The sequence below is a fragment of the Streptomyces siamensis genome, assembly GCF_039543605.1.
In the GTDB taxonomy this organism is placed as follows: Bacteria; Actinomycetota; Actinomycetes; order Streptomycetales; family Streptomycetaceae; genus Streptomyces; species Streptomyces siamensis.
Genome location: NZ_BAABKB010000005.1, coordinates 1 through 55,851 on the forward strand (window position 1 = coordinate 1; position 55,851 = coordinate 55,851).

A 55,851-nucleotide genomic window follows, 5' to 3' on the forward strand; every position below is an offset into this window, starting at 1 on the left:
CCTCACCCACCCGCACAAGGCGACGCCCCCCGACCAACCACCCCCGTAGCCCCACCCGCACACACAAAAGAAGCGGGGTGCCCACCCGCAAAGGGGGCACCCCACTCCCGGCTCAAGCGAGCGCAGCGACTAGGCGTCGTAGTCCTGGTCGAAGCGGTCCTGCGCCTCACGCTGGGTACGCTCCGCGTCCTGCGTGGAGCGGTCACGACCCTGCTGGCCACGCTCGCGGCCCTGCTGGGCACGCTCGCCGCCCTGCTGAGGACGCTCGTGACCCTGAGGCGAGCGCTCGTGACCCTGAGGCGAACGCTCGTGGCCCTGCGGCGAACGCTGGCCCGGCTCCTGGCGGGCGTCGCCCATCTTCTTCTTCGCCTGCTGCTTCATCTGCTCGGCCTTCTCCTTGAACTGGTCCTGCATGCCCATGAGATTCACTCCCGTTTCGGGTGAGGGGGATCGGGCTCGACCAGACTGACACGGCACGACTACGCACGCATTTCGATCAGTCACGCATGGTGACCAACCCGGGGAAGCCGCAGGTCACTTGCGTGTCCGCTCCTCCTCGTCGGCAGCCCCGCCGGCCCCGACCAACCCGGTGCGGACCTCGCTCAGCCGGGGTTCGAACCGGCGCATCTCGCGCTGCCCGACCGCCCCGATGATCCCGGGCAGACAGCCGCGGATGCCCTGCATGCCACGCAGCCACCACTGCGCGTACACATGGCTGGAGCGGCGCTCGATCCCGGCGACGATCCGGTCGACGGCCGGGCCCAGCGGATAGGTCTTGTTGGAGGGCCACGGCAGCCGCTGCCGCAGTTCGCGCATGACCTCGTCCTGATCGGCGCCGCGCACCATGTCGGTGTCGGTCCACGACAGGTACCCGACGCCGACGCGTACGCCCTTGTAGCCGACCTCGGCGCGCAGGCTGTGCGCGTACGCCTCCACGCCCGACTTGGACGCGCAGTACGCCGTCATCATCGGGGCGGGGGTGATCGCCGCCAGCGAGGCGATCTGGAGCAGGTAGCCCCGGCTCTCCGTCAGCACGGGCAGGAACGCCCGGGCCGTCACCGCCGATCCGATGAGGTTCACCTCGATCACCCGCCGCCAGGCGACGGGGTCGGAGTCGACGAAGGGCCCGCCGCTGGCGACACCGGCGTTCGCGACGACGATGTCCACCTTGCCGAACCGCTGCTTGACCTCCTCGGCGACCCGCGCCATCGCCTCGTGGTCGGTGACGTCGGCGTACCAGTGGTCGCTCTCGCTGTGCAGTCGCTCCGAGACCTGCTTGAGCGCGTCCGCCTCCAGCCCGACGAGCGCGACCTTCGCGCCGCGTGCGGAGAGCTTGCGCGCGAGGAGTTCACCGACGCCCCGTGCCGCTCCCGTGACGACCGCGACCTGTCCTTCCAGGCTCACCCTGCTGCTCATGCGCCCTCCTTGATCTCCGCGCCGTCCGCGGCGCTCTTCGCCGCGCCGCCCGCGCTGTCCGTGTACGCCGAGACGAGCTCGCGTATGCGGGAGGTCACCAGCTCCGGTGCCTCCACCGGTGTCATGTGCCCGAGTCCCGGCAGCTCGGTGGCACCGACGCAGTTCGGCAGCGCCGCCACGAGGGCGCGCGCGTGCACGACCGGGGTCAGCCGGTCCGCCGTCCCCGCGACCACGGCCGTGGGCACCCGCAACTCCCTGACACCGTGGTCGAGATCGAGCGCTTCGAGGACGGCCGACCAGGCGTGCCGCACCTTGCGCGGGCAGGCGTGCACGATCCGCGCGCACGCCTCGACCATGGCGGGCGACGAACCGGCCCCCATCGTCGCGTACTTGAGGATCCGCCGGGCGAGCGGAGTGACGGGACCGAGCGGGGCCCGGGAGCCCAGGACGGAGCGGGTGAGGCGGGTCCGCAGCCGCCCCGCGCGCATCGGCACCACGCGCGCCTCGGCGACCAGCCGCGAGCTGCCCGTGCTGCACAGCAGGGCCGCCGCGGCGTGCTCCCGGAAGCGCGGCCTGGCCGAGGCCGCCATGAGCGTCATACCGCCCATGGAGTGTCCCGCCAGGACGGCCTTCTGGCCCGGTGCGAGGGTGGCGGCCAGCACCGCCTCCAGGTCGTCGGCGAGCGCTTCGGTGCTGCACGCGGCGCTCGCGGGACTGCGTCCGTGCCCGCGCTGGTCGTAGGCGACGACCCGGTGGTCGGCCGCGAGGTCACGGATCTGCGCCGCCCAGAAGGCGGTGGAGCAGGTCCATCCGTGCGCGAGGACGACGGTGGGCGCGTCCTCGGGTCCGTGCACCTCGACGTGCAGGCGCGCGCCGTCGGCGGAGACGACGGTCAGTTCCCGGGCCGGCGCGGGAGGCGCGTACGCCCCGTGCACCACGTGCGTCAGTCGGCTCATGCCCCTGCCTCCACCTTGTTCCTGCGGGCGCCCTTGCGGCGCGGCTCGCCCGCGTCCCGGGGCTCGGGCGCGCGCAGCACCTCGTACTCCCCGAGGTCGACGCGGCGCGTGGCGCTGCGGAACTCGCTCGTCGTACCGGGCCAGATGGTGGTGTTGACGCCATTGGCGTCGAGGTACCAGCTGGTGCAGCCGCCGGTGTTCCACACCGTGCGCTTCATGCGTTCCTGGACCCGGTCGTTCCAGGCGTCCACCGCGGCGGGGCGCGCGTCGAGGGCGGCGCGGCCCCCGAGGACGTCCAACTGCCGTACGAAGTCGGCCATGTAGTTCAGCTGGGACTCGATCATCAGGATCATGGACGAGTTCCCGAGACCGGTGTTGGGCCCGATGATCGTCATCCAGTTGGGGAATCCGGCCGCGGTGGCGCCGCGCAGCGACTTCATCCCGGTGCTCCAGGTCTCGGCGAGCGTCCGGCCCTCCGCGCCGACGACCCGTTCGGCGATCGGCATGTCGGTGACGTGGAAGCCGGTGCCGAAGACGATCGCGTCGACCTCGGCCCTGCTGCCGTCGGCGGCAACGAGGGTCGAGCCGTCGATCTCGGCCAGCCCGGAGGCCACCACGTCGACATTCGGCCGGGTGAGCGCGGGGTAGTAGGTGTTGGAGAGCAGGATCCGCTTGCAGCCGATCCGGTAGTCGGGGGTCAGCTTCGCGCGCAGCGCCGGGTCCTTCACGGCGCGCGCGATGTTCCGCTTGGCCAGCCGCTCCACCAGGCCGAGCTCGTCGGGCCGCTTGGTGAACGCCTGGACCTGCAACTCCCTGATGCCCCACAGGAGTCCGCGCCGGGCCTGGGTGGTGAACGGCAGCTGCCGGTGCAGCCACCGCTCGGCCCCGCTGATGGCCCGGTCCACGCGCGGCATCACCCACGGCGGGGTGCGCTGGAAGAGCGTCAGCCGCTCCACGTCGGGCTGGATGGACGGCACGATCTGGATGGCGGAGGCGCCGGTGCCGACCATGGCGACGCGCTTGCCGCGCAGGTCGTAGTCGTGGTCCCAGCGGGCCGAGTGGAAGACCTTGCCGGGGAAGGTGTCGATCCCCGGGATGTCCGGGACCTTGGGGTCGGAGAGCGGCCCGGTGGCGGACACGACGATGTCGGCCGTGAGCCGGCCGCTGCTGGTCTCGATGGCCCAGTGCAGCTTCTCGGCGTCCCAGGTCATCATCTTGACCTCGGAGTCGAAGCGCAGGTGGGGCCGGAGCCGGAAGACGTCCGCCACGTGCTCCAGGTACGCCCGGATGTGCTCCTGACCGGAGAAGGTGCGCGGCCACTCGGGGTTGGGTGCGAACGAGAACGAGTACAGGTGGGAGGGCACGTCGCAGGCGCAGCCGGGGTAGCTGTTGTCGCGCCAGGTGCCGCCCACGCTGCCGGCCCGCTCCAGGACGACGAAGTCGGTGATCCCCTCGCGGCGCAGCCGCACCGCGGCCCCCAGCCCGCCGAAGCCGGACCCGATCACCGCCACCCGTACATGCTCGTGCTCGGTCATCCCGACGCCTCCCTGGTCCGCACGACTCTGCCAGTGAACACTGGCGCAATGGGGAGAGTAGAGCAGCGGCGTACTGATGGGTAGGGGTCGCGACCGGGAAAGTTACCGGGGGTACGACGTAGGGTGCGGAGGTGGCCGAGGGATCAGGAAAGCGGGGCGCCGGGGCGCGCGAGCGGGGCGTGAGGGCGCGGACGCGACGTGACGACCCGGCACGGAAGCACGGCTCGCCGGCGCCGGACCGTCCGGACACCGGCACGGCGGACCGGTCCGGCACGGCGGCCCGCCGAGGGCCGGAAGCCGGCACGGCGGGACGGTCCGGCGGCGTGACGCGGGGCCCCGGCGCGGCATCGGCCCCCGAAGCGGGCACCGGCCCACGCGCACCGGGAACGACCGGCCCCGGCAGGCGCGAGTACCGGATGGAGGAGCTGGCCAAGGAGGCCGGCATCACCGTGCGCACCCTGCGTTTCTACCGGGAGCGCAAGCTCATACCGCCGCCCCGCCGCGAGGGCCGCATCGCCTGGTACGACGACACCCACCTGGCCCGGCTGCGCACGATCTCGGCACTGCTGGAGCGCGGCCACACCCTCAACGGCATCGCCGAGCTGGCCGAGGCCTTCGACCACGGCCGTGACGTGGGCGAGCTGCTCGGCCTGGGCGAGCCCACCGAGGAGACCCCGGTCCGCCTCTCCCCCGAGGCGCTGGCCGACGTCTTCGCGGGCCAGGCGACCCCGGAGAATCTCGCCGCCGCCCTCGACCTCGGCTACCTCGGCACCGACGGGGGCGAGATCGTACACATCAGCCGCCGCCTGCTCGACGTCTCCGCGGCCCTGGTCCGCGAGGGCATCCCGCTCGCGGACGTACTGGGCGCGGCCCGCCGCGTACGCGACCACGCCGACGCGCTCGCCGAACTCTTCACCGGCCTCGTCCTCACCCAGGACCGTTCCACGGAGGACCTCCAGCGCCTGCGTCCGCTCGCGAAGAGCGTGGTGGAGGCGGAGCTGTCGATGGCACTGGACCGACGCCTGCGCGCGCACGGGGACGACCGGGACGCCTAGCCGCTCAGGCCGCGGCGGGCACGGACCGGAGGGGTATGGCGCCCCGCCGCGCCCGGGGCGACCGCCTAGTGGTCGTAGACGACGGTGACCGGCGCGTGGTCGGACCACCGCTCCGCGTGGGTCGCCGCCCGCTCCACGTATCCCTTGAGGGCCTTGCCGGCGAGGCCCGGCGTGGCGACCTGGTAGTCGATGCGCCAGCCGGTGTCGTTGTCGAAGGCCCGGCCGCGGTACGACCACCACGAGTAGGGTCCCTCGGCGTCGGGGTGCAGGGCGCGCACGACGTCGACGTAGCCGCCGTCGCCCGCGTCGAGGACCTGCCCCATCCAGGCCCGCTCCTCGGGCAGGAAGCCGGAGTTCTTCTTGTTGCCCCGCCAGTTCTTGAGGTCGGCCTCCTGGTGGGCGATGTTCCAGTCACCGCAGACGACGACCTCGCGCCCGTCGGCGGCGGCCCGCTCCCTGAGCACCTTCAGATGGGCGAGGAACGCCTCCATGAAGCGGACCTTCTCGTCCTGCCGCTCGGTACCGACCTCGCCGGAGGGCAGATAGAGGCTGGCCACGGTCACGCCGGGCAGGTCCGCCTCGACGTAGCGCCCGGCAGCGTCGAACTCCTCGGACCCGAAGCCGATCCGGACGCTGTCGGGCTCACGGCGTGTGTAGAGGGACACACCTGCCCGCCCCTTCGCGGCGGCGGGAGCGTGCACGACGTGCCACCCGTCGGGCGCCCGCACCTCCTCGGGGAGCTGCCCCGGCTCGGCCCGCACCTCCTGGAGGCAGAGCACGTCGGCGGAGGTCTCCGCGAGCCACTCCACGAAGCCCTTCTTCGCGGCGGCCCGGAGCCCGTTCACATTCACAGAGGTCACAGTCAGCACTCGGGCACGATACTTAATCCGTAGCCCTGACCCTATGCATAGGAGTACGATTGCCTGTATGAATATCCGGTCCGTTCCCTTCGACCACCCCGACGCCGTCAAGCTCAACGACCAGGTGCAGGCCGAATACGCCGAGCGCTACGGCGACGACGGCGATGCCACACCGCTCGACTCGGCGATGTTCGCCCCGCCGCTGGGGCTCTATCTCATCGCGTACGACGAACAGGACCGTCCGGTGGCCACGGGCGGCTGGCGCACCCAGGAGGAGAACGACGAGGGGTACTCCGACGGCGACGCCGAGCTCAAGCGGATGTATGTGATCCCCGAGGCGCGCGGCCTCGGCCTCGCCCGCCGGATGCTGGCCGCGCTGGAGGACGACGCCCGCGCGGCGGGCCGCGCCCGCATGGTCCTGGAGACCGGCTCCAAGCAGCCCGAGGCGGTCGCCCTGTACCGGTCGAGCGGTTACGAGCCCTGCGTGAAGTTCGGCTACTACCGCTTCCACGAGCTGAGCCTCTGCTACGCCAAGGCGCTCTAGCCCCGCGGCCGGCACCGCCGCCGCCCCCCTCGGGCCGGTCTTCTGACCGGCCATCAGGGCTGCCGTCCCGAGCGCAACGCAAAGATCCCGCCCGATCATGAGATCGGACGGGATCCAGTCAACTGCCCCGAGCAAAGCTCGGAAACAGTGATTGCAGTGGACCTGAGGGGATTTGAACCCCTGGCCCCCTCGATGCGAACGAGGTGCGCTACCGGACTGCGCCACAGGCCCTTGCAACGAGTGAAACTCTAGCATCCCCATCGAGGTGCTTGGAAATCCGTTCCTGGCAGGTCAGCCGAGGACTCCCGGGCAGCTCCCGTCCCACCCGTCACTCGTTGGCCGCGCGCGGCCGTTCCCCGTCCTCGTACTGGTCGAAGAGCGGGGTGCGGCCGCGCTCACGGGCGCGCCGGGCGGACGCGGCGCGCCGCGCGTCGCTGCGGCCGTCGTCGGCGCCCTCCGTGCCGTCGGGGGTCTCCTCCGCCACGGGGGCGGTCTCGGGCACGGCCGGTTCCGCGGCGCTGGAGCGCGCGGAACTCCACGCGTCCGGGGCCCCCAGGTCGACGCTGGACGTGGCCCGCGGGGCGACGGGCGCGGTCACGTAGGTCGGCAGCGGAACCGGCACCGGGTCCCAGCTGTCGCCCTGCCCCGGACCGCGCTGGCGCTCTCGCTGCTGGTCGACCCACTCGGCGTGGTCGGTCTGCTCGACGAGCGCGCGGCGGTCGGCCGCGAGGGCGGAGAGACCGGTGTCGGTGTCCGTCACTGGTCCCTCCTCCGGCTCGTCGACACCTTCGTCGAGCGTGGGCCGGCGGCGCGGCTGCCGTTCCCTGAGCCGCTGCGCCGCGGCCTCGGCCCGGCGCCGGTCCATGGTGTAGGTGAAGCGTCGTCGCTCCTGGGCCCGCAGGTACACGATGTACCCGCTCAGCAGCATGGCCGGTACGCCCGGCGCCCACAGGAAGGCGAGGCCGCCCACGGCCGCGACGATCGCGCCGAGCGTGAAGGCGAGGAAGAGCAGCACCGTCGTACGCCTGCGGCGCGCGAGCACCTTCGTGCGCCTGGCCCGTGCTGCGGCCTCCGCCGACGGCCCGCGGCGCGCCCCGGGTGCCCGCCCGGCCGCGGACGGCTGGGCGGACTGGGGTGCGGGCTTGCCCGGCTGCTTGGGGACGGGTCTGGTGGCGCCCGGCGCCTCCTGTGCGGCGCCGCCCGGTCTGGCGGCGGGCCGCGCTGCGGGCTTCTGCTCCGCCTGGGCCGGCGCCTGCGACTGGACCCGCTCCTGCACCTGCGGCCGGTTCTCGGCATGCGCCTGTGTCCGGGACGGAGGCGCGACGAAGGCCCGGACGTCCACCGAATCGGTGGCGTCGCCCGGGTCGGCGCTGGGCTCCCCCTGGTCGGCGGAGCGTGCGCGCAGGTCCTTGGCGTACCGGCGCTCCATACCCGCCCGTCCGGACAGCAGCCGGATGGCGGTGCTGAAGCGTTCCGTCGGACGGGCTTCGTTCAGCTCGTCCTGCCTACGGAGCCACATCGGCACCAAGTAGGCGGCCCAGGCCCCGACGATGACTGCGTAGATGAGGCCGCTGCTGCTCACGCCTCACACGGTAGAGGGGTTTGCATGAGGCCATCTGCCAATTGGGCCGGTGTGTCGCACGATCTGGCTGATATTTCGAGCTTTTTTTGTGACCCATGCGATCAGCAGCTCGCCTGGGAGCGCGAATTTAATGCTCCGAGCCGATCACCCGGCGATCAATTTCGAACACCTATTTCATTTCCCGGCCTTGTCCGGCGTTCCGTGGCCCACTCGGTTTCTGCGGTCCCGTCTGATCCGATCCCACCTGCTCCGAACGGTTCTGCGCCGAGCGCGCGCGACGCCAGCGGCCGAGGAGTCCCTCGGGCACCTCTTCGGCGGTCAGTGCGAAGACGAGATGGTCGCGCCAGGCCCCGTCGATGTGGAGATATCGCGGACGCAGCCCTTCCTCGCGGAATCCGAGCTTTTCCACGACCCGGCGGCTGGGGCCGTTCTCCGGGCGAATGCAGACTTCGATGCGGTGCAGTCCGACCGTGCGGAAGCAGTGGTCGGTCACCAGCGCCACGGCCGTCGGCATCACTCCGCGGCCCGCCACCGACTGGTCCACCCAGTAGCCGATGTGCCCCGAGCACATGGAACCCCAGGTGATCCCCGCGACAGTCAGCTGGCCGACCAGACGCCCCTGGTACTCGATCACGAAGGGCAGCATCCGGCCCGCGTTGGCCTCGGCGCGCAGATGCCGGACCATCTGACGGTACGTCGGCCGGTGGGCGATGGGTCCGCTGGGTGTGGGCGGCGGGATCGTCGCCTCCCAGGGCCGCAGCCAGTCCCGGTTGCGCCGGTTCACCTCGCGCCAGGCCCGCTGGTCGCGCAGCTTTATCGGCCGGAGGACGACGTCGCCGTCCACCAGCTCGACCGGCCAGGATGGGCTGTTCAGCTCGCACCCCCACTGCCACTCGCTCTGGGGTGGTCGCCGCCGCGGATCTGGTCGACGGCGTGGACCACCAAGGGTTCCAGGACGGCGAGGCCGTCCCGCACCCCGCCGGTGGAGCCCGGCAGGTTGACGATCAGCGTGCCGCCGGCGACGCCGGCGAGCCCCCGGGACAGGACCGCGGTCGGGACCTTCTCCCTTCCGTACGCCCTGATGGCCTCGGCGATGCCCGGGATCTCGCGGTCGAGCACCTCGAGCGTCGCCTCGGGGGTGCGGTCGGTCGGTGAGACACCCGTCCCGCCGGTGGTCACGATGACGTCGTACCCGGCCTCGACGCCCGCCCGCAGCGCGGCTTCCACCGGGTCGCCGTCGGGCACGACCTGCGGACCGTCCACGGCGAAGCCGAACGCGGTCAGGCCCTCCGCGATCAGGGGGCCGCCCTTGTCCTCGTAGACCCCGGCGGCGGCGCGGTTGGAGGCCGTGACGACGAGGGCGCTGTACGGCGCCGCGAGAGCGCCGCCCAGGGAGGGGCCGCCGGTCATGAACGGCTCCAGTCGCCGGACTTTCCGCCCGTCTTCTCCTCGACGCGTACGTCCGTGATGACCGCCCCCTTGTCGACAGCCTTGACCATGTCGATCACGGTGAGGGCCGCCACGCTGACCGCTGTGAGCGCCTCCATCTCGACGCCCGTGCGGTCGGTCGTCTTCACGGTGGCGAGGATCTCGACGGCGTCGTCCGCGACCGACAGATCAATTCTCACACCCGACACCGACAACGGGTGGCACAGCGGGATCAGGTCCGGGGTGCGCTTGGCTCCCATGATCCCCGCGATGCGCGCGGTGGCGAGGGCGTCGCCCTTGGGGACCCCCTCGCCGCGCAGCAGCTCGACCACCCTCGGCGAGACCAGGACGCGGCCGCTGGCGCGGGCGGTGCGCGCGGTCACGTCCTTCCCGGATACGTCGACCATGCGGGCGGCGCCCGCCTCGTCGATGTGCGTCAGTCGGTCCTGCGTACTCATGTGCGTGGGCGCTCCCGGTCCGGGCCTGTCGCGGTGCGGCGCGTGGGCCTGTTGTGCGCGACACGTTACCGCCCGTCCGCCTCCGCCCACGCCCCCCTGAGGAACCGCCCGCTCCGCCGGATCGCGGGACGGGCTCCGGGGCCCGCAGGCTCAGCCGAGCAGGACGACCTCCACCTCGGCGCCGGGCTCGACCGAGGTGTCGTCCTCGGGGACGACGATCAGTGCGTCGGCGTGCGCGAGGGCCGCGATCAGGTGGGATCCGGCGCCTCCGACGGGCTTCACCTCGCCGTCCGCGTACGTGCCGCGCAGGAACTGCCGGCGGCCCGCGGGCGAGGTCAGCGCCTTGTCCGCGCTCAGCGTCGCGGTGGTGGTGGGCCGGTGGACGTCCTCGAGGCCCATCAGCGTGCGGATGGCGGGGCGCACGAACAGCTCGAAGGAGACGTACGACGACACCGGGTTGCCCGGGAGCGCCAGCAGCGGGGTGTGGTCCGGGCCGATCGAGCCGAATCCCTGGGGCTTGCCGGGCTGCATGGCGAGCTTGCGGAACTCGACGCCGCCGCCCGCCTCGTCCTCGTCGCCCACGGAGGACAGGGCCTCCTTGACGACGTCGTACGCGCCGACGCTCACGCCGCCGGTGGTCACCACCAGGTCCGCGCGGATGAGCTGGTCCTCGATGGTGGCGCGGAGCGTCTCGGCATCGTCCGCGACCGCACCCACCCGGTAGGAGATGGCGCCGGCGTCGCGGGCTGCGGCGCAGAGGGCGAAGCTGTTGGAGTCGTAGATCTGGCCGGATCCCAACACCTCGTCGGGCTGGACCAGTTCGCTGCCGGTGGACAGCACCACGACGCGCGGGCGCGGGCGCACCCGCACGGTGCCGCGGCCGATCGCGGCGAGCAGGCCGATCTGCGGCGGGCCGAGGATCGTGCCGGCTTCGAGGGCGCGGTCCCCGGCCTTCACGTCGCTGCCCTTCGCGCGCACGTGCGCGCGGGCCTCGGCCGGACGGTGGACGTGCACCTGGCCGGAGGCTCCCTCGGGGGCCGCGCTGTGGGCGCGCATCCCGGAGACCGGGCCCTCGCCCAGGCCTCCGTCCGTCCACTCGACGGGCACGACGGCCTCGGCACCGGGCGGCAGCGGTGCGCCGGTCATGATCCGGGCGGCCTGCCCGGGGCCCACGTGCGGCTGCTCGGCCTGGCCGGCGGCGACATCGCCGACGACGGTGAGGACCGCCGGGTACTCCTCGCTCGCGCCCGCGACATCGGCGACCCGGACCGCGTACCCGTCCATCGAGCTGTTGTCGAACGGCGGCAGGGAGACCGGCACCGTGACGTCCTCGACCAGGACGCAGCCCTGGGCGTCGAGGAGTTGAAGCTCGATGGGTTCGAGGGGGCGGACGGTCGTGAGGATGTCCTCCAGGTGCTCGGTCACCGACCACAGGTGGTCCTGGCCGGTGGCGCGGGTCGCGGCGCTGCTCAAATCCCTACATCTCCTCGGCTACGTAACTGCGAAGCCAGGCCCGGAAGTCCGGGCCCAGGTCTTCACGTTCGCACGCGAGTCTGACAATGGCACGCAGGTAGTCGCCACGATCGCCGGTGTCATAGCGGCGTCCCTTGAAGACCACGCCGTGCACGGGGCCGCCCACCTTCTCGTCCGCTGCGAGCTGCTGGAGGGCGTCGGTGAGCTGGATCTCGCCGCCGCGCCCCGGCTCCGTCTTGCGGAGTATGTCGAAGATGTGGGGGTCCAGGACGTAGCGGCCGATGATCGCGTAGTTGCTGGGGGCGTCCGCCGCGTCGGGCTTCTCGACCAGGCCCGTCACCTTGACCAGGTCGCCCTCCTCGGTGGCCTCGACGGCGGCGCATCCGTAGAGGTGGATCTGCTCGGGCGCGACCTCCATGAGCGCGATGACGCTGCCGCCGCGCTGTTCCTGCACCTCGACCATGCGCGCGAGCAAGGGGTCGCGCGGGTCGATCAGGTCGTCGCCGAGGAGGACGGCGAAGGGTTCGTGGCCCACGTGCGGCGCCGCGCACAGGACGGCGTGGCCGAGGCCCTTGGGGTCGCCCTGGCGGACGTAGTGCATGGTGGCCAGGTCGCTGGACTCCTGGACCTTGGCGAGCCGGTCGGCGTCGCCCTTCTTCTGGAGGGCCGACTCGAGCTCGTAGTTGCGGTCGAAGTGGTCCTCGAGGGGGCGCTTGTTCCGCCCGGTGATCATCAGGACGTCGTCGAGACCCGCCGACACGGCCTCTTCCACCACGTACTGGATCGCCGGCTTGTCGACGACCGGCAGCATCTCCTTGGGAGTGGCTTTGGTGGCCGGCAGGAACCGGGTACCGAGGCCGGCTGCGGGGATGACAGCCTTGCTGATCCTGGGGTGCGACTGAGTCATGCCCGCAACCATAACCGGTGGCTATGTGCGGAACATGTGGCTCCGGTTAATTCGCTCTCATATGAGCGCATTAGAAAGGATACGGGAACCACCTGTGAGCCAGCTCGGACCTGAACCGGAGCCTGACAAGCGAATGTTGCGGCGAGGCCTCCTCGCGGTGAGAAGCGGGTTGACGGCCGGTGACGTGCGGAAAACGGCCGAGAAACTCGCCCTCCGCGCACTGGAGCTGCCCGAACTGGCGCACGCGAGCACGGTGGCGGCGTACGTCTCAGTGGGGAGCGAGCCCGGCACCCGCGCGCTCCTGGACGCGCTCCTCGCGCGCGGGGTGCGCGTGTTGCTGCCGGTCCTGATGGCGGACAACGACCTGGACTGGGGTGCGTACGCCGGGGAGGAATCGCTGGTGCGCGTCCAACACGGCGGGAAGATGGCCCTCTTGGAGCCCGCCGGCGACCGGCTGGGGCCGGAGGCCGTCCGGGACGCGGACGTCGTCCTGCTGCCCGGCCTCGCCGTCGACGCGCGCGGCATGCGCCTCGGGCGGGGCGGCGGCTCCTACGACCGCGTGCTGGCCCGCCTGGAGCGCGCGGGGGCCGATCCGGCGCTCGTGGTGCTGCTGTACGACACCGAGGTCGTCGAGCGGGTGCCGGCGGAGGCGCACGACCGGCCCGTCCACGCCGTGGTGACCCCCTCGGGCGTGCGCCGCTTCCGCTGACGGGCCCCCCGGGTCACGCGAGGGAGCTCCACGCGCGCGTGGCCCGCGCGACCGGAGCCGGCCCCGCACCCGCGGGACCCCCGCGCGAGCGCGTCCGCGCCCGTCCGGCCCGCGGACGGAAGCGGCCCCCCACGCGTGCGTGGAGGGCCACCTCGGCCGGAGCGCGGACCGCGGGCGATGCCCGCGCCGCTCCGTCAGCGCGTCACGGCTTCAGGACCAGGGTGTCGCTCGTCCTGTCGTCGACCGCCTGCTTCGAGAAGGCCCACGGCAGCAGCTCGCCCTTGGCCCACTTGTCCGTCTGGTCGGTGTAGTGGGCGTTGTAGGCGTGTCCGGAGGCTCCGGAGAGGTTGATCCACTTGGACTTGTCGAGGTCCCCGAGGTTCACCACCATCCGCATCGACGGCACCCAGACCACGCTGTAGCCGCCCGCCGCGTTCCAGCCGGTGGCGTTGACCGTCGCCTCGCCGCCGCTGAGCTTCCAGGGCCCGCGGTTGAGCATGTACTTCAGGAAGGCCGGGCCCTCGGTGCCCATCGTCTGGTTCTTCAGGAACAGGCGGTGCAGCCGGCCCCAGCTCCAGGTGTCGATGTCCTTGCCGAGCTTGGCGGTCAGCTCCCAGCGGGCGTCCTTCATGGCCCGCCCGAACAGCTCGTCACGGGTGCCGGTCGCCCGGTCGGTGCGCGTCTTGGGCGACTGCCACCAGTCGTTGCCCTCGTCGTCGATGATCTTGCGGACCACCTCGAACCAGCGGTCGCCGCCGTCCGGCTGCGCCTGGTCGGCATCGCGCTGGCCGCACTCGCGCACCGACCGGTCCTCGTCCGCGGGGCCCGTCGTGTCGACCGGGTCGACCCACAGGCACTGGCCCTTGACGCGCAGTTCCTTGGGCAGCTTGTTGCCGAAGGCGAGCTTGAGGATGTTGCGCCAGGTCGCGTTGAAGTACGCGGCCGCGGCGGAGTCGGCGTCCTGGGTGTAGTCCCAGCCCTCCAGCAGCTTCTGCGCCTGGCGGACGTCCGGGTCGTCGACGTCGATCTTGAGCAGCTTGGGCACGAGCAGCTTGGCGATCTCGCTGCTGTTGTCGAGCTGCATCTGGCGCATGTCGTCGGTCGAGATCTTGCCGCCGCCCTTGATCTTCGACTCGATCAGGTCGGCGATCCGCTGGCTGCGCGTGCCGTAGCCCCAGTCCGTGGTGAGCGTGTAGGGGTACTTGTCCTTGTCGACGACCGCCTGGTTGGCGGTCACGATGTAGCCGCGGTCCGGGTCGTACTCGTAGGGCAGCTCGGCCTGCTTGATGTAGCCGGTCCACTTGTACTTGGAGGTCCAGCCCGGCGACGGGAGCGAGCCGTCGCCCTCGCCGCGGATCGGGATGCGGCCCGGCAGCTGGTAGCCGATGTGGCCCTTGGTGTCGGCGTAGACCAGGTTCTGGGACGGCACGTCGAAGTACGTGGACGCCTTGCGGAACTCCGCCCAGTCGGACGCCTTGTCCATCCGGAAGACGGCGTCCATGGAGGTGCCGGGGTCCAGCGCGGTCCAGCGCAGCGCGATGCCGTAGCCGTCGCCGCGGTCGGGTGCCGCGGTGTCGACGGTGGCCTTCCTGCCGACCTTGACGAGCTCGTCGTCACGGTCGGACAGCAGCGGCCCGTTGTTGGTCTCCCGGACGACGATCTTCTTGGAGGCGCCGCCCGCGACCTTGATCGTCTCCTTGCGGGACTTGAAGGGCAGCACCTTGCCGTCGTACTGGTAGCCGTCGCCGGTGAGCTTCTCCAGGTAGAGGTCGGTGACGTCGACCCCGGAGTTGGTCATGCCCCAGGCGATGTCCTTGTTGTGGCCGATGACCACGCCGGGCATGCCCGCGAAGGTGTAGCCCGAGACGTCGTACTGGCACTTGTCGGAGAGGCTGGTGCAGTGCAGGCCCATCTGGTACCAGACCGACGGCAGCGAGGCCGACAGGTGCGGGTCGTTGGCCAGCAGCGGCTTGCCGGTGATCGTGTGCTTGCCGGAGACGACCCAGGAGTTGGAACCGATGCCGTTGCCGTTCACACCGACGGCCGTGGGCACGTCGTCGAGGACGTCGTAGAGCCCCGAGAGCTGGCTCTGGAAGCCGGAGGGGGCGGTGGCGCCGCCCGTGAGGCCGGTGCCCGCGGTGGTCGTCGAGGTGGTGTCGCCCTGGACGTACGACCCCGTGACGTCGTCGTAGCGGCCCTCCTGCACGATCGCCTTGTTCCGGCTGTACGGGTAGTCGGGGTACAGGTCCGCGATCTGCTTCGGGCCGAGCCGGCTCGTCATCAGCGAGCGGTCGATCTCGTCCTGCATGTTGCCGCGCAGGTCCCAGGCCATCGCCTTGAGCCAGGCCACCGAGTCGACCGGGGTCCACTCCTGGGGCCTGTAGTCGTTGGTGAAGCCGAGGGCCGCGTACTCCAGGGAGATGTCCTTGCCGTCCTTGCCCTTCAGGTAGGCGTTGACTCCCTTGGCGTATGCCTGGAGGTACTTCTTCGTGGACGCCGACAGCTTGGTGTCGTACTCCTGCTTCGCGATCCGGTCCCAGCCCAGGGTCCGCAGGAACTCGTCGTTGTCGACCTGGCCCTTGCCGAACATCTCGGACAGCCGGCCCGAGGTCATGTGCCGGCGCACGTCCATCTCGTAGAACCGGTCCTGCGCCTGCACGAAGCCCTGCGCCATGAACAGGTCCTCGTCGGAGGAGGCGTAGATCTGCGGGATTCCGTAGTTGTCACGCTTGACGTCGACCGGGCCCGACAGCCCGTCGAGCCGGATGCTGCCCTTCGTCTGCGGGAAGGACGCGCGCACGGTGCTGATGCTCCAGTACGCGCCGAAGGCGACGCCTGCTATGACGGCGAGCACCAGGACAATCAAGAACAGACGGGCTTTGCGCCCCTTCTTCCTGCCGGACTTGCCGGGCTTCGTGCCGGAAGAGGCGGTGGTGTTGGGGGGCATCGCTGTCCTTGCTGTCCTAACGCGAGCGGCAGGCGGTCCTGGAGTGCTGGAGCAACCATAGGCGCAGGGCCAAGAGCGCCTTGACGCGGAGTCGGGTAGCCGGGAGCACAGACGTTCGATCTTGTCCCAGGAAGCGTCAAGAAAACGTCAAGAGTTAGGTAAGGTAACGAAGTACTTGCACTGAAGTACCGGATTCCAGTGCTCGGATCCGCGTGCCCGCCGCGGCGGGACCGGATTGGCGAGAAAGGAACGGCCGCTGACTGTCCACCACCTCAACCAGCTCCTGCTCGTGTGCTCGCTCGTCCTGCTCTTCGCGGTCGTGGCCGTCCGGATCTCCTCACGCAGCGGGCTCCCCACGCTGCTCGTGTACCTGGGCATCGGCGTCGCGATCGGCCAGGACGGGATCGGAGACGTCCAGTTCAACAACGCCGCACTGACCCAGGTCATCGGATACGCGGCACTGGTCGTGATCCTCGCCGAGGGCGGCCTGGGCACGAAGTGGAAAGAGATCAGGCCGGCCCTCCCGGCCGCCTCCTCGCTGGCGCTGGTGGGTATCGCGGTGAGCGTCTCCGTCACGGCCTCGGCGGCCCACTACCTGATCGGCCTGGAGTGGCGGCAGGCGCTCATCATCGGAGCGGTGGTGTCCTCGACGGACGCGGCGGCGGTCTTCTCCGTACTGCGGAAGATCCCGCTCCCCGCGCGCGTGACGGGCGTCCTGGAGGCCGAGTCGGGATTCAACGACGCCCCCGTCGTCATCCTCGTCGTCGCGTTCTGCGCGGCGGGCCCGGTGGAGCACTGGTACGAGCTGCTGGGCGAGATCACGCTGGAGCTGGCCATCGGCGCGGCCGTCGGCATCGCGGTGGGCTGGCTCGGCTCGTACGGACTGCGGCACGTGGCGCTGCCCGCCTCCGGCCTCTACCCGATCGCCGTGATGGCCATCGCCGTCGTCGCCTACGCCGCCGGCGCGCTCACCCACGGCAGCGGCTTCCTCGCCGTCTACCTCGCCGCGATGTTCCTGGGCAACGCCAAGCTGCCGCACTGGCCCGCCACCCGCGGCTTCGCGGAGGGCCTCGGCTGGATCGCCCAGATCGGGATGTTCGTGCTGCTCGGCCTGCTCGTCACCCCGCACGACATGGGCGACGACATCGTGCCCGCGCTGATCATCGGCCTGGTCCTCACCGTGGTGGCCCGGCCCCTCAGCGTCGTGACCGGCCTGCTGCCCTTCCGCATCCCGTGGCAGGAGCAGGCGCTGATGTCCTGGGCCGGACTGCGCGGCGCCGTGCCCATCATCCTCGCGACCATCCCGATGGTGAGCGGCATCGAGGGCAGCCGCCGGATCTTCAACATCGTCTTCGTCCTGGTCGTCGCCTACACCCTCGTCCAGGGGCCCACCCTGCCGTGGCTGGCGCGCAAGCTGCACCTGGGCGAGCCCACGGGCGCCGCCGACCTCGGCATCGAGTCGGCACCCCTGGAGCGGCTGCGCGGCCACCTGCTGTCCGTCGCGATCCCCGAGGGCTCGCGCATGCACGGTGTGGAGGTGGCCGAGCTCCGGCTGCCCGCGGGCTCCGCCGTGACCCTCGTCGTGCGCGACGAGACCTCGTTCGTCCCGCTGCCCACGACCGTGCTGCGGCGCGGCGACGAACTGCTGGTCGTCGCCACCGACCAGGTCCGGGACGCCGCCGAGAAGCGGCTGCGCGCCGTGGGACACGGCGGCAAGCTGGCCGGCTGGCTGGGCACCGACGGCCCGGGAACGCACCGGCAAACAGGCCATTGAGGGGCGAGAGGCATTCACAGGCGGACGCCGCCGTGGTGCTCATTTTCACAGGCCCGGCCCCTTTGGCCCCTGTAGGATGAAGGCACACCTAGATCGAACCACCTCTGCCTGACGCAGAGCTGGCGCGACCGCACGGCGGCCGTGACGCCCTCCAGCAGTGGGCGACGGTATCTACCGCAGTTCCGCGCAAGAGGACAGCTCTCGGCGCCCCCGCAGGGCGAGTGAGTCGAAGGGGAGCGCCGGAGTCCAGGGCGTGAGCGCGCGAGTCCGAGGGCCCGCGCGAATCACCGCCCGGCACCGGCCCCGGCACCCCGGAGGCGAGCACGCCGCGACGGGTCGCGCTACCAGGTGGCAGAAAGGCACGGGCCGTGGCATCCACGGTCACCTCCCGCCCCGGATACGGACAGCTGCTGCGCACCCGCGGCGCCTGGACGTTCCTGCTCCCCGGCTTCGCCGCACGTCAGCCGTTCGCGATGCTGACCATCTCCATCGTGCTGCTCGTGCAGCACACCACCGGCTCGTACGGAAGCGCCGGCGCCGTGGCCGCCGTCACCGGTGTCTCCATGGCGTTGTTCGCGCCCTTCACGGGCCGTCTCGCCGACCGCCACGGACAGCGGGCCGTCCTGCTGCCCGGCGTCCTGGTGCACGCGTTGGCAGGCTTCTCCCTGACGGCCCTCGCGCTCGCCGACGCGCCCCTGTGGGTGCTGTTCGCCGCCGCCGTGCCGACCGGTGCCTCGGTGCCGCAGATCGGTCCCATGGTGCGGGCCCGCTGGGGCGCGAAGCTCCAGGACTCCCCCTTGATGACCACGGCGGCGGCCTTCGAGTCCGTCACGGACGAGCTGACCTTCGTGTTCGGCCCGCTGCTCGCCACGGCGCTGTGCACGGCCGTGGACCCCGCCGCGGGGCTGCTGACCGAGGCCTCGCTGACCCTGGTCGGCGGTCTGCTGTTCGCCGCGCAGAGGAGCACGCAGCCGGCCGTCGCGACCGGCGGGCACGCGCGCGTGGAGCACGTCTCCGCCCTGCGCGTCCCCGGCGTGCGGGTGCTGATCGTGACCTTCCTGGGCATCGGCTCCGTCTTCGGCGGCATGCAGGTCTCCCTGGCCGCGTTCAGCGAGTCGATCGGCGAGCCCGGCCTCAACGGCGTCCTGTACGGCGTCTTCGCCGCGGGCAACATGCTCTCCGGCATCGTCTGCGGCGCCATCGCGTGGAAGGCGGCGCCGCAGCGGCGTCTCGTCGTCGGGTACGCGGCCCTGGCGCTGACCGCCTCCGGCCTGTGGACGGCCCACTCCGTGGTCGTGCTCGCCGGGATCGGCCTGCTCGTGGGCATGTGCATCGCACCGGCCCTGATCACCGGCTACACCCTCGTCGAGGGCCTGGTGCCGCAGGGCGCCCGCACCGAGGCCTTCACCTGGCTGACCGGCGCCGTCGCGCTGGGCCAGGCCGCGGCCGTCACGGTGGCCGGGCAGATGGAGGACCGCCTCTGGGAGGGCGCCGGTTTCCTGGTCCCGATGGCCGGTACGGTGCTGGCTCTGGCGACCCTGGTGACCCTGCGGTCACGCCTGACACCCAGGGGTGCGGGGCGCACCGTCGCGCGTGGCGTCGGTCACCGAGTGCCGGTGACAGTGGACTGATCTCTCGGAATACGTCACTATGGACCGTCGTTAGCACTCATTGAGTGAGAGTGCCAGGAGGAAGACAAGTGCCGACCTACCAGTACCAGTGCACCGAGTGCGGCGAGGGCCTTGAGGCGGTGCAGAAGTTCACCGACGACGCCCTGACCGAGTGCCCCAACTGCGGTGGCCGCCTGAAGAAGGTGTTCTCGGCCGTCGGCATCGTCTTCAAGGGCTCCGGCTTCTACCGCAACGACAGCCGCGGCTCGTCGTCGAGCAGCTCGCCCGCGTCGTCGAAGGCGTCCGGCTCCTCCACGTCGACCTCGTCGTCCTCGACGGCCTCGTCGTCCTCCGACTCGAAGTCGTCGGGCACCGGCTCGTCCAGCAGCTCCGCCGCTTAGTCCGCCAGGGCGCGGCTGCCGCCGCGCCCCGCGGGCCGGCCGTCCCGTGCGGCTCGGCCGGGTTGCCCGGACCGTCCGGCCGGGCTTCCTCGGCCCTGCACTGCTTCCGGAGCCCCGTCGGGCCCCGGACCCGTTCTCCCGCGAGACCCCGCCGTCCTACGACGGCGGGGTCTTCGGCGTTCCCCGGCCCGGCTGCGACGCCGCCCGTCCGGCTAATGTGCGGTCCATGGCGAACACGGAGAACGCACAGCGCCCCGGCGAGGAGCAGACCGCGGCCAGGGCCGAGATCGGTGTGATCGGCGGCTCGGGCTTCTACTCCTTCCTCGACGACGTCACCGAGATACAGGTGGACACGCCCTACGGAGCGCCCAGCGACTCCCTGTTCCTCGGCGAGATCGCCGGACGGCGGGTCGCCTTCCTCCCCCGCCACGGCCGCGGCCACCATCTGCCGCCGCACCGCATCAACTACCGGGCCAACCTGTGGGCGCTCCGCTCCGTGGGCGTACGCCAGGTCCTCGGCCCCTGCGCGGTCGGCGGACTGCGCGAGGAGTACGGGCCCGGAACCCTCCTCGTGCCGGACCAGATGGTGGACCGCACGAAGGCGCGCGCACAGACGTACTTCGACGGGATGCCGCTGCCGGGCGGCTCCGTGCCGAACGTGGTGCACGTGTCGCTGGCAGACCCGTACTGCCCGGTCGGGCGCAAGGCGGCCCTCGACGCCGCGCGCGGACAGGACTGGGAGCCGGTGGACGGCGGCACGCTCGTCGTGGTCGAGGGACCGAGGTTCTCCACCCGTGCCGAATCCCTCTGGCACCAGGCGCAGGGCTGGTCGGTGGTGGGCATGACCGGCCACCCGGAGGCCGCGCTCGCCCGTGAACTGGAGCTCTGCTACACCTCCTTGACCCTGGTCACCGACCTCGACGCGGGCGCCGAGAGTGGCGAGGGCGTCTCGCACGAGGAGGTGCTGAAGGTGTTCGCGGCGAACGTGGACCGGCTGCGGGGCGTGCTCTTCGACGCGGTCGCGGGGCTGCCGGAGAACGGGACGCGGGACTGCCTGTGCACGAAGGCGCTCGGCGGGATGGACCCGGGGTTCGACCTGCCGTGACGCGGGGCGGGGCACTCCGGGCGGGTGCGGGAGTGCCCTTGGCGCCGGGGACACCTGGCACGACGACGGGGACACCCGGCTCGACGCCAGGGACACCTGACTCGACGCCAGGGACACCCGGCTTGACGACGGGGACACCTGGCTCGACGGGCGGGACACGCGAAGGGTGGAACCTCCTGTTCGGGTGAGCGAGTTGTCCACAACCCGTGGGTGGTCCACAGGGCGCGGCGGGCTCGGCCACGAAGCCTCATCGTGGGATCGCAAGCCGGTCCCTCGTCGCAGGTGGTGGTCACCCATGGCTCAACTCTCCCTTCTCGTGCGCCCGCCCGGCGCGGACGCGCCTCCGACCTGCGAGGTTCCGCACTTCGCCCCCGTGCGCGTGCGCGGCGGACGGTATGCGCTGCGGCGTCTCGCGCGGCACCGGAAGCGGGCACTGGCCGCGGGACTCGCGGTCACGGCGGCGGCCCTCGTGGCGGCGGGCCCACGGGACTCCGAGCGGGCGCGGGGGCATCCACCGGACGCCGTCCGGGCCCCTTCGGCAGCGGCGTCCGCGGCCGCGTCGGATCCCGTGCGCGACCATCGCGCGGCCGACACGGTGACGGCCCCGGTGCGGATCACGGACGCCGCCACGGTCCGTCTGCTGCGGCCTGGCGACCTGATCGACGTGATCGCTGCGGACGGCGACGGCACAGGCCGGGTCGTCGCGGCCGGAGCGCGCGTCACCGAGGTGCCGGAGGCCGAGGCCACCGAGAGCGGAGCACTGGTCCTCCTCTCGGTCCCCCGGCCGGCGGCGGCGCGGCTGGCCGGCGCGAGTGCCGGCGCACGACTGGCGGTGACGCTGCGATGAGTGAGGATGTGGTGTCAAGTGCCACGTCGGAGTTGCCCCATTGGACAGGCCCCGCACGGCCTGACGTAGGTTGCGGAGCTGTTTGTTCCACAACCAGTGCGGAGGGGCCTGCTCGTGAGCGAGAAGAAGCAACCCGGCATCTGGGAGGGCTTCAAGGCCTTCCTGATGCGTGGCAACGTCGTCGACCTGGCCGTCGCGGTGGTCATCGGCGCGGCCTTCACCAACATCGTCAACTCCGTGGTGAAGGGCATCATCAACCCGCTGGTGGGCGCGATCGGCACGAAGAACCTCGACAGCTACAGCACGTGCATCAAGGACCCCTGCACCGGCAGCGGGGACACCGCGACGGGCGTCCGGATCCTGTGGGGTTCGGTGCTGGGCGCGACGCTCAGCTTCGTGATCACCGCGGCCGTCGTCTACTTCCTGATGGTCCTGCCGATGGCCAAGTACCTGGCGCGGGTGGAGGCCCGCCGGAAGGCGAAGGAGAGCACGCACGAGGTCATCGAGGTGACCGAGTTGGAGGTGCTCAAGGAGATCCGCGACGAACTCGTGGCCCAGCGCGGCCAGGGACGCGCCCAGGACTGACGACGGACCCCGGCTGCCGTCCGCTGCGGCGCGGCGGCCGGGCTCAGATGTGGTGCGGCGGCCGGGCTCAGATGTGGTGGGGCGGCTTCTCGTCGAGGAAGCGCTTCAGGTCGGCCGCGCTGTCGCCGGTGCTCTCGGCCCGCTCGCCCCACCCACGGTCCGTGTCGTCCGAGGACTGCTGGCTCAGTGGGTCGTCGAAGACCAGCGCGGGCTTCGGATCGCGCGGTTCGGGGGCGGGGGCGGTACTCATGGGATCAGGGTACGCCGGGGGCACCGCACCCAGGATCGCTTGTGAACGTCTTCACATGAATTTCCGGCGCTTTTCTGCTGTGCTTGGCCGTATGACGTCCAGCCCCGCTTCCGATCCGGCCGCAGCCCCGCCCCGGCCCTCCGGCCGCAGGCCGTTGCGCCGCATGACCGCCCGCGGCCGTGACGAGGCACACCGGGTCGCCTCCCCGCTGGAGCTCTTCTTCGACCTGTGCTTCGTCGTGGCCGTCGCCCAGGCGGGCATGCAGCTGGTGCACGCCGTGGCCGAGGGGCACGCCGGCGAGGGCATCCTGAACTACGCGATGATCTTCTTCGCGATCTGGTGGGCCTGGATGAACTTCACCTGGTTCGCCTCGGCGTACGACAACGACGACGCGCTCTACCGCTTCGTCACCCTGGTGCAGATCGCCGGTGTCCTCGTCCTCGCGGCCGGGGTGTCCGAGGCCTTCGAGAAGCACGACTACATGCTCGTCTGGCTCGGCTACGCGATCATGCGGTTCGCCATGATCGCGCAGTGGTTGCGGGCCGCACGCTCCACGCGGGGCGCCGAGAGAACCATGGCCCTGCGGTACGCGGGCGGAGTGCTGTTGTGCCAGGTCGGCTGGCTGGGGCTGCTGGTCCTGCCGGAGTCCGGCCGGCCGTGGGTGTACCTGGTCATGGTGATCGCCGAACTGTGCGTCCCTGTGTACGCCGAGAAGGACTTCAACACGTCGTGGCATCCGCATCACATCTCCGAGCGGTACGGCCTGTTCACGATCATCGTGCTCGGGGAGACGATCGCCGCGGCCACGATCGCCGTGAAGTCCGCCGTCGACGAGCACGAGGCGGTGGGCGAGCTGATCCCGATCGCCGTGGGCGGGCTGCTGATCGTGTTCTCCGCCTGGTGGATCTACTTCGTGGTGCCGATCCACGGACATCTGCGCACCAGCAAGCACGCGTTCCTGTGGGGGTACGGCCACTACCTGATCTTCGCGTCGGCGGCCGCGATCGGCGCGGGTCTGGAGGTGGCGGTCGAGCAGGCGGTCGGCAAGGCGCACATCTCGACGCTCTCGGCGTCCGCCGCGGTGACTCTCCCGACGGCGCTGTTCTTCCTCACCGTCTGGACGCTGCACTCCCGCCACTACAAGGTGGGGATCGCGCAGCAGCTCGTACTGCCCACCAGCGCGCTGCTGGTCATCGTGTGCACGTTCCTGGGCGAGTGGGCGGTGCTCGCCGCGGGCGTCGTCTCGGCCCTGTCGGTGGTGATCGGGATGGTGCTGCCGGCCCGGACGACAGTGGGACGGACGCCGAGGACCGCGTAAAGGGGCAGGGGCACGGAAGGTCTCCGCGCGGAGTTGGGGCGGAGAGAGGGCGGACGGGTGGGAGCCGGGGCCCGGGCGGTCATGCCCCGGCCGGTCATGCGCCCGGGTGGTTGTGCGGTGGTGTGATCGTATGACCCGGTGAGTGGGGAAGGCTGAGCGCATGACAGTTGACGCTCTGACGGATGTCACGGGTCTTCGGGTGGGGCACGCGACGCGCACCGGGGACGGCTGGCTCACCGGCACGACGGTCGTGCTCGCCCCGGAAGGCGGCGCGATCGCGGCCGTCGACGTGCGTGGCGGCGGACCCGGCACCAAGGAGACCGACGCGCTGGACCCCCGCAATCTGGTGCAGAAGGTCGAAGCCGTGGTGCTCACCGGTGGCAGCGCGTACGGGCTGGACTCGGCGTCGGGCGTGATGGCCTGGCTGGAGGACCGGGGGCGCGGGGTGCTCGTGGGCACGGACCCGGCACACGTGGTGCCGGTGGTGCCGGCGGCATGCGTCTTCGATCTGGGCCGCGGCGGCGACTTCCGGGCGAGGCCCGACGCGTCCACCGGCCGGGCCGCGGTCGAGGCGGCGGACGCGAGCGAGCCGGGCGAACCGGTGCGCGAGGGTTGTGTGGGCGCCGGCACCGGGGCGGTGGTCGGGCGGCTCAAGGGCGGTGTCGGCACGGCGAGCGCCGTGCTGGAGTCCGGCATCACGGTGGGCGCGCTGGTGGTGGCGAACGCGGCGGGATCGGTGACGGATCCGGAAACGGGGGCGCTGTACGGGGAGTTGCTGAGCCGGCGGGTGGAGTACCCCTCGCCGGCGGTGCACGAGGCGGCGCGGGCGCGGCTCGCCGAGGCCGCGGCGAGGAACGCACCGCCCCCGCTGAACACGACGCTCGCCGTGGTCGCCACCGACGCCGATCTGACGCGCGCCCAGGCGCAGAAGCTGGCGGGCACGGCGCACGACGGGATCGCGCGCGCGGTGCGGCCGGTGCATCTGCTGAACGACGGGGACACGGTGTTCGCGCTGGCCACGGGTGCCCGGCCGCTCGCCGCGGAGAACCCCCTCGCGCTCAACGAGATCCTCGCGGCGGGCGCGGATCTGGTGACGCGGGCGATCGTGCGGGCCGTACGGGCCGCTGTGCCGGTGGACGGGCCGGGCGGCCTGTGGCCGTCCTACGAGGAGCTCTACAGGGAGCCGCCGCTGGGCGATTGTCCCGGTTCTGTCACGTGATGGCATCCGACGCGATCGGAGGGAACCCGACGCGTCGACGCTCGCTCTTTGTCCTCGAAACCGAGCGGAACCCGCGCATCACACGAAACTGGAGCAGCCCGTGACAACGCCGGACAGGACAACACGGCGCGCACTGGGGGCCTGTGCCGCCCTGATGGTCGGCGCCCTCACCCTCACCGCATGCGGCGGCGACGCCAACGCCGACAGCGGCAAGGACGGCAAGAGCGCGACCAGGACGTCCACGGCGAAGATCGTCATCTCGGCCCAGGACGGCTCGACGGGCGCGTCCATCAACGCGACCGGGGTGAAGGTCAGCGACGGCGAGCTCACCGACGTGAAGATGACGGTGGCCGGGACCGGGACGGCCGTGCCCGGGACGATATCCGCGAACGGCGGCTCCTGGAAGCCGAAGGAGCAGCTGGAGCGAGGCACGAAGTACCAGATCTCGGCGACCGCGAAGGACGCGAAGGGACGGACCTCGGCGGCCAACTCCATCTTCACGACGGTGTCTTCGGGCAACAGCTTCATCGGCACCTACACGCCCGACAACGGCTCCACCGTAGGCGTCGGCATGCCCGTGTCGTTCACCTTCGACAAGGTGATCGGCGACAAGAAGGCCGTGCAGTCGCACATCAAGGTCACGTCGAGCAGCGGCCAGCAGGTCGTCGGCCACTGGTTCGGGGCGCAGCGGCTCGACTTCCGGCCCGAGACGTACTGGAAGGCCGGCTCCAAGGTCACGATGAAGATCGACCTGGACGGCGTCGAGGGCGCGAACGGCGTGTACGGGGTGCAGAAGAAGACCGTCACGTTCACGATCGGCCGTTCCCAGGTCTCCACGGTCGACGTCCGCACGCAGACCATGACGGTCGTGCGGGGCGGCAAGACCCTCAAGTCGGTGCCGATCTCGGCGGGCAGCCCGGAGCACACCACGTACAACGGGCAGATGGTGATCTCCGAGAAGTTCGTCCAGACCCGGATGAACGGCTCGACGGTCGGCTACGGCGGCGAGTACGACATCCCGGACGTGCCGCACGCCATGCGGCTGACGGCGTCGGGGACGTTCATCCACGGCAACTACTGGTACAACCGCGGGAACCCGCCCTTCGGCCGGCAGGGAACGAGTCACGGCTGCGTGGGACTTGCCGATGTGCAGGGCGCGCGGGGGGACACGACCGCCAAGTGGTTCTACGACAATTCCCTCATCGGGGACGTCGTGACGGTCAAGAACTCCCCCGACAAGACGGTCGCGCCGGACAACGGGCTCAACGGCTGGAACATGTCGTGGAGCGCCTGGACCGCGGGAAGTGCCCTCTGACGAGCGGCTTTTGACGACCGGGCGGGCCGCGCGGGAACTCCCCGCGCGGCCCGCCCGTTTTCTGTCCGTACGTTTTCTCGGTTCACGGACATGATGTCCGACCGAGGGGCTACGGTATGCACCCACAAGGTGACATGCAGCAACGCCGGGAGAAGCCTTGAGCGTTCCGTACGAGACAGCAGCGTACGAACCACCCGAGTCGCCCGAGTCTCCGGAGGAGCATCTCGCGCGACTCCTGGGCCGCGCCCTGAACTCCTTCGAACTGCCCGACGAGACGATACGGCAGCTCGACTGCGCGCTGGCCCAAGACAGTTCGCTGCACTCCGCGCACCACAGCGCGGGGCTGCATCGCGAGACGTACCGGCACACATGGCTGCTCGCCGACGGTTCGGCGGTCACGCTGTGGGAGCTCGTGCACAACACCGCCCCCGGCCGCGACCCTCAGCACGAGGTGTACGTGGACGAGGAGGAGCTGCGTGCGGCCACCGCGCGGCTGCCGCTGCCGCCGGACGCACCGGACTTCGAGCTGCCCGTGCTGGTGCAGCTGTCGCCGATCCCCGAGCCGCGCCACGCGTATGTGCCCGACGACTCGGCGGACCACGTCCGCCGGCTGCTGCGGCGCGCGGAGAACGCGGACCGGCCGGGCGACGACCTGTCGACGCTGCTGCTGCGCGAGGCGTTCGCGCACCAGATCACCCAGGCCTTCGGGAAGCCGTGCCGTGCCGGTCGGGCGGGGCTGTGCTTCTCGCTCTACGAGCACGCGTTCCTGCTGCGGGACGGGCGGGAGATCTCCCTGTGGGAGGTCGAGCACACGGCGACCCCGGACCGGCGTCACATGTGCGAGGTGTACCCGACGGAGGAGGCGGCGCGCGAGGCGATGGAGCGGCGCGCGGCGCGACTCGGCCGCTGAAGGTGCAGGCCGGGCCTGGGCGCGGGTGTCGGCCGCAGAGGGCCGGGGCTGCGCCTATGGGCGCGTGGCGGCCGCTGAAGGTGGGGGCCGGGCCTGGGCGCGGGTGTCGGCCGCAGAGGGCCGGGGCTGCGCCTAGCGGCGGGTGTCGCCGAATCGGCGGACCAGGCCCGCGAAGGCGGCGTGTTCCTCGGGGGTGAGCTCGACCGACTCGGAGACCGGGCCGGACCGCGACTGCTCGGGAATGGCTCGCAGCGTGTCGTCCGCGCGCCGCATCGCGTCCCGGAGGCGGGCGCGGCGCATGAAGCGTGACAGCCCGACGATCCAGATGGCGGTCGCCAGGGCGATCAGGGGCACGCCTATCAGCTGAAAGGTCGACACGTGCTCAGGCATACGTCCCAGTAGACACCACGGTCCGGGACTTTGATCCCGGACCGTGACGCATCTCGCAGATGCCTTGAACAACTCACAGATGCCGTAAAGGGGCAGGAGCCGCGCCCCTCACGCCGCGACCGGCTCCTGCGTCTCGGCCTTCGCCGATATCGGAGCGTCCGCGGCCCCCGCCGCGACGCCCGCCGGAGCCTGCCTGCGCATGCCCTTGAGGACGACGACCAGAGCGGCGCTCACACCGACGCCCGCGGCGATGGCGATCAGGTAGAGGAACGGGTTGCCGATCAGCGGGACCACGAAGATGCCGCCGTGCGGGGCCCGCAGGGTGGCGCCGAACGCCATCGACAGCGCACCGGTGACCGCGCCGCCCGCCATGGAAGCGGGGATGACGCGCAGCGGGTCGGCCGCGGCGAACGGGATCGCGCCCTCCGAGATGAAGGAGGCACCGAGGACCCAGGCGGCCTTGCCGTTCTCGCGTTCGGTCTGGGTGAAGAGCTTGCCGCGCACGGTCGTCGCCAGGGCCATGGCGAGCGGCGGGACCATGCCGGCCGCCATCACCGCGGCCATGATCTTCATCGCCGAGTCGCTGGGGCTCGCGACGGCGATGCCCGCGGTGGCGAAGGTGTACGCGACCTTGTTGACCGGGCCTCCGAGGTCGAAGCACATCATCAGGCCGAGGAGGGCTCCGAGGAGGATGGCGTTGGTGCCGGTGAGGCCGTTCAGCCAGTCCGTCATGCCCTTCTGCGCGGAGGCGATGGGCTTGCCGATCACCACGAACATCAGGAATCCGACGATCGCCGCGGAGATCAACGGGATCACCACGACCGGCATGATGCCGCGCAGGGCCGCCGGGATCCTGACCCGCTGGATGGCGAGCACCACCGCACCGGCGATGAGACCGGCGGCCAGACCGCCGAGGAAGCCGGCGTTGATGGTCAGAGAGATCGCGCCGCCGACGAAGCCGGGCACGAGTCCTGGCCGGTCGGCCATGCCGTAGGCGATGTAACCGGCCAGGACAGGCACGAGGAAGCCGAAGGAGACGACGCCGATCTGGAAGAACAGGGCTCCCCAGCTGTCCGCCTGGGTCCACAGGAAGTGGTCCATGACCGAGGGCGCCTTGTTGATCCTGTAGCCGCCGATCGCGAAGCCCAGGGCGATCAGCAGACCGCCCGCGGCGACGAACGGGACCATGTAACTGACGCCGGACATCAGCCACTTGCGCAGCCTGGTGCCGTAGCCCTCGCCGGACTCGCCGGCACGCTCGACGGGCGTGCTGTGGGCCGCCGCGGAGGTGACCTCACCGCGCGCCGCCTTGTCCCGCACCTCGGCGATGAGTGCGGCGGGCTTGTTGATGCCCGCCTTCACGCCGACGTCCACGGTCGGTTTGCCGGCGAAGCGGTCCTTGTCCCGCACCGGCACGTCGTGAGCGAAGATCACGCCGTCCGCGGCGGCGATGACCGCGGGGTCGAGGCGGGTGAATCCGGCCGAGCCCTGCGTCTCGACGACGACCTCGATGCCTGCCTCGCGGCCGGCGTTCTCCAGGGACTCCGCCGCCATGTAGGTGTGGGCGATGCCGGTGGGGCAGGAGGTGACGGCGACGACACGGAAGGGCCGCTGGACCTCCGCGTCGGTGGCGCCCGGCGCCGGGGCGGATCCGTCCTCGACGGTCGCACCCGGCACCGGGGCCGTGCCGTCCACGCCGGTGCCTGCGGAGGCCGCCGCATTCGGCACCGTCGCGGAGGTCTCGGGGGCCGCGGCGGGGGCCGGGGGCTCCTCGCCGCGGATGAGCGCCGCCGCGGTCGCCGCGTCGTCCGCATCCCGCAGCGCGGAGGTGAACTCGGCGTTCATCAGCTGACGGGCCAGGGACGACAGGATGGTGAGGTGGGCGTCGTCCGCGCCCGCAGGGGCGGCGATCAGGAAGATCAGGTCGGCGGGTCCGTCCGGTGCGCCGAAGTCGATGCCCTCCGCGCTGCGTCCGAACGCGAGCGTCGGCTCGGTGACGTGCTCGCTGCGGCAGTGCGGGATGCCGATGCCGCCGTCCAGGCCCGTCGGCATCTGGGCCTCGCGAGCCGCCACGTCGGCGAGGAAGCCGTCGAGGTCGGTCACCCGGCCCAGGGCGACCATGCGTTCCGCGAGGGCGCGCGCCGCCGCTTCCTTCGTATCGGCGGACAGGTCGAGGTCGACCAGGTCCGCGGTGATCATCTCGCTCATCGCGGGCTCCTTCGCACGCGTATCGCCCGTGGGGATTCGTGGGCGGGGGTGGGGACGGGGATGCTGCGCCCCGAGGGAACAGGGGTGAGGGGGGTGAGAGGGGTGAGGAGTGTGAGAGGTGTGAGGGAAGTGGCGGCCGTGGTGCAGGGGGCTGTGGGACCGGGGCGGCCCCGCTGTTCGGATGCGGCGGCGAAGGGGAGTCCCCGCCGTATCAGGGGCGTACGGGCCGGGCGGGCGACCGCGGTCATGGCACCGGCTCCGTGAGGGGAAGGTCCATCGGGATCTCCGTCGTGACCGTCACCGCGGAGGCGTCCAGGTCGGCCGGTCCGGGCATCACGCTGCCGGGGAGCTGGACGGCGGCCGCGCCGTGGGCGACGGCGGAGGCGAGCGCGGCGGGACCGCGGCCGCCGGCGATCAGGAACCCGGCGAGCGAGGCGTCGCCGGCTCCGACGTTGCTGCGTACGACGTCGACGCGGGCGCTGCCGAACCAGGCGCCCGCCTCCTCCACCAGCAGCTGCCCGTCCGCGCCCAGGCTCGCGAGCACGGCGCGCGCGCCCTGCTCGCGCAACTCCTCCGCCGCCTTGACCGCGTCGCCCACCGTGGCGAGCGGGCGCCCGACGGCCTCCGCGAGTTCCTCGGCGTTCGGCTTCACCACGTCGGGCCGCTCGCGCAGCGCCTCCCGCAGTGCCCGGCCGGACGTGTCCAGCGCGATCCGGGCGCCCGCCGCGTGGGCCCGCGCGACGAGATCGGCGTACCAGGACGGCGCGAGCCCGCGCGGAAGGCTGCCGCAGCAGGTGATCCAGTCGGTGTTGCCGGGGCGGTAGTGCCGCCGGACCGTCTCCAGGAGGAGTTCCGCCTCGGCGGCGGAGAGTTCGGGACCCGGTGCGTTGATCTTGGTGAGCGTGCCGTCGGGTTCGGCGACCGAAATGTTCGAGCGGGTGGCTCCGGCGACCGGGACCGGCGCGACCTCGATGCCCTGCGCGTCGAGCAGCTGGGCGACGAGTGCGCCGGGCGCTCCGCCCAGCGGGAGGACGGCGACCGTGTGCCGTCCCGCCGCGGCGGCCGCGCGCGAGACGTTCACGCCCTTGCCGCCCGGGTCCATGCGTTCGCCGGTGGCCCGGATCACCTCGCCTCGGTCGAGCGACGGGACCTCGTACGTACGGTCGAGGGAGGGGTTGGGGGTGACGGTCAGGATCATGCGCACTCGTTTCTCGGACACGGCACTGACGGGCCCGCGTTCTCCACGCGGCACTCGCACGCCGCGTTCCTCACACGGCGCTCGCGTGCCGTGCTCTATACACACAGCACTTCGGTGCCGCCCCGCTCGACGGAGGCGGCGTCTTCGGGGCTCAGTCCGCGGTCCGTGATCAGCAGGTCCACGTCGCACAGGTCGCCGAAGCGGGCGAAGTGTTCCTGGCCGCTCTTGGACGAGTCGGCGAGCAGCACCACGCGGCGCGCGGCGTGCAGGGCGGCGCGCTTGACGGCGGCCTCGGCCAGATCGGGGGTGGTCAGTCCGTAGTCGGCCGAGAAACCGTTGGCCGCGATGAAGAGGACGTCGGCGCGGATCTCGCCGTACGCGCGCAGCGCCCAGGCGTCCACGGCGGCGCGGGTACGGTGCCGGACGCGCCCGCCGACGAGGTGGAGCTGGATGCCGGGGTGGTCGGCCAGGCGGGCCGCGATGGGCAGGCTGTGGGTGACGACGGTGAGCGTCGCCTCCAGGGGGAGGGCGCCGGCGAGCCGGGAGACGGTCGATCCGGCGTCCAGGATCACCGTGCCGTCGCCGGGCAGTTCGGCGAGGGCGGCGCGCGCTATGCGGTCCTTCTCGTCGGCGGACGTGGACTCGCGCTCGGCGAGGTCGGGCTCGAAGTCCAGGCGGCCGGCCGGGATCGCCCCGCCGTGCACGCGGCGTACGAGACCGGCGCGGTCCAGAGTCTTCAGGTCCCGGCGGATCGTCTCCGCGGTGACCTGGAACTCCTCGGCCAGCGAGAGCACATCCACCCGTCCGCCGTCACGGGCGAGCCGCAGGATCTCCTGCTGTCGCTCCGGTGCGTACATGTCCGCTCGCCTCCGCGTGATGCCCGAACTTGTGGTTTCACTCGGAGGCTACGCCCGGATTTCTGGAAAGTAAACAGGTTCGGGCTTGATTCGGGCATGAACGGACTTCTGATTGTGTCCGGTGCCGGGGCGTGGGCGTTGCGCCGCCGCTCCGGTGGGTGGGTCGGGTCCGTGCCGGTGATCCGCCCGTTGCAGCCCTTGTGCGGGGCGGGGCTGGTAGGACCTCGGTGGGTGCGTGGCGCCGTCCGCAACGGGCATTTGATTCACCGGCACGGCCCCTTCGGTGAGATGGCGGCTGCGGGTGTGAGTGAGGCTGGGGTCCGGCTGCTGGCCCGCTGGGTGGCAACTCCCGCCCCGCCCGGCCGCCCCGCTTTGAGGGCAGAGAGACACCTTTCAGCCCGTCCGGCGTTTGAGGACGAGGCCGTTCAGGCCGATCGGGGGTTCGGGGGCGGAGCCCCTGGGGGGTCGGGTCGGGTAGGGGCGGAGGGGGCGAGGGACGGTTGTGACGGGCCGCACCGGCCGTGGGGCCGCAAGGGGCCGGGGCGCGGTGTGGTCGGGGCATGGGGCGGGCCCGGCACCTGAGGTGCCGGGCCCGTTCCCCTCCACCGGGGTCTCAGCCGACGAGCTCGGGCTCCCGCTCCCCCGTGACCGCACCGACGTCCGCGCCCTCGACGTGCTGGGCCGGCCGCTTCGGCAGGGCGAACATCAGCAGGTAGATGACCACCATCACCGCCACGACCCAGCCCAGCGCGTGCTGGAAGGCGTTCACGAAGGCGGGGCCCACCTGGGCCGCGGTGAGCCGGTCGCCGATCTCGCCGAAGAAGAGGACCGACACCAGCCCGAGTCCGAGGGCGTTGCCCATCTGCTGCACGGTGTTGATGAGTCCGGAGGCCGAGCCGGAGTGCTCGCGCGGGACCTCCGAGAGCACCGCGTCCGTCAGCGGGGCCACGATGAAGCCCATGCCCGCGCCCATGACCACCAGCGGGAGCGCCATCTGCCAGGAGGCGATGGACATCCCGTACCGGTCGGACTCCCAGATGTAGAGGAGCACACCGAGCGCCATGGCCAGGGCACCCGCCTGGAGGACCTTGCGGCCGAACCGGGGGACCAGCAGCTGCACCGACATGCCCGCCGCCGCCGACACCGCGATGGAGAACGGAACCCCGGTCAGACCGGCCCGCAGCGGGCTCCAGCCGAGGCCGACCTGCATGTAGAGGGTCCAGACCAGGAAGAAGACACCGAGGCCGACGCCGAAGACCGTCTGGACGGCGATGCCCGCCGCGAAGCTCTTCACCTTGAACAGCGACAGCTCCACCAGCGGCGAACCGTCCCGCGCGGTCTTCCGCTTCTCGTACGCCACCAGCACCGCGAAGACGACCAGGGCGCCGGCCATCGACACGTATCCCCACACCGGCCAGCCCAGCTCGCGGCCACGGGTCAGCGGGTAGAGCAGCATCAGCAGGCCGAGCGTGACGAGGGCGACGCCGACGAGGTCGAGCTTGAGGGCCCGCGGGGCCTTGGACTCGCTGATGAAACGGCGGCCCAGGAAGAGCGCGACCACACCCACCGGCAGGTTGATCAGGAAGATCGGCCGCCACTCCAGGCCGAACAGGTTCCACTCGGTCAGCAGGGCGCCGAGCAGCGGGCCGGACACGGCGCCGAGACCGACGATCGCGCCGAAGAGGCCGAAGACCTTGCCCCGCTCGTGCGCCGGGAAGGTGGCGTGCACGATCGACAGCACCTGCGGCACCATCATCGCGGCCATGGCGCCCTGCAGGATGCGGGAGGCGACGAGCATCTCCGGGTTGGCGGCGAAGCCGCACAGGGCCGAGGCCACGGTGAATCCGGCTATGCCGATGAGGAAGAGCCGCTTGCGTCCGTGGATGTCGCCGAGCCGTCCACCCGTGATCAGTCCGGCGGCGAAGGCCAGCGCGTAGCCCGCGGTGATCCACTGGATCTGGCTGAACGAGGCGCCGGCGTCCTGCTTGATCGACGGGATCGCGATGTTGACGATCGTGACGTCGACCAGGTCCATGAAGGCCGCGGTCATCACGATGGCGAGGGCGAACCAGCGCCGCCGGTCGGCCGAGCCGGCCGGGGCGTCGGCCGGCTCGGCCGTGCTGCTGAGAGTGGTCTCGGTGGAGGTCATGGAAAGAAGGTAGGCCCCCAATAGGTCAGATCGTGTCCTAGATGTGCGGCACTCTGGGAAACATGACAACGGACACTCCGGCACGTCTCCTCCAGCTCCTCTCCCTCCTCCAGACGCCCCGCGAATGGCCCGGCGGCGAGCTCTCCGAGCGGCTCGGGGTGTCCCGCCGTACCGTGCGGCGGGACATCGACCGCCTGCGGGAACTCGGCTATCCCGTGCAGGCGACCAAGGGAGCCGACGGCGGATACCGACTGGTCGCGGGCAAGGCGATGCCGCCGCTCGTGCTCGACGACGAGGAGGCCGTCGCGATCGCGGTGGGGCTGCGAGCCGGCGCGGGACACGCCGTCGAGGGCGTGGACGAGGCCTCGGTACGGGCCCTGGCCAAGCTGGAGCAGGTGCTGCCGTCCCGCCTGCGCCACCGTGTGTCCACACTGCAGGCCGCCACCACTCCGCTGACCAGCGGGGACGGCGCCAGCATCGCGCCCGAGACGCTGACCGTGATGGCGTCGTGCGTCGCGGGCCGGGAGCGGCTGCGGTTCGCGTACCGCTCGGGGGACGGGACGCCGTCACGGCGGCTGACCGAGCCGTACCGGCTCGTCTCCACCGGCCGCCGCTGGTACCTCGTCGCCTACGACCTCGACCGCGAGGACTGGCGTACGTTCCGCGTCGACCGGGTTTCCGAGCCGTTCGCCACGGGGGCTCGGTTCGCCGCGCGCGAGCTGCCCGCCGGGAACGCCGCCGACTATCTGCGGCAGTCCATGTACCGCCGCCAGGAGACGTACACCTTCGAGGTCACCTTCGCCGCTCCCGCCGAGTTCGTCGCGGCGCGGCTGCCCGCCTGGCTCGGTGCGCCCGAACCGGTCGACGACCACAGGTGCCGGCTGCGGGCCTCGGCCGGCGACTCCGTGGAGTGGCTGGCGGTGCGGCTCGCGATGGTCGACTGCGATTTCGTGGTGCACGAGCCGCCCGAACTGGTCGGCTGCGTGCGGGACTTGGGCGCTCGTCTGACCCGGGCGGGCGGCGACCCGGCGGACGCGGCATCGCTCGCCGCGCCCCGTGGATGAGCCTCGGCCCTCGGGCGGGCCCGCCACGCGCCCGCGCGGCCGGTCCGCTCACGGGCGCTGCGGGTCCGGCCTCGTCGGGGCCGGGGTGGCGTCGTGTCGCTGTGGCAGAATCTGCCCTTCGGGTCACCCCGGGGTTCAGGTTCGGGGTGGCCCGTCAGCGTTCCGCCCGAAAGCCCGTACGCACAGCCCTCGCAGAACGGAGCCGAGCCTCGGCGCCAGGGGGGGGTGAGGCGCCGAGGCTCGGCTCGGAAGAGTCCCGTCGCGAGGGGGGGGTGCGTCGGGACTCGGCTCTTGGGGGTCGATGGTGCGTCTGCCCTGGACTGAGCCCTTCAACCCTGGGCTCTGAAGTCTTGTTCCCAGAGCCCAGCAGGTTGAAGCGGCCTTACATGGCCATGTCTGGTCGACTTGTGGCCAACGTTGCGCGCGGTAGGGCGCGTTACGGGCGGACTCGTCGACTCCGGTGCTTACGCCGCCGCGTCGAACCCGGTGTCGCGGGCCAGCTTCTTCAGTTCGAGAAGGGCGTGCTTCTCGATCTGGCGGATGCGCTCGCGCGTCAGCCCGTGCTCCTTGCCCACCTCGGTGAGCGTGCGCTCCCGGCCGTCCTCGATGCCGTACCGCATCTTGATGATGGAGGCCGTGCGCTGGTCGAGGCGGCCGATCAGGTCGTCCAGCCCCTCGCTGCGCAGCAGTGTCAGCACCGACTGCTCGGGCGACACGGCCGAGGTGTCCTCCAGCAGGTCGCCGAACTGGGTCTCGCCCTCGTCGTCCACCGACATGTTCAGCGAGACCGGGTCGCGGGCCCAGTCCAGGACGTCGCCCACGCGCTCCGGGGTCGAACCGAGCTCGGCGGCGATCTCCGCGTGCTCCGGCTCCCGCCCGTGCTCACGGTTGAACTCGCGCTGCACGCGGCGGATGCGGCCCAGCTCCTCGACCAGGTGCACGGGGAGGCGGATCGTGCGCGACTGGTCGGCGATCGAGCGGGTGATGGCCTGGCGGATCCACCACGTGGCGTACGTCGAGAACTTGAAGCCCTTGCGGTAGTCGAACTTCTCGACGGCGCGGACCAGGCCCGCGTTGCCCTCCTGGATCAGGTCGAGCAGGGGCAGGCCACTGCGCGGATAGCGCCGGGCCACGGCCACGACCAGGCGGAGGTTCGAACGGATGAATATGTCCTTCGCGCGCTCCGCGTCCGCGACGAGCGCCTCGAGCTCCTCACGGGTGGCGTCCGCCTGGGCCTCCTCCTCCCCGTCGAGGATCTGCCGCGCGAACACACCCGCCTCGATGATCTGGGACAGCTCGACTTCCTTGGCGGCGTCGAGCAGGGGCGTACGCGCGATCTCGTCGAGGTACATGCCGACCAGGTCGCGGTCGGCGATCTCGCCGCCTACGGCGCGAACACTGCGTGCCGCGTCGGCGGTCTCGCCGGTGGCGGACTGACGACGGGCGACGGCACGGGTTGCCATGCGTGCTCCCTTGCGATGGTGGGCTTGCGGGTGGTCCTGGACTTCGGGTTCACCCTCCCGGGTGCCCGGCATCCGATGGAAACAACGACTGGAATCAGGACAGAATTCCCAACCCGCCCCTCGATTTTTCTGATCATGCAGTACCCTGTCCGGCCACCCAGGGAGGACAGATGCCTGTCGGACGTACAGAGGCGCAGGTCAGGCCCGGAGTCGAGGCCGATCTCGGCGCACTGACGGACCTCTACAACCACTACGTGCGTGAGACGTCCATCACATTCGACACCGCCGTGTTCACGCCGGAAGCGCGTCACTCGTGGCTGCTCTCCCACCCTGAAGACGGACCGCACCGCCTGATGGTTGCCACGGACGCGGACTCACAGCGGCTTCTGGGGTACGCGACGTCCAGCGCGTTCCGGCCGAAGCCCGCCTACGCGACCTCGGTCGAGGTCACCGTGTACGTCGCGCCGGACGCCGGCGGGCGCGGCATCGGCACCCTGCTGTACGAGAGCCTCTTCGACGCGCTCGCGGGCGAGGACCTGCACCGGGCGTACGCGGGCATCGCGCTGCCCAACGAAGCGTCCGTGCGGCTGCACGAACGCTTCGGGTTCCAGCACGTGGGCACCTACCAGGAGGTCGGCCGCAAGTTCGGCCGGTACTGGGACGTGGCCTGGTACGAGAAGAAGCTGAACGGCTAGGCAGGTCAGCCGAACTGCACCGACCGCTTCGCCATCCCCATCCAGAACCCGTCGATGACGGACTTCTGCCCGTCCAGCTCTCCGGACGCGTCGGCCGCGCCCATGGTCACGAACAGCGGGGCGAAGTGCTCGGTGCGCGGGTGGGCGAGGCGGCCCGCCGGGGACTTGCGCTCGAAGTCGAGCAGCGCGTCCACGTCGCCGGCGTCGAGGGCCCGGTGACCCCAGTCGTCGAACTCGCTGGACCAGGACGGCACGCCCCCGCCGGTGTGCCGGAGTGCCGCCAGGTTGTGGGTGAAGAAGCCGGACCCGACGATCAGCACGCCCTCGTCGCGCAGCGGCGCCAGCTTGCGGCCGATCTCGAACAGGCGGACCGGGTCGAGGGTCGGCAGCGAGACCTGGAGGACCGGGATGTCGGCCTCGGGGTACATCTCCACCAGCGGTACGTAGGCGCCGTGGTCCAGCCCGCGGTCCGGGATGTCCTGGACCGGGGTGCCGGGGGCGCGCAGCAGCTTCCGTACGGACTCGGCGAGCGCGGGGGCGCCGGGGGCCGCGTACTCGACCCGGTAGTAGTGCTCGGGGAAGCCCCAGAAGTCGTAGACGAGGGGCACGGTCTCGACGGCGCCGAGGGCGAGCGGGGCCTCCTCCCAGTGGGCGGAGACCATCAGGATCGCCGTGGGGCGGGGGAGGTCGGCGGACCAGGCCGAGAGCTGGCCGGGCCAGACGGGGTCGTCGGCGAGGGGTGGTGCGCCGTGGCTCAGGTAGAGGGCGGGCATGCGCTGCTGCGGGGCACGTTCCCCGGCTGCGAAAGACGTGGCGGCAGACATGACTGCGGCTCCCTCCGGAGACTTTCACCATAGGACTGGATACTTGAACTCTCAATCTCTACGGCGGACGATACTCCTGGTTTGTTTAATATTCAAGAAGGGGCTCGTACAGTGGAGTACATGAACACGGCACCCGCTGAAGAGCCGCGCTGGCTCACCGACGAGGAACAGCGCACCTGGCGCGCGTACATGCACGCCGCCACTCTCCTCGAGGACCATCTCGACCGGCAGCTGCAGCGCGACGCGGGGATGCCGCACGTCTACTACGGGCTGCTCGTGCAGCTCGCCGAGGCTCCGCGCAGGCGGCTGCGGATGACCGAGCTGGCCATGAACGCGAAGATCACCCGCTCCCGCCTGTCGCACGCGATCGCCCGCCTGGAGAAGAACGGCTGGGTGCGCCGCGAGGACTGCCCCTCCGACAAGCGGGGCCAGTTCGCGGTCCTCACGGACGCGGGTCAGGAGACGCTGAGCAAGGCCGCGCCGGGCCATGTGGCCGCCGTACGTCAGGCCATGTTCGACCGGCTCACCCCCGAGCAGCAGAAAGCCCTCGGCGACGCCATGCTCATCATCGCCGAGGGGCTCCAGCCGAAGGAAGCGGGCGCGGACCTGCCCTGGCTGCGCTGACCGCCTGGAGCGGCCCTCGCCACGCCCGACGCCCGCACCGCGCCGGACGCCCGCGCCGGACAGGGGTCTGCCCCGGCTCCGTCGTGCTCGGGAGCCGGGGCAGACCCTGGGGTTCGTACGGACGAGGCGTCCCCACCCCTCGTCCGTACGCGAAGCAGCCGGAGTGCGCGGCCGTCAGTGGGCGACGACCGGGATCTTCACCTCGTCCTCGACGCCCTCGCCCTGGCCGGCGGCCGAGGAGAGGTCCGGGCGACCGGCGTTGACGAAGGTGAGGGCGATCGCCGAGGCGGCCACGAGGATGCCGACGGCGAACCAGATCGCGTTGGTGTAGCCGTTCACCAGACCCTGCAGGTGGACGAGCTGCTGCTGCGGCTTGGTGGTGGCACCGGCGATGTGGTCCGCGACGTACGAGGTGGTCGCCGAGGCGGCGATCGTGTTCAGCAGGGCCGTACCGATGGCGCCGCCCACCTGCTGCGAGGTGTTGACCATCGCGGAGGCGACACCGGCGTCACGGGGCTCGACGCCCGTCGTGGCCAGGGACATGGCCGGCATGAAGGCGGTACCCATGCCGAGGCCGAGCAGCAGCTGCGCCGGGAGCAGCAGCCCCGCGTACGAGGAACCGATCTCCAGCTGCGTCAGCAGCAGCATGCCGACCGCGGCGGTCAGGAAGCCGGGGCCCATCAGCAGCCGCGCCGGGACGCGGGTCATCAGCCGGGCGCCGATCTGGGTGGAGCCCGTGATCATGCCCGCGATCATCGGCAGGAAGGCGAAGCCGGTCTTGACCGGCGAGTAGCCCTTCACGATCTGGAGGTAGTAGGTCAGGAAGAGGAACAGGCCGAACATCGCGATGATCGCGAGGCCCAGGGAGAGGTAGACACCACCACGGTTGCGCTCGGTGACCACGCGCAGGGGCAGCAGCGGGGCCTTGACCCTGGACTCGACGAGCACGAAGGCCGCGAGCAGCACCGCCGAGGCGACGAACAGGCCGATGGTCACCGAGTCGCTCCAGCCGTCGGACTCGGCGCGGGTGAAGCCGTAGACGAGCGAGACCAGACCCAGGGTGGACAGGACGACACCGGGGATGTCGAGCGGCGAGCGGTTGCGGCCACCGGCCGGCTCACGGATGACGAAGTACGCACCGGCGGCGGCGATGACCGCGAACGGGATGTTCACGTAGAAGGTCCAACGCCAGTTCAGGTACTCGGTGAGGAAGCCGCCGAGGATGAGGCCGACGGCGCCACCGCCACCGGCGATCGCGCCGTAGATGCCGAACGCCTTGGCGCGCTCCTTGGCGTCGGTGAACATCACGGCGAGCAGCGAGAGCGCGGCGGGCGCGAGCAGCGCGCCGAACGCGCCCTGGAGGGCGCGGGCGCCGAGCAGCAGGGCCTCGCCCTGGGCGGCACCGCCGAGGGCGGAGGCGCCGGCGAAGCCGATCAGGCCGGTGACGAAGGTGCGCTTGCGGCCCCACAGGTCGGCGATGCGGCCGCCGAAGAGCAGCAGACCGCCGAAGGCGAGGGCGTAGGCGGTGATGACCCACTGACGGTTGCCGTCCGATATCCCCAGGTCCTGCTGGGCGGAGGGCAGGGCGATGTTCACGATGGTCGCGTCGAGGACGACCATCAGCTGGGCGAGCGCGATGAACGCGAGCGCCTTCCAGCGGTTCGAATTGGCGTCGGCGGCGAGCGCCGGCGTTCCTGTTTCTGACATGGGGATACCCACTCCGGGACTTCGTGTCGAAAAAAGGTCGAGAGAAAGGGACGGCTCGTCATCGTTGACGGCCGGGAAGCTTGGCAGGGGACTGACGGGACGTTCCGGGAGGAACTACAGGAAGTTCCGGAGGGAACTACCGGCTGTCAGTACTGACCGGCGCGGTGCGCCGAACTCATCGATGCGATGGTCAACTCGTCGATGCGAGGGTGGAATCGTCGGTCACGCTCGGCGCATGTCCTCCACGGTGGCGGCCACTCCGGGCAGTACGGACCGGGCCGGAGCCCGCATGCCGTCCAGGAACAGCTGTAGATGGCGGTGTACGAAGCGGTCGATGCCCTGGCAGGCGGTGCCGGGCAGCGGCCGGGTGAGCTGGCTGAGCGCGATCATCAGGTCGCCGAACTCGACGTCGGGGCGCAGTTGTCCGGCCTCGCGGGCGCGCGACATCAGCTCCGTGATGAGTTCGGTGACCCGATCGCGCGCGGCGACCAGGTCGGGGTGATGCTGGTCGAAGCTCTCGGAGAGCATCGGGCACAGCGCGCCGATCCGCTCGTCGGCGGCGAAGTGCACGAAGCCGCTGAGCGTCTCGAAGGCGTCGCCGCCCTCGGCGAGCGCCCGCTCGACCCACTCCGAGGTGCGGTCCATCACCGCGCAGACGACCTCGCGGGCGAGGGCGTCGCGGTCGGGGAAGTTGCGGTACACCGTGGCGTTGCCGACGCCGGCCCGGCGCGCGATCTCGTCGAACGGCACCTCGGGGCCGAACTCGACGAACATCTCGCAGGCGGCGGCGACGATCCGCTCCCGGTTGCGCAGGGCATCGGCGCGCGGCCGGGCCACTCGGCGCTGCACGGGGGTGGCGGTGTCCACGGTGTGCTCCTCGGAGTCGCTGGAAGTTCGGACTGCGATCCGGGGATTCGCTCCCCGTTTCGCTCGGACACAGGGCTAAACGGGGAAACGATCCCCGGTTATTTCCCCGTCTTGATGTGACCTGTGCCACATCCCCGCGGGGTCGTCATCGGGGGCCTCGCGCGGGCCCGCGGCCGGCCACCGCCGTACGCCTCGTACGAGCCCTCCGTCCGACCTCTGCCGCGCGGCCCGCCGACCCTCCGGCCGCTGCCGGCATGTGCCTCGCGCGGGCCCGACGCCGCGCCCGCCGCACCGCCTCTGAAGAGGGACGTTCCGAGGATCCGCGGACACCCCCGGCATCCGGGCCGACGACCCGATCGGGCTCATCCAGCGCGCGCCCGCCCGGTGGTCGGCACAGGGTGATCGCAAGGGTGCAGCCAGACCGGCGGCTGCCGTGGAGCGAGAGGCCCATGCATGCAGCCGACCAGCCGCCGCCGGATACGCCCGCGCCGTGCGGCCGCACTCGCCTCGGTGACCGTCCTCACGCTGGCGGTGAGCACCTCCGCCGGCACCGGGCACCTCACAGCGGGATCCACAGCGGCGGGATCCATCGCGCTGGCGCGCTCCACGGCGCTCGGCCCCTGCATGATCAACGGAGCGATGAACGTGCAGATGGGGGAAGGCATACCCACCACGAACGGCTACGCCCGCTCCACCGGCACCGTCCGGGCCCTCACCCTGATGATCGACTTCTCCGACGCGCCCGGCAAGGGCAGCGCGATGGACCGCTACGGCGAGTTCTTCCCCAAGACGCGGGACTGGTTCCGCACCGGTTCGTACGGCCGTCTCGACTACCGCCCCGAGACCCCGATCACGCACTGGCTGCGGATGCCCAAGACCTTCAAGGACTACGGCATAGAGCGCGGCGCGCCCTTCGACCCCGGGTACCGGGAGCTGGTGCAGGACATCGTCGCCGCCGCCGACCCCACCGTCGACTTCCGCGACTACGACATCCTGAACGTCCTCGTCACCCCGAACGCCGGGCCCTCCGCCCTGGACACCGTCCTGTCCGTGACCTTCGCCGGCAACGGCGACGCGCCAATAGCCGACGGCGTCCCCGTCTCCAACGCGTCCTTCGTCTACAGCCGCCAGGACGACGGCTCCGGCTCCTACGCCGACACCGGCTACCGGGTGCTCCCCCACGAGAACGGCCACACCTTCGGCCTCCCCGACCTCTACACCCAGGACGGCGGGGGCGCGGTCGGGCACTGGGACATCATGAGCGAGGACTGGGGCGCCGACAACGACCTGCTCGGCTGGCACAAGTGGAAGCTCGGCTGGCTCGACGACTCGCAGGTCAGCTGCGCGGCGATACCCGGCACCACGGAGTACACGCTCACCCCGCTGTCCCGGCGCGGCGGCAACAAGCTCGTCTTCATCCCCATCAGCCCCAAGACCGGTTACGCCCTCGAACTGCGCACCCGGGGCGGCAACGACTCCGAGGTCTGCCGCCCCGGCATCCTCATCTACAAGGTCGACGCGAGCGTCGACACCGGGAACGGCCCCGTCACGGTGTACGACTCCCAGCGCGACAGCGGCGGCTGCACCCGCTCCCCCAACGTGCACGCGGAGCTCTCCGACGCGCCGTTCGCCCCCGGCGAGACCTTCAAGGACCCCAAGACGGGTGTCACGGTCCGGGTCGCCTCCGCCGACCTCTCCGGGGAGTACCACATCGCCGTCACCCGGCGCTGAGCCGCGGGCGGCGCCCGTCGCCGACCTGCTGATACGGCCCGGCAAGCACTACGGTGTCTCTTCTGAGATCCGCAACGGAGAGCCCATGCCATCGAACGTCGCACCGGCCCCCGGGGCCGGGAACGCATCCGGGTCGGGAACCGGGTCCCGGACGTCGGCCACCGGGGCCGGCGCTGCGGCTGCGGCCGCGCCCGCCGAGGCCGTCACCCCCCTCATCCGCGGCATCGCCGTCCTGCGGCGGCTGACCGAGGCGGACGGGACGTCCAGCCTGAGCGGACTGGAACGGGCCACCGGACTGGCCCGCTCCACCGTCGACCGGATCACCGCGACCCTCGCCCGCATGGGCTACGTACGCCTCGACGGCCGGGACGCCGTGCTCGCCCCCCGTCTGATGGAACTCGGCAACGCCTACCTCGCCGCCCTGCGGCTCCCCCGCCTCCTGGACGCGCACGCCGACGCGCTCGCCGACGAACTCGACGAGTCGGTCTCCCTCGCCGTCGGCGACCGCGACGGCATCCGCTTCATCCACCAGGCGACCCGGCGCCGCGCCATGTCCCTGAGCTTCCGCATCGGCGACCTGCTGCCCGCCGAACGCACCGCGCCCGGACCGCTGTTCGCCACCGAGTGGGACGAGGAGGACTGGGCGCGCTGGCGCGAACGCCGCTCCAGCGACCCGGAGGACCGCGGATTCCCCGCCGTACCGGCCCGGAGCCGGCCCATCGAGGACACCGGCCGGGAACCGGACGCCACGCCCCCGACCACGCGGCCCGCCGCCGTCGGCGACGACTTCGAAGTCCGCACCCTCCGTGCCCGGGAGGAGGGATGGGCCCTGGACGACCAGCTCATCGAGCCCGGACTCGTCGCCCTCGCCATGCCCGTGCGGGAGTCGGGACGGATCGCGTGCGTGGTGAGCGTGGTCAGCCACACCAGCCGGCACACCGTGGACGGGCTGCGGGACACACTGCTGCCGCGGCTGCGTGCCTCGGTGGCCGCGATGGAGCAGGAGCTGCAGAAGGCGCCGCCCGCCGACCGGAACGCGCCGGGCTCCCCCGCGGGGCTCGCCGCCTGGACCGGCGCCTCCAAGCAGGAGCTGGGGCGGGAGTTCGTCGAGTCGCTGGCCCGCGGCCTGACCGTGATCACCGCCTTCGGCGAGGGCCGCGCCGAGCTGACGCTCACGGAGGTCGCCCAGGCCACCGGCCTCGCCCGCGCGACCGCCCGCCGCGCCCTGATCACCCTGGAACACCTCGGCCACGTCACCGCCCACGGCCGGGTCTTCCGGCTCACCCCGCGCGTCCTGGGCCTGGGTTTCCCACCGCTGTCACGGACCACGCTGCCCGACATCGCGGCCCCGCACCTGACCGATCTCTCCCAGCAGCTGCACGACTCCGTGTCGCTGGCGATCCTGACCGGCGACGAGATCCAGTACGTCGGCCGCGTCGCCACCAGCCGCATCATGAGCGTCAACATCACCGTCGGGACCCGGCTGCCCGCGTACCCGACCTCGCTGGGCCGCGTGATGCTGGCCGACCGGCCCCGGGCCCCCCGTCCCGAACTGCGTCCGCTGACCCCGCGCACCCTCACCGACCCCGAACGCTTCGAGAACGAGCTGGCGCGCGTACGGGACAGTGGATACGCCCTGGTCGACGAGGAGCTGGAGGAGGGCCTGCGGTCCATCGCCGTACCCGTGCGCGGACGGGACGGGCGGGTCGTGGCCGCGGTGAACGTCGCCATGCACAGCAGCCGCCGCAGCAGCGAGGCCTGTGTCCGCGACGTGCTGCCCGAGCTGCACGCGACGGCGGGCCGCATCGAGGCGGAACTGCGCGTCGCGGGCCGCTTCCGGCGGGTACCGCTCGGCTGAGTCCGGGCGCGACCCGTGGCGGCCGGCTCCGTGGCGGCCGGCTCCGTGCCGGAGAAACAGACCGGCCGGTAGGGTGAGCCCCCTTCTGCTGCACGGCGGTCCTGCGTGGCGCCCGCCGGGCACGCACGCACCTCCCGGAAGGGGAGAGATGGCCAGACAAGCTCGCGCGGTGCAGACCCGGCGCTCGATAGTGGAAGCCGCCGCATGCGTGTTCGCCGACCGCGGCTACGAGCGCGCGGCGATCTCGGAGATCCTGCACAGGGCGAACGTCACCAAGGGCGCCCTGTACTTCCACTTCGCGGCCAAGTCCGACCTCGCGCGGGCGGTCATCGACGAGCAGACCGCGCTGGTGACCGTGCCGGAGCACGGCTCGCCCCTCCAGTCGGTCGTCGACATCACCCACCAGTTCGCGTACGCGCTGCGCCACGACCCGCTCGCCCGGGCCGGCAGCCGGCTGTCCATCGAGGGGGTCCTCGTCGACGGGACCCATCCGTGGGGCGGCTGGTTCGAGCTCACCGCCCGGCTGCTGGCCGAGGGCAAGGCGGCGGGCGAGGTCCTTCCGCAGGTCGACCCGGTCGAGACCGCCGAGTTCGTCGTGGCGTCCTTCACCGGCGTGCAGCTGGTGTCCCAGGCGCTCACCGGGCGGGCCGACCTGCGGGACCGTGTCGCCGTGCTCTGGCGGCACCTGCTGCCGTCCGTCGCGCACCCGGGCGCGCTGGCACGGGTCCGTCCGGAGGGGATCACCGATCCCGCGACGACGGCGCTCGGCCGCGCGCACCTGCCGCTGCGGGCCGGGGCGTCCGGCACGCTCGGCCCCTGACTTCGGCTCGGCGCCCGGCATGGTTCCCGGCGCCTGCCGGCCCCTCGGCGCCCACCGGGCGGCTGACGTTCCCTTGATGGCAGACGCCCCTCGGCGGAGGGTCCCCTCGCGGCGCCCGGCTTCAAAAACCGGCCGCGCGGTTTTTTCCCTCACTTCCCGGCACCTCACGACCGACATCGATCAAACGCGGCCCACTCAACTCATCTGCGAAACCCGCAGGTTGGCGCGATGTCGTGAAGATGATCTCCATGCCCCGGCCCCGTTGACAAACCGGAAAGTTGGTTTCTAGCGTCGCCTGCGAAGGACAAGAGGCGGCCAAGTGACAAGGAGCGTCCGGGTGGTTGCGTCGTGGTGAAGCAGGAGAGGTCCGGGCGAACCAGAGGCAACCTGATCCGAGCGGCCTCCACGGTCTTCGACCAGGTCGGCTACGAGCGGGCCACGCTGCTGGTGATCAGCGAACTCGCCCAGGTCACCAAGGGCGCGCTGTCCTTCCACTTCGCGGCCAAGTCCGACCTCGCGCGGGCGGTCCAGGCCGAGGCCTGCGCCGCGTCGGGCGCCCTCCTCGCCCAGCAGGCGGAGCGGCGGGGACCCGGCTTCGACATCGCCGTCGACATGGCCCACGCACTCGTACGCCTCCTGGAGACCGACGTCGTCGTGCGCGCCGGCACCCGGCTCACCCAGGAGATCGACACACCGGACGACCCGTCGGTGCACTGCCACCTCAACTGGCTCGGCAGCCTCTACCGGACCCTGCGTCGCGCCAGGACCGACGGCTCCCTGCTGCCCGGCGTGGACGTCCGCCCGGCCGCCACCCTCATGATGTCCCTGATCACCGGCACCTCGTCCCTGACCCGCACCCACACCGAACTCGCCTTCGGCAACAGCCCGTTCAGCTCCCGCGAGTCGGCCGAACAGCGCTTGACCCGCATGATCCAACTGGTCCGCCCGGCGCTGTCGGGCCCTTGAACGCCCCTCCGGGACGAGCCGTGGGCGACACCGGAACAGTTCTGCCGCCCACCCACGGCCCCACGCCCGCGGAGCACGCCTTCCCGCAGGTCAGCAGCCCTCTCCGAGCGGACCGACCCCTCTCCCACGAAAGTCCCCCCGGCCGTCGGATCACCAACCGCTACACTGTGGGCGGTGGCACAGCCGCACCCCGGCCGCGCCACCGAAAGCTCTGTCGGCATCAGACCCGGACGCCCGGACCATGATCCGCCAGAACCCCGCCTTCGTAGCTCAGGGGATAGAGCACCGCTCTCCTAAAGCGGGTGTCGCAGGTTCGAATCCTGCCGGGGGCACCAGTTCAGAAGGGGGCCACCTACCGAATTCGGTAGGTGGCCCCCTTCTGACATCCAGATCTGACATCAACGGCGACAGTCACTGACGACCGGGGCGCCTCCTGAGCAGACGGTCCATGTGGCTCATGGCCTCGCGCTGGGTGTCCTGCACGACGTGCGTGTACACGTCCATGGTGATGCTGATCTGCGAATGCCCGAGGATCTCCATCACGACGCGGGGCGCGACCCCGGCCGCCGTGAGGAGGGTGGCAGTGCCGTGCCGAGCGTCATGCAGCCGGATCACGCGGAGGCCGGCGGACTCGGCGACGCGGGTGAAGGAGCGGTAGACGTTCCGCGGCTCGACCTGGCGTCCGGTGCGGGTCGTGAAGACGTACCCCGACTCCTGCCACCGCTCCCCCGCCTTGGCGCGTGCTGCCGACTGCCGCATCCGGTGCCAGCGCAGCGGGGCGATGCACAGCGCGGGCAGAGGGACGACACGACGACGGCGGCTCTTGGGGTCGTCGTCGTAGAGGACACCACGGCGGCGCTGAGTCTGCTGACGGACGTAGAGGACCCGGTTGTCCAGGTCGAGATCCGACCACCGGAGACCGATGATCTCGCCCCGGCGGAGCCCCATCGCGACGGCGAGCACGAAGGCCGCGTAGAGCGGATCCTGACGGGAGGCGGCGAGGAAGTCGAGCGTCTCGTCGAGCGTCCAGGGCTTCAGCTCCCTGTTGTCCGTGCGCGGAGGCTCGACGAGCTTGGCGACGTTACGCGTGATCAGCTCCTCACGGCAGGCGGAGGAGCGGTACGGAGAGACTTTGGGTGAGCGACCAAGGTGCACCGCTCCATGCGGTGCGGAGCGGGGCTACCAGTGCACACCGAGCAGAGTTGAACATGTTCAACTTTCGTGGCAGCGTGAGGGCTTGACGATCTGGTGTGCGAAGCAACCAGGGTTTGACGTATGCAAGGGGGAGTCATGCGTGATGAACGAGGGCGAGTCGCTGCAGGGTTGCGTGGAGTGGTCTTGGCGGTCGCGGTCTTGACGCTGGCCACGGGGTGCATATGGCAGCAACAGACACTGGCTCGGGCCGACATCGTAGGCACCTGGACCGAGGGCGATACCGGGACCCTGGTCTTCAAGGACGATGGCAACGTCGTCGTAACTAACCTTGCCGAGTTCAACAACGACGGCGACAAGGTTTCGGAGTGCAGCGGCACCGGCAAGTGGGGTGTGTATCCCGACGACAAGGAAGCGGAGCAGTCGTGGATCACCGTCTGCGACGGCAACCCGTGGGAATTCGGCGGCTCGAAGGAGCATCCGGAAATGCGGCGCCTCGTGGGAGATCCTTCGTACGGGAAACACCAAACCCTCAGCCGCAAGTAGCGGAAGCCGCCCGGCGCGTCCGGCTCGTCATACACCAGAGCATAGGGACGCAACCCGGGACGGCGGGCAGGCCCCAACACTGCTAGAGCCAATCCCGGCCTCCCGCACCACGCCACACGGACGGGCACGACCTAGCCGATCACGGCCACCGTCAAGCATCAGGTGAAGCCACAACGTCAAGCATCAACCGAGACAAGACAGCTGCCGATCGCCAAGGGCGCGGTAGAACTTTCCCTACTTCATCAAGTGCCCGCGCGAGCGCGGGCTGGCCCCTGGGGCCCGACCCCTCTGCGCCTTCGGCGCCGGGGCCGGGACCCTGGGGCCGCAGCAGGCTACGGCCCATGAGCAGAGACCTGGACACGGAGTGCTCCGGTCAGAACGTGCCTCCGGCGGGGGCGCTCGGGCTCCGAGATGGCGGGGGCACCGTTCGCGGGTGCCGGCCGAGTGTGGCGTGCGCGGGGAGCTCCCATCCCGTCCGCCGTCGACCAAGGCAGAGCCGAGCAGTCGACGGCAGACGGGATGGGAGCCGGGGAGAGTGGTGGGTTGAGGTAAAGACACCTCGTGCGGCCATGCCGTCGAGAAGGAGAACGGTTCCAGGCAAATCGGGTTCGCGAAACGGGCGCCTCCTGCGACGCTGTGCGCATGACTGAGACGACCCCCTACGACGTCGACCGCGCCCGATTTTCCCGGCAAGCGCTGGCACGCTTGGTGCTCTGCGACCATGCCGTGGACGTTGCTGACAGTGCGCGTGGCCTGGTCGCGACCCGCCACGATCCTGACACGGGTCCCGGGGGCCGGGTGAGTCAAGCGCTCCAGCTCATTGAACTTGCTGAACGTGCGCTGGTCTCGGCTGTGATCTATGAGCGCGAGCGGGGTGCCTCTTGGGCGGATATCGCCCGCTACTTGGGAATTGATCCATCGGAGGCTGAGGCTCGTTTCACTGCAAACCTAGCCCTCTGGGATACGGCGTTCGAGGTCCCTTACCAACTCGACGACACAGGTCGCAAACGCGTACCCCAGCTGCCCACGGCGGCCTATGACCCGGCCTGGGCCTGCACTCAGCTCGACCGCTGGGCTCGCCTCCAGCGGCTGGGTATCGACGACGAGCAGGCTGTGAGCTCCGGTCTCGTCATGGCCGCACTGGAGGAGGAGGGGTGTCTGGGAGTGGAAGAAGGCTGACCGTGTCACCTCAGTCCTTGTCAAAGTTGAGTGAGGCAGCTGACATCAGTGACTGACACCAACAAGCGCGAACAGCAGCGGTCGACTCCGGACTCCAGTGGACGATCGGCCGAGGCTCAGACGCGGTTGGCCGACGTCGACGGTCCCCCGTGATCGACCTGATAAGGATGAGGCCACAAGTTCAAATCCTGCGGTCGGCCAGGGGACTCACCTTGATCTAAAGCTCCTCAACCGCCCCGACGCGGTGCCGTATGGCAACCCCCCTCATCGTGGTGGCGAGACGGCTCCTGATCCGACCGTGCCTCATCGCCGAACCGGTGCTATACCGCGGCGGATCACGCCGCAGAGTCTTCTTAGGAATCCCATACAACCGTTGTGCCGGCTCGTCAGTCTTGCGGTCGCTGATCATCCCGTGACCCAAGGACAACTTCGGGTGAACACGGGAGATTCGGTCCCCCTACGAGGGATGCCCACTTGGCATCCAGCATGTTGCAGGAGAGTGTCGATGCACAAGAACCTCCGCACGGCCCTGGCCGCGGCATCGGTCGCCGCGCTGACTGGTGGCCTGCTGGTGGTCACGGCCGTGCCGTCCACCGCGGCCTCGGCCAAATACGCGGATGACTTCAACGGTGATGGCTATCGCGATCTCGCGGTCTCCGCACCAAGAGCGGTCGTTGGAGGTCACAACTGGGCTGGAGCAGTGGTCATCACCTACGGCTCGTCCAGCGGCCTGCAGGGCAGCAGAACCCAGGTCGTCTCGCAGAGCTCCAGCGGGGTGCCCGGCGCATCCGAAGAAGGAGACCGTTTCGGCGCCGCCACCGCGTTCGGTGATTTCAACAACGACGGCTACGCAGACCTCGCCGTCGGCGCTCCCGGCGAAAGCACCACCGCAGGGTCCGGCAGCGGAGCGGTCACCGTGCTGTGGGGAAGCAAGGCGGGACTGGCCGGCGGAACCGCTCTGAGCCTCCCCCCTCTCGCCCTTCTGAACGGCTACGGCTCATCCCTTACCAGTGGTGACTTCGATGGTGACGGCCAAGACGACGATGTCGCGGTCGGTACCAAAACGGACAACTCTGTCTTCATTTACAAGGGTGGAACCACCAAAAGCGGCACTCTCGGAGGACGAACGGGATTCGCGGCCAAATCTCTGACGGAGGTCATCTCGCTGGCCGGAGGTGACGTCAACGGTGACGGTATCGACGACATTGTGGTGGGCGGCAACGACAACGACAGCCGGGAGCTCTTCAAACAGTCCCTGTATGTCGGACTCGACTCATTCCCTTCCCTGGAGTACGCGGGCGATGTGGCACATGGCCAGACAGCAGCTGTCGGAGACGTGGACGGTGACGGATACGCCGACATCGTGACAGGTCACCCGTGGGATCAGCGGTCCTCGATGGCCGGCACGACCTTGGGGGGCAACGTCTCCCTCACCTTCGGTTCGGCCAACGGTCGTGACACCTCGCGCCCGGCTGTGACCATCACACAGAACACCAATGGAATACCGGGCACATCGGAAACGAACGATAAATTCGGATACGCGGTAACGCTTAACGACATCAACGGAGACGGCAAGGCCGACCTCGCCGTCGGTAGCCCTTATGAGTCGATCGGCGCGGCGGAGTCCACGGGCTCGATCACAGTGATCCCTGGATCTGCTAGTGGTCTCGCCGCGACCTCGGCCTACGCGTACAACCAGGGATCCACCGGAATCCCGGGCACAGCGGAGGGTGGCGACCGCTTCGGGGAAGGCGTGGCACTGGCGGACACCAACGGGGACGGAAAGGCAGACCTCGCCGTCGGTGGCCCTGGGGAGAACACCATGGATGGCGCCGTGTGGTCCCTCAAGGGACGTGCCTCTGGTCTGACTACGACCGGTGCGGTGAGCTTCGGCGCAGGAACGGCCGGTCTGTCGACGAGCGAGTGGCCGGAGTTCGGAGTCTGGATCACGGGGTGACGATGGTCTCCGTGGAGCCCTGGATGTACGGGTTGGTGGGATCCACCTGTAACACGGCAGCGAAGCGAGACATACAAGCAGCGCGGTACCGCAACCCCAGCAACTGAGCCTGTCCGTTGCCGCCCCTCAGGAGCCTCGATGTGACCGGAATGACCGTCGCTGACCGGACTGGCTAGAGCTACGGATTAGAAGGTCACTGACATCCACGGCTGACATCAACGACGCCGGACGGGGGCGTATGCCAGCGCCCGTGTCCGGCCGTCGCACCAGTCGACGACCTCAGCCGGAGCGCGCCGAGATCGAACTCCTAAAGCGGGTGTCGCAGGTTCGAATCCTGCCGGGGGCACAATACAAAGGGCCAGCTCAGGAGAGGTTTCCTCCCGAGCTGGCCCTTAGACCTTTCAGACGCCGTGCCACACGCGTGCCACTACGTCTGCATCCTCAGCCTGGGCTACTCGTCCACACATGGGCAGGAAGCCGCAGAACGGGTCGCCCACCGCGAACTCATTCCGAGTGTCGAATGCTCTGCAGCGACCCACCGGACCCACCATCAAGCAGCCAAAACGACCAGCCATTGCGGTTCGGGTTCACGTCCGGCTTGTAGTGCGCCACCACAGCACCGTCATTGGAGCCGCAACTCCTCCCCCATGCCTCGCCGACCCCAGCGACATTGTCCCGTCCCCAGGACGGGGCCCACGGCTTCGCGGGGCAGCGCCGGGGGACTCTTGGCTTTCGGTCATCCGGAGCGCTGGCCCCACGACTTTCCAACCGCCGCTTCGGAGATCCCACCCCACCAGCCCGCAACGCGGGCCGGCGAGGGGCTCGGGGACTCGGGGCTGCGCTCATGCCTTCGGCCCGCGCCGCCCCGGCCCCCGGCCCCCGGCCCCGCGCCACTCACGATCGCCTCGGGGTGATCACCGTTTTACGCTCTGGCACGCCAGGGCCGACACACCGGACCGAGCCTGATATCCCAGCCCATCCCGCATGCCAGGCCCCGCCTGGACAGGCACGATCGCATGGCCGGCGAGCATGACTCGCGGGTACACCCGACAGAACGCGTTGTGATCAAAAAGCAGGTACGCCACGGCTGAGGCCTGCCGAACACGACAGGTCACGGAGAGACGGGCTCGGGAAGATGCCGCGATGCAACCCGCGCCTCAGGACATGCCTCCGGCGGGGGCGCTCAGACTCCGGGATGGAGGGGCGCCGTTCGCGAGTGCCGGCGAGTAGAGGCGTGCGTGAAGTGCTTCCATCCCGTCTGCCATCGACCCAGGCAGAGCCGAGCAGACGCGGCCCCTGGCCAGAGGAGTTGGCAAGTGCCGAGGTCTTCAGATGCGCCGAAGGCGCTGCGCGAACAATGCGCGTGCCCTGTCCAGGTCTTCGGAGGAAGCGGCACCGCGCTTGGGCAGCACGAGGAAGTAGCCCAGACTTCCGGTGAGGACGAACAGCTCGGGCGTCTCGAACCACCAGGGGTAGGAGCTCCACTCGATGCGGTCGCTCTTACTGTCTGTACCGGTGGTGGTCAGCCCGTCCTCGGCGACCGTGGTGCGGCAGACCCCGTGAGCTGCGTGAGTCTCGTACTGGTCCCGCATCCGGAACCGGCGGAGCGCCTGACGCATCACGAACAGGACGATGACACCGCACACGCCCGCTATGACGACAACGGTCTCGTCGAGATGCCACACCACGGCGCGCACGAAAATGGCTGCGGCCGCGAACGCGCCAGGCAGCAACAGAGAACCGGTGAGTCCGGGTCGGGTACGGAGACTGAAACGCCGCAGCGCCCGGTCATAGTCCGCAACCGCCGGGGTGTACTCGAACCGGGCGACACCGGGGGCGGCGACTTCGGCGCTCCCCGCATGATCCATGCTCATGACAGCGGAGAGTACGGCACACCCACACCGCAGACTGGACGACCCCGCCCCTTGGCGTCCTCAGGGTCCTCGGAGCGACCGGGATGACCGTCGCTGACCTGTTCTGGCTAGAGCTACGGATCGGAACAAGGACGGGCTGAAGGTCGAGGTCGGTGACAATCCGACTCTGTCGAAGCCCACCTTCGGGAACGAGAGTCAGGCCTACACCAAGGAAGGCGGAGGGCTGACGGGCGAGTACATCACCATGCGCGTCGGTACGGTGGTCGCCACCATCTGTGTAGAGGGCGGTGAGAGCGAACCGATGCTGACGCAGGGTGCAACGATGTTCGCCGAGCGGATCGCACAGGTCCAGGCTGGGAAGAAGGCCACGGCAACGCTGCCTCAGTACTGATCTGTGGTGTAGCGGTTCCCTCTGGTCGGCCTCAGCGGACTCGCCGCGAATCCGCTCTGATGCCCAGGCCTTCTCGAGCTCGCTCGTGGTACGTGTTCAGACGCTCGTGGAGGTCGCCGGCGACGGGTGGAGGTTCGTGCGTGCGCGCCAGTTTCACCATCTCCCACAAAGCGATGTTGACTCCATGGGCTGCCTCGATGGCTGGAGGATCCGCCAGCAACAAGAGTGCTTCGAAGAGGGCTGAGCGTCTGCGCTCTCCCTCCTCCATCGATGCTATGAACTCCTTGTGAGTCTCTGAGCCTTCCTCCGCCAGCCGAGAGTGTTTGGAGGCGTCAGCGACCTCCTTCACGCACGCGGCGTACTCGATGTATGTGTCCAGCTTTCGTTGGTCCCAGCGGGTCGCCATGGTGCGTCGATGCCTAGCACGTTCGGCCATGGTGACGGACAGATACGAAGTGAGGGCTCCGACAAGTACGCCCACCAGTGTCACTATCTGACTGATCATGGCCGCGACCGTATCGCCAACTGATCAAGACGTGGTGACCGTGGCAGGGGTCGTGCGGGCCACTCGGCTGGAGAGGCCCCTCACCGACCGATCCGCACAGAGCTACGGATCAGAAAGTGATGGCCTCGCCGCGTATCGCACCGAGGCCATCACGTCTTTGGACCCCAGCGCTCCGGCCCGACGCCGCGCCAGTCGATCCATGGCGCCTCCGCGACCTCTGCCGGGTCGATCTCCAGCCCGGCGCGGCGAAGGAACTCGGCGACGTCGACCACGTTGTGGGCCAGGCCGAGGATCTCGCCATCCACGCGTACCCGCCGGCCACCCGTCGGCGACGGCGGATGCACGATCACACGTATCGGGCCGGGCATGCCTTCAGAATCATCCGGGATGTACGGCCCCGCACTCCGGCCCGTCATTCAGACGCCGACGTAGCTCGGTACGGCCAGGGCGCTCGGCGAGCTGCCGGTAGGTAGCGCTCCATTCCTTGATCGAGGTCGATTTCCACCGAGAAGGGGGCCACTCGCTCCACCCTGGGTCCGGCGTCGCTGGTGATGGCGGCGGAGTCCGTTCCCGACGAAACCCGCTGGCTGGGCAACCCGATCGAGGCAGGTCTGACCACGCGCTGCTCGGAGTCGGCAGCGCATGAGCGATGCGGCGGCGGGCGGCCCGGTGCAGGGCGGCATGAGTCGGATCAAATGGGCGTCCCGCCCTACCGTGGAACTGCGCGGAACCAAAGCGAGCGCCTCGGTATCACGGACGCCTCGTCGTCACCGACCAACTGCGATTCCAGCACATGCCGTTCCATGGTCACCCCCGTCGGGATTCAGCGACCTTCACCGTCGTTCAAGTGGGTCCATCAACAACGGGCACGATGCTGAAGGGCCCGCCGCGAACCGCTGGCCCTTCAGCAGCATCTCCCGCGACTTGTCCACGGGCGCGTCGGTACCGGGTGCCCCTGCCTCCACAGATGCCGTGGCACGGCGCTATGGTTTCGCCGCTGCCGTACGGACGACGAACACGATGCCGTCCGTTCGCCTCGGGGGAGGGGCAACGCAGCCATCCATTCACCTGTGGGGGCACATTGAACATCTCTGCGCGTCGCGGATTCGCGGCGCTCACGACCGTCGCCGCACTCGCGGCCGGTCTCGTCGCCGGGCTCCCGAGCCAGGCGACCGCCGACACCGCCGGCTGGCCGGCCACGGACGGCAGGCTGCTGTACAACGAACTCGGCTCGCTGCGCTACATCAACCCCGACGGGACCAAGAGCGCCCAGTTCTACGAGACCGCGAATCAGGCCGCCTGGTCCGCCGACGGCAGCCAGATCGCCTACGTCAGCGCCTACGACGACCGTCTCCGCACGAAGACGTACGCCCAGGAGTCGATATCGGGCAACGACATCGTCATGCCGGCGGGCAGTGGCTGGCATCCGACCGATCCGACGTTCTGGTACGGCGGAGCCGACATCGTCTTCACCGCCGGAGGCCGACTGCGGGTGGCCGTGGCCAACAGCGGCCGCGCTCCCGCGGCCCTGTTCGGCACCGATGTCGACGGCTGCGACTCCAAGGCCAGCGGCGCCGTCAACGGCATGCTGGCCTTCGTGCGCACCGGCACGAGCTGCTCCA

At 70.6% G+C, this 55,851-nt stretch carries 51 protein-coding genes, 2 tRNA genes and 1 pseudogene (1 of these 54 only partly in view); 26 read left to right on the plus strand and 28 right to left on the minus strand.

What is annotated here, in order from left to right:
* Positions 1-129 precede the first annotated feature (129 nt).
* The 4 genes from ABEB03_RS11805 to ABEB03_RS11820 form a co-directional block, all read right to left on the minus strand.
* Positions 130-420 (minus strand): hypothetical protein, encoded by a 291-nt coding sequence (locus tag ABEB03_RS11805; RefSeq protein ID WP_345646015.1) that lies wholly within the window; start codon positions 418-420, stop codon positions 130-132.
* A gap of 114 nt (positions 421-534) precedes the next feature.
* Entirely contained in the window at positions 535-1,416 is an 882-nt protein-coding gene (locus ABEB03_RS11810) for an SDR family oxidoreductase (RefSeq protein WP_345646018.1), read from the minus strand.
* Positions 1,413-2,372, minus strand: coding sequence for an alpha/beta fold hydrolase (locus ABEB03_RS11815; RefSeq protein ID WP_345646021.1), 960 nt, complete (start codon positions 2,370-2,372; stop codon positions 1,413-1,415). Before ABEB03_RS11815 ends, ABEB03_RS11810 begins: the two co-directional genes overlap by 4 nt.
* Positions 2,369-3,907: a flavin-containing monooxygenase gene (locus tag ABEB03_RS11820; protein WP_345646024.1), complete on the minus strand. Its 1,539-nt coding sequence runs from the start codon at positions 3,905-3,907 to the stop codon at positions 2,369-2,371. Before ABEB03_RS11820 ends, ABEB03_RS11815 begins: the two co-directional genes overlap by 4 nt.
* Before the next feature lie 416 nt (positions 3,908-4,323).
* On the opposite strand from ABEB03_RS11820, the gene ABEB03_RS11825 reads away from it, so the two are divergent.
* A complete protein-coding gene (locus ABEB03_RS11825) occupies positions 4,324-4,962 on the plus strand; it encodes a MerR family transcriptional regulator (protein WP_345646990.1) in 639 nt (212 codons plus the stop codon).
* A 65-nt stretch (positions 4,963-5,027) separates the two neighbouring features.
* Here the strand turns inward: ABEB03_RS11825 and ABEB03_RS11830 are convergent, their stop codons facing one another.
* Positions 5,028-5,831 carry an exodeoxyribonuclease III gene (locus ABEB03_RS11830; protein ID WP_345646027.1) on the minus strand — a complete coding sequence of 268 codons (804 nt, stop codon included), beginning with the start codon at positions 5,829-5,831 and terminating at the stop codon, positions 5,028-5,030.
* A gap of 58 nt (positions 5,832-5,889) precedes the next feature.
* Between ABEB03_RS11830 and ABEB03_RS11835 the strand changes: the two genes are divergently transcribed.
* Positions 5,890-6,366 (plus strand): GNAT family N-acetyltransferase, encoded by a 477-nt coding sequence (locus ABEB03_RS11835; RefSeq protein ID WP_345646030.1) that lies wholly within the window; start codon positions 5,890-5,892, stop codon positions 6,364-6,366.
* 157 nt (positions 6,367-6,523) lie between these two features.
* On the opposite strand, the gene ABEB03_RS11840 is transcribed toward ABEB03_RS11835, so the two are convergent.
* The 7 genes from ABEB03_RS11840 to galU form a co-directional block, all read right to left on the minus strand.
* Positions 6,524-6,597: transfer RNA gene (locus ABEB03_RS11840), tRNA-Ala, on the minus strand.
* 97 nt (positions 6,598-6,694) lie between these two features.
* Entirely contained in the window at positions 6,695-7,948 is a 1,254-nt protein-coding gene (gene sepX, locus ABEB03_RS11845; protein ID WP_345646033.1) for a divisome protein SepX/GlpR, read from the minus strand.
* Positions 7,949-8,117: 169 nt separating this feature from the next.
* Positions 8,118-8,792 (minus strand): GNAT family N-acetyltransferase, encoded by a 675-nt coding sequence (locus tag ABEB03_RS11850; protein WP_345646038.1) that lies wholly within the window; start codon positions 8,790-8,792, stop codon positions 8,118-8,120.
* A gap of 26 nt (positions 8,793-8,818) precedes the next feature.
* Positions 8,819-9,358, minus strand: a complete 540-nt coding sequence (locus ABEB03_RS11855) for a MogA/MoaB family molybdenum cofactor biosynthesis protein (protein ID WP_345646041.1) — start codon at positions 9,356-9,358, stop codon at positions 8,819-8,821.
* Entirely contained in the window at positions 9,355-9,834 is a 480-nt protein-coding gene (gene moaC, locus ABEB03_RS11860; protein WP_028804863.1) for a cyclic pyranopterin monophosphate synthase MoaC, read from the minus strand. Before moaC ends, ABEB03_RS11855 begins: the two co-directional genes overlap by 4 nt.
* A gap of 150 nt (positions 9,835-9,984) precedes the next feature.
* A complete protein-coding gene (gene glp, locus ABEB03_RS11865; RefSeq protein ID WP_345646046.1) occupies positions 9,985-11,307 on the minus strand; it encodes a molybdotransferase-like divisome protein Glp in 1,323 nt (440 codons plus the stop codon).
* 4 nt (positions 11,308-11,311) lie between these two features.
* Positions 11,312-12,214 (minus strand): UTP--glucose-1-phosphate uridylyltransferase GalU, encoded by a 903-nt coding sequence (galU, locus tag ABEB03_RS11870; protein ID WP_095934918.1) that lies wholly within the window; start codon positions 12,212-12,214, stop codon positions 11,312-11,314.
* Between the two features lie 133 nt (positions 12,215-12,347).
* Between galU and ABEB03_RS11875 the strand changes: the two genes are divergently transcribed.
* Positions 12,348-12,923, plus strand: coding sequence for a 5-formyltetrahydrofolate cyclo-ligase (locus tag ABEB03_RS11875; protein ID WP_345646053.1), 576 nt, complete (start codon positions 12,348-12,350; stop codon positions 12,921-12,923).
* A gap of 202 nt (positions 12,924-13,125) precedes the next feature.
* Here ABEB03_RS11875 and ABEB03_RS11880 read toward each other — a convergent pair whose 3' ends face one another.
* Entirely contained in the window at positions 13,126-15,870 is a 2,745-nt protein-coding gene (locus ABEB03_RS11880; RefSeq protein WP_345646055.1) for a penicillin acylase family protein, read from the minus strand.
* Between the two features lie 235 nt (positions 15,871-16,105).
* On the opposite strand from ABEB03_RS11880, the gene ABEB03_RS11885 reads away from it, so the two are divergent.
* The 6 genes from ABEB03_RS11885 (at position 16,106) to mscL (ending at position 22,192) form a co-directional block, all read left to right on the plus strand.
* Complete coding sequence (locus tag ABEB03_RS11885) at positions 16,106-17,644, plus strand: potassium/proton antiporter (RefSeq protein WP_345646058.1); 1,539 nt, start codon at positions 16,106-16,108, stop codon at positions 17,642-17,644.
* 368 nt (positions 17,645-18,012) lie between these two features.
* Positions 18,013-19,275, plus strand: coding sequence for an MFS transporter (locus ABEB03_RS11890; RefSeq protein ID WP_345646061.1), 1,263 nt, complete (start codon positions 18,013-18,015; stop codon positions 19,273-19,275).
* A gap of 68 nt (positions 19,276-19,343) precedes the next feature.
* Complete coding sequence (locus ABEB03_RS11895) at positions 19,344-19,655, plus strand: FmdB family zinc ribbon protein (protein WP_345646064.1); 312 nt, start codon at positions 19,344-19,346, stop codon at positions 19,653-19,655.
* A 226-nt stretch (positions 19,656-19,881) separates the two neighbouring features.
* Positions 19,882-20,760 (plus strand): S-methyl-5'-thioadenosine phosphorylase, encoded by an 879-nt coding sequence (locus ABEB03_RS11900; RefSeq protein ID WP_345646069.1) that lies wholly within the window; start codon positions 19,882-19,884, stop codon positions 20,758-20,760.
* A gap of 295 nt (positions 20,761-21,055) precedes the next feature.
* Positions 21,056-21,607: a hypothetical protein gene (locus ABEB03_RS11905; protein ID WP_345646071.1), complete on the plus strand. Its 552-nt coding sequence runs from the start codon at positions 21,056-21,058 to the stop codon at positions 21,605-21,607.
* Positions 21,608-21,721: 114 nt separating this feature from the next.
* Complete coding sequence (gene mscL, locus ABEB03_RS11910; RefSeq protein ID WP_345646074.1) at positions 21,722-22,192, plus strand: large conductance mechanosensitive channel protein MscL; 471 nt, start codon at positions 21,722-21,724, stop codon at positions 22,190-22,192.
* A gap of 67 nt (positions 22,193-22,259) precedes the next feature.
* On the opposite strand, the gene ABEB03_RS11915 is transcribed toward mscL, so the two are convergent.
* Positions 22,260-22,442 carry a hypothetical protein gene (locus tag ABEB03_RS11915; RefSeq protein WP_345646077.1) on the minus strand — a complete coding sequence of 61 codons (183 nt, stop codon included), beginning with the start codon at positions 22,440-22,442 and terminating at the stop codon, positions 22,260-22,262.
* Between the two features lie 91 nt (positions 22,443-22,533).
* Between ABEB03_RS11915 and ABEB03_RS11920 the strand changes: the two genes are divergently transcribed.
* The 4 genes from ABEB03_RS11920 to ABEB03_RS11935 all read left to right on the plus strand — a co-directional run bounded on the left by ABEB03_RS11920 (position 22,534) and on the right by ABEB03_RS11935 (position 27,204).
* The gene (locus tag ABEB03_RS11920) at positions 22,534-23,760 is read left to right on the plus strand and encodes a low temperature requirement protein A (RefSeq protein ID WP_345646082.1); all 1,227 of its coding nucleotides are present in this window, start codon (positions 22,534-22,536) and stop codon (positions 23,758-23,760) included.
* Between the two features lie 160 nt (positions 23,761-23,920).
* On the plus strand, positions 23,921-24,979 hold the full coding sequence (locus ABEB03_RS11925) for a P1 family peptidase (RefSeq protein ID WP_345646086.1): 1,059 nt from the start codon (positions 23,921-23,923) through the stop codon (positions 24,977-24,979).
* A 100-nt stretch (positions 24,980-25,079) separates the two neighbouring features.
* Positions 25,080-26,294, plus strand: a complete 1,215-nt coding sequence (locus ABEB03_RS11930; RefSeq protein ID WP_345646089.1) for a L,D-transpeptidase — start codon at positions 25,080-25,082, stop codon at positions 26,292-26,294.
* 157 nt (positions 26,295-26,451) lie between these two features.
* Positions 26,452-27,204: a DUF6227 family protein gene (locus ABEB03_RS11935; RefSeq protein WP_345646092.1), complete on the plus strand. Its 753-nt coding sequence runs from the start codon at positions 26,452-26,454 to the stop codon at positions 27,202-27,204.
* A 132-nt stretch (positions 27,205-27,336) separates the two neighbouring features.
* Here the strand turns inward: ABEB03_RS11935 and ABEB03_RS11940 are convergent, their stop codons facing one another.
* The 5 genes from ABEB03_RS11940 to ABEB03_RS11960 all read right to left on the minus strand — a co-directional run bounded on the left by ABEB03_RS11940 (position 27,337) and on the right by ABEB03_RS11960 (position 34,006).
* The gene (locus ABEB03_RS11940; protein ID WP_345646095.1) at positions 27,337-27,594 is read right to left on the minus strand and encodes a hypothetical protein; all 258 of its coding nucleotides are present in this window, start codon (positions 27,592-27,594) and stop codon (positions 27,337-27,339) included.
* 108 nt (positions 27,595-27,702) lie between these two features.
* Complete coding sequence (locus ABEB03_RS11945; RefSeq protein WP_345646098.1) at positions 27,703-29,802, minus strand: PTS fructose transporter subunit IIABC; 2,100 nt, start codon at positions 29,800-29,802, stop codon at positions 27,703-27,705.
* A gap of 244 nt (positions 29,803-30,046) precedes the next feature.
* Positions 30,047-31,000 (minus strand): 1-phosphofructokinase, encoded by a 954-nt coding sequence (gene pfkB / locus ABEB03_RS11950; protein WP_345646993.1) that lies wholly within the window; start codon positions 30,998-31,000, stop codon positions 30,047-30,049.
* 95 nt (positions 31,001-31,095) lie between these two features.
* Positions 31,096-31,857, minus strand: a complete 762-nt coding sequence (locus tag ABEB03_RS11955) for a DeoR/GlpR family DNA-binding transcription regulator (protein WP_345646101.1) — start codon at positions 31,855-31,857, stop codon at positions 31,096-31,098.
* A gap of 613 nt (positions 31,858-32,470) precedes the next feature.
* Entirely contained in the window at positions 32,471-34,006 is a 1,536-nt protein-coding gene (locus ABEB03_RS11960) for an MFS transporter (RefSeq protein ID WP_345646104.1), read from the minus strand.
* A gap of 62 nt (positions 34,007-34,068) precedes the next feature.
* On the opposite strand from ABEB03_RS11960, the gene ABEB03_RS11965 reads away from it, so the two are divergent.
* On the plus strand, positions 34,069-35,070 hold the full coding sequence (locus ABEB03_RS11965; protein WP_345646109.1) for a helix-turn-helix transcriptional regulator: 1,002 nt from the start codon (positions 34,069-34,071) through the stop codon (positions 35,068-35,070).
* Positions 35,071-35,534: 464 nt separating this feature from the next.
* Here ABEB03_RS11965 and ABEB03_RS11970 read toward each other — a convergent pair whose 3' ends face one another.
* Complete coding sequence (locus ABEB03_RS11970; protein ID WP_345646112.1) at positions 35,535-36,533, minus strand: sigma-70 family RNA polymerase sigma factor; 999 nt, start codon at positions 36,531-36,533, stop codon at positions 35,535-35,537.
* Positions 36,534-36,703: 170 nt separating this feature from the next.
* Here ABEB03_RS11970 and ABEB03_RS11975 point away from each other — a divergent pair, with 170 nt between their 5' ends.
* Positions 36,704-37,228 (plus strand): GNAT family N-acetyltransferase, encoded by a 525-nt coding sequence (locus ABEB03_RS11975; protein WP_345646115.1) that lies wholly within the window; start codon positions 36,704-36,706, stop codon positions 37,226-37,228.
* A 5-nt stretch (positions 37,229-37,233) separates the two neighbouring features.
* On the opposite strand, the gene ABEB03_RS11980 is transcribed toward ABEB03_RS11975, so the two are convergent.
* Positions 37,234-38,052, minus strand: a complete 819-nt coding sequence (locus ABEB03_RS11980; RefSeq protein ID WP_345646118.1) for a dioxygenase family protein — start codon at positions 38,050-38,052, stop codon at positions 37,234-37,236.
* 120 nt (positions 38,053-38,172) lie between these two features.
* Between ABEB03_RS11980 and ABEB03_RS11985 the strand changes: the two genes are divergently transcribed.
* Positions 38,173-38,676, plus strand: a complete 504-nt coding sequence (locus ABEB03_RS11985) for a MarR family winged helix-turn-helix transcriptional regulator (protein ID WP_345646123.1) — start codon at positions 38,173-38,175, stop codon at positions 38,674-38,676.
* 174 nt (positions 38,677-38,850) lie between these two features.
* Here ABEB03_RS11985 and ABEB03_RS11990 read toward each other — a convergent pair whose 3' ends face one another.
* Together ABEB03_RS11990 and ABEB03_RS11995 are read right to left on the minus strand one after the other, a co-directional pair.
* Positions 38,851-40,383 (minus strand): MFS transporter, encoded by a 1,533-nt coding sequence (locus tag ABEB03_RS11990; protein WP_345646127.1) that lies wholly within the window; start codon positions 40,381-40,383, stop codon positions 38,851-38,853.
* A 222-nt stretch (positions 40,384-40,605) separates the two neighbouring features.
* Positions 40,606-41,250, minus strand: a complete 645-nt coding sequence (locus tag ABEB03_RS11995) for a TetR/AcrR family transcriptional regulator (RefSeq protein WP_345646130.1) — start codon at positions 41,248-41,250, stop codon at positions 40,606-40,608.
* A 453-nt stretch (positions 41,251-41,703) separates the two neighbouring features.
* Here ABEB03_RS11995 and ABEB03_RS12000 point away from each other — a divergent pair, with 453 nt between their 5' ends.
* The 3 genes from ABEB03_RS12000 (at position 41,704) to ABEB03_RS12010 (ending at position 45,659) form a co-directional block, all read left to right on the plus strand.
* Complete coding sequence (locus ABEB03_RS12000) at positions 41,704-42,981, plus strand: M6 family metalloprotease domain-containing protein (RefSeq protein WP_345646133.1); 1,278 nt, start codon at positions 41,704-41,706, stop codon at positions 42,979-42,981.
* Between the two features lie 85 nt (positions 42,982-43,066).
* Entirely contained in the window at positions 43,067-44,839 is a 1,773-nt protein-coding gene (locus tag ABEB03_RS12005) for an IclR family transcriptional regulator domain-containing protein (protein WP_345646136.1), read from the plus strand.
* Between the two features lie 148 nt (positions 44,840-44,987).
* Entirely contained in the window at positions 44,988-45,659 is a 672-nt protein-coding gene (locus ABEB03_RS12010) for a ScbR family autoregulator-binding transcription factor (RefSeq protein ID WP_425589222.1), read from the plus strand.
* 121 nt (positions 45,660-45,780) lie between these two features.
* Here the strand turns inward: ABEB03_RS12010 and ABEB03_RS12015 are convergent, their stop codons facing one another.
* On the minus strand, positions 45,781-45,909 hold the full coding sequence (locus ABEB03_RS12015) for a hypothetical protein (RefSeq protein WP_345646139.1): 129 nt from the start codon (positions 45,907-45,909) through the stop codon (positions 45,781-45,783).
* Positions 45,910-46,007: 98 nt separating this feature from the next.
* On the opposite strand from ABEB03_RS12015, the gene ABEB03_RS12020 reads away from it, so the two are divergent.
* Complete coding sequence (locus ABEB03_RS12020; protein WP_345646144.1) at positions 46,008-46,625, plus strand: ScbR family autoregulator-binding transcription factor; 618 nt, start codon at positions 46,008-46,010, stop codon at positions 46,623-46,625.
* Between the two features lie 259 nt (positions 46,626-46,884).
* Positions 46,885-46,960 (plus strand) — tRNA-Arg (locus ABEB03_RS12025).
* Positions 46,961-47,036: 76 nt separating this feature from the next.
* Here ABEB03_RS12025 and ABEB03_RS12030 read toward each other — a convergent pair.
* Positions 47,037-47,741: pseudogene (locus ABEB03_RS12030) on the minus strand (tyrosine-type recombinase/integrase); the annotation flags it as partial.
* A gap of 174 nt (positions 47,742-47,915) precedes the next feature.
* On the opposite strand from ABEB03_RS12030, the gene ABEB03_RS12035 reads away from it, so the two are divergent.
* The 3 genes from ABEB03_RS12035 (at position 47,916) to ABEB03_RS12045 (ending at position 51,459) form a co-directional block, all read left to right on the plus strand.
* Entirely contained in the window at positions 47,916-48,323 is a 408-nt protein-coding gene (locus ABEB03_RS12035) for a hypothetical protein (RefSeq protein ID WP_345646147.1), read from the plus strand.
* 642 nt (positions 48,324-48,965) lie between these two features.
* Positions 48,966-49,502 carry a hypothetical protein gene (locus ABEB03_RS12040; RefSeq protein ID WP_345646149.1) on the plus strand — a complete coding sequence of 179 codons (537 nt, stop codon included), beginning with the start codon at positions 48,966-48,968 and terminating at the stop codon, positions 49,500-49,502.
* 505 nt (positions 49,503-50,007) lie between these two features.
* Positions 50,008-51,459 (plus strand): FG-GAP-like repeat-containing protein, encoded by a 1,452-nt coding sequence (locus ABEB03_RS12045; RefSeq protein WP_345646152.1) that lies wholly within the window; start codon positions 50,008-50,010, stop codon positions 51,457-51,459.
* 1,328 nt (positions 51,460-52,787) lie between these two features.
* Here ABEB03_RS12045 and ABEB03_RS12050 read toward each other — a convergent pair.
* Positions 52,788-53,333, minus strand: a complete 546-nt coding sequence (locus ABEB03_RS12050; RefSeq protein ID WP_345646156.1) for a YcxB family protein — start codon at positions 53,331-53,333, stop codon at positions 52,788-52,790.
* A 244-nt stretch (positions 53,334-53,577) separates the two neighbouring features.
* Here ABEB03_RS12050 and ABEB03_RS12055 point away from each other — a divergent pair, with 244 nt between their 5' ends.
* The gene (locus ABEB03_RS12055) at positions 53,578-53,724 is read left to right on the plus strand and encodes a hypothetical protein (RefSeq protein ID WP_345646160.1); all 147 of its coding nucleotides are present in this window, start codon (positions 53,578-53,580) and stop codon (positions 53,722-53,724) included.
* 31 nt (positions 53,725-53,755) lie between these two features.
* On the opposite strand, the gene ABEB03_RS12060 is transcribed toward ABEB03_RS12055, so the two are convergent.
* On the minus strand, positions 53,756-54,229 hold the full coding sequence (locus tag ABEB03_RS12060; protein WP_345646163.1) for a hypothetical protein: 474 nt from the start codon (positions 54,227-54,229) through the stop codon (positions 53,756-53,758).
* A gap of 149 nt (positions 54,230-54,378) precedes the next feature.
* Complete coding sequence (locus ABEB03_RS12065) at positions 54,379-54,597, minus strand: hypothetical protein (protein WP_345646166.1); 219 nt, start codon at positions 54,595-54,597, stop codon at positions 54,379-54,381.
* A 713-nt stretch (positions 54,598-55,310) separates the two neighbouring features.
* Between ABEB03_RS12065 and ABEB03_RS12070 the strand changes: the two genes are divergently transcribed.
* On the plus strand, positions 55,311-55,851 hold the beginning of the coding sequence (locus ABEB03_RS12070; protein ID WP_345646169.1) for a cell wall-binding repeat-containing protein. The gene runs 1,493 nt beyond the window's last position; 541 of the gene's 2,034 nt are visible here — the first part of the coding sequence; it begins with the start codon at positions 55,311-55,313; its stop codon lies off the right edge, out of view.

Excerpts from the sequence above, each read along its gene's own strand:
- ABEB03_RS11805 (WP_345646015.1), bottom strand. The coding sequence starts at position 420 with ATGGGCATGCAGGACCAGTTCAAGGAGAAGGCCGAGCAGATGAAGCAG.
- ABEB03_RS11810 (WP_345646018.1), bottom strand. The coding sequence starts at position 1,416 with ATGAGCAGCAGGGTGAGCCTGGAAGGACAGGTCGCGGTCGTCACGGGA.
- ABEB03_RS11815 (WP_345646021.1), bottom strand. The coding sequence starts at position 2,372 with ATGAGCCGACTGACGCACGTGGTGCACGGGGCGTACGCGCCTCCCGCG.
- ABEB03_RS11820 (WP_345646024.1), bottom strand. The coding sequence starts at position 3,907 with ATGACCGAGCACGAGCATGTACGGGTGGCGGTGATCGGGTCCGGCTTC.
- ABEB03_RS11825 (WP_345646990.1), top strand. The coding sequence starts at position 4,324 with ATGGAGGAGCTGGCCAAGGAGGCCGGCATCACCGTGCGCACCCTGCGT.
- ABEB03_RS11835 (WP_345646030.1), top strand. The coding sequence starts at position 5,890 with ATGAATATCCGGTCCGTTCCCTTCGACCACCCCGACGCCGTCAAGCTC.
- ABEB03_RS11855 (WP_345646041.1), bottom strand. The coding sequence starts at position 9,358 with ATGACCGGCGGCCCCTCCCTGGGCGGCGCTCTCGCGGCGCCGTACAGC.
- moaC (WP_028804863.1), bottom strand. The coding sequence starts at position 9,834 with ATGAGTACGCAGGACCGACTGACGCACATCGACGAGGCGGGCGCCGCC.
- galU (WP_095934918.1), bottom strand. The coding sequence starts at position 12,214 with ATGACTCAGTCGCACCCCAGGATCAGCAAGGCTGTCATCCCCGCAGCC.
- ABEB03_RS11875 (WP_345646053.1), top strand. The coding sequence starts at position 12,348 with ATGTTGCGGCGAGGCCTCCTCGCGGTGAGAAGCGGGTTGACGGCCGGT.
- ABEB03_RS11880 (WP_345646055.1), bottom strand. The coding sequence starts at position 15,870 with ATGCCCCCCAACACCACCGCCTCTTCCGGCACGAAGCCCGGCAAGTCC.
- ABEB03_RS11900 (WP_345646069.1), top strand. The coding sequence starts at position 19,882 with ATGGCGAACACGGAGAACGCACAGCGCCCCGGCGAGGAGCAGACCGCG.
- ABEB03_RS11905 (WP_345646071.1), top strand. The coding sequence starts at position 21,056 with ATGGCTCAACTCTCCCTTCTCGTGCGCCCGCCCGGCGCGGACGCGCCT.
- ABEB03_RS11915 (WP_345646077.1), bottom strand. The coding sequence starts at position 22,442 with ATGAGTACCGCCCCCGCCCCCGAACCGCGCGATCCGAAGCCCGCGCTG.
- ABEB03_RS11920 (WP_345646082.1), top strand. The coding sequence starts at position 22,534 with ATGACGTCCAGCCCCGCTTCCGATCCGGCCGCAGCCCCGCCCCGGCCC.
- ABEB03_RS11925 (WP_345646086.1), top strand. The coding sequence starts at position 23,921 with ATGACAGTTGACGCTCTGACGGATGTCACGGGTCTTCGGGTGGGGCAC.
- ABEB03_RS11940 (WP_345646095.1), bottom strand. The coding sequence starts at position 27,594 with ATGCCTGAGCACGTGTCGACCTTTCAGCTGATAGGCGTGCCCCTGATC.
- ABEB03_RS11945 (WP_345646098.1), bottom strand. The coding sequence starts at position 29,802 with ATGAGCGAGATGATCACCGCGGACCTGGTCGACCTCGACCTGTCCGCC.
- pfkB (WP_345646993.1), bottom strand. The coding sequence starts at position 31,000 with ATGATCCTGACCGTCACCCCCAACCCCTCCCTCGACCGTACGTACGAG.
- ABEB03_RS11955 (WP_345646101.1), bottom strand. The coding sequence starts at position 31,857 with ATGTACGCACCGGAGCGACAGCAGGAGATCCTGCGGCTCGCCCGTGAC.
- ABEB03_RS11960 (WP_345646104.1), bottom strand. The coding sequence starts at position 34,006 with ATGACCTCCACCGAGACCACTCTCAGCAGCACGGCCGAGCCGGCCGAC.
- ABEB03_RS11965 (WP_345646109.1), top strand. The coding sequence starts at position 34,069 with ATGACAACGGACACTCCGGCACGTCTCCTCCAGCTCCTCTCCCTCCTC.
- ABEB03_RS11970 (WP_345646112.1), bottom strand. The coding sequence starts at position 36,533 with ATGGCAACCCGTGCCGTCGCCCGTCGTCAGTCCGCCACCGGCGAGACC.
- ABEB03_RS11975 (WP_345646115.1), top strand. The coding sequence starts at position 36,704 with ATGCCTGTCGGACGTACAGAGGCGCAGGTCAGGCCCGGAGTCGAGGCC.
- ABEB03_RS11980 (WP_345646118.1), bottom strand. The coding sequence starts at position 38,052 with ATGTCTGCCGCCACGTCTTTCGCAGCCGGGGAACGTGCCCCGCAGCAG.
- ABEB03_RS11985 (WP_345646123.1), top strand. The coding sequence starts at position 38,173 with ATGAACACGGCACCCGCTGAAGAGCCGCGCTGGCTCACCGACGAGGAA.
- ABEB03_RS11990 (WP_345646127.1), bottom strand. The coding sequence starts at position 40,383 with ATGTCAGAAACAGGAACGCCGGCGCTCGCCGCCGACGCCAATTCGAAC.
- ABEB03_RS12000 (WP_345646133.1), top strand. The coding sequence starts at position 41,704 with ATGCAGCCGACCAGCCGCCGCCGGATACGCCCGCGCCGTGCGGCCGCA.
- ABEB03_RS12005 (WP_345646136.1), top strand. The coding sequence starts at position 43,067 with ATGCCATCGAACGTCGCACCGGCCCCCGGGGCCGGGAACGCATCCGGG.
- ABEB03_RS12010 (WP_425589222.1), top strand. The coding sequence starts at position 44,988 with ATGGCCAGACAAGCTCGCGCGGTGCAGACCCGGCGCTCGATAGTGGAA.
- ABEB03_RS12015 (WP_345646139.1), bottom strand. The coding sequence starts at position 45,909 with ATGGAGATCATCTTCACGACATCGCGCCAACCTGCGGGTTTCGCAGAT.
- ABEB03_RS12035 (WP_345646147.1), top strand. The coding sequence starts at position 47,916 with ATGCGTGATGAACGAGGGCGAGTCGCTGCAGGGTTGCGTGGAGTGGTC.
- ABEB03_RS12040 (WP_345646149.1), top strand. The coding sequence starts at position 48,966 with ATGACTGAGACGACCCCCTACGACGTCGACCGCGCCCGATTTTCCCGG.
- ABEB03_RS12045 (WP_345646152.1), top strand. The coding sequence starts at position 50,008 with ATGCACAAGAACCTCCGCACGGCCCTGGCCGCGGCATCGGTCGCCGCG.
- ABEB03_RS12050 (WP_345646156.1), bottom strand. The coding sequence starts at position 53,333 with ATGAGCATGGATCATGCGGGGAGCGCCGAAGTCGCCGCCCCCGGTGTC.
- ABEB03_RS12055 (WP_345646160.1), top strand. The coding sequence starts at position 53,578 with ATGCGCGTCGGTACGGTGGTCGCCACCATCTGTGTAGAGGGCGGTGAG.
- ABEB03_RS12060 (WP_345646163.1), bottom strand. The coding sequence starts at position 54,229 with ATGATCAGTCAGATAGTGACACTGGTGGGCGTACTTGTCGGAGCCCTC.
- ABEB03_RS12065 (WP_345646166.1), bottom strand. The coding sequence starts at position 54,597 with ATGCCCGGCCCGATACGTGTGATCGTGCATCCGCCGTCGCCGACGGGT.